The following is a 55,997-nucleotide window of genomic DNA, read 5'->3' as shown; positions in this document are numbered from 1 at the left end:
TGGTCCGTTCGGTGGGGGCACCGACGCTGATCGTGCTCGGCGATCGCGACATCGTGACCCTGGAGCACGCGGTCGAACTGACGCGGATGATGGACAACGCCCGCCTGCTGGTGCTGCCCGGCGGTCATGGCGACTGGCTCGGCGAGGCCGTCATGCCGCAGGGGCCCGGGCCGATGCCGGCGCTGACGGCCGGGTTGATCGAGGCTTTTCTCGACGGCGACTGAGGGCCTGTCGATTCGCCGCAGGGCCGTTCGACCAGAAGGGAAAGACCGCGGGACGGGTCCCGCCGGAGTGCCGCATGTCGCTGATCACGCCCCATCTGTGGTTCGACACCCAGGCGATCGAGGCCGCCCGGTTCTATTGCTCGGTGATGCCGGATGCGCGCATCACGCATCGCTCGGTGCTGCGCGCGACGCCGTCCGGCGACTGCGACATCGCGTCGTTCGAGCTCGCCGGTCTGCCGTTCAAGGCGATCTCCGCGGGACCGTACTTCACATTCAATCCGTCGGTGTCGTTCCTGCTCAACTTCGATCCGCAACGCGACGCCCATGCGCGCGACCGGCTCGACACGCTGTGGTCCGCGCTCGCCGACGGCGGCGAGGCGCTGATGCCGCTGGATGCCTATCCCTTCCGTCCCCGCTACGGCTGGATCAGGGATCGCTATGGACTGAGCTGGCAACTGAACCTCTGTGCGCCGTCCGGGCGGCCGCCGCCGCCGATCCTGCCGCTGCTGATGTTCACCGGCGAGCATTGCGGCAAGGCCGAGGAGGCCGGCATCTTCTACCGCGGACTCTTCGAGGGCTCGCAGGCAGGGCAGACCGTGCGCTATCCCGCCGGCATGGCGCCGGATCGCGAAGGCACGCTCATGTACTCGGACTTTCGCCTGGGCGACACCTGGATCGGCGCGATGGACAGCGCGCATGACCACGGTTTCGGCTTCAACGAGGCGGTCTCCTTCCTCGTCGCCTGCCGTGACCAGGCCGGGATCGACCGCTACTGGTCGCAGCTCTCGACGGTGCCGCAGGCCGAGCAGTGCGGCTGGTGCAAGGATCGCTACGGCCTGTCGTGGCAGATCACGCCGATGCTGCTCGACGAGGTGATGCGCTCGAACGACGAGCAGCGGATCGCGCGCGTGACCCGGGCCTTCCTGAAGATGAAAAAGTTCGACGTGGCCGCCCTTGAGGTGGCTGCGCGCGGCTGACACGGCCGGCGGGCTGCAGCGGAGAATGAGCGTGGCAGAGAAGATCAAGGGACCGGCGTCGTACTTTCCGTCGATCGAAAGGACTTACGGCAAGCCGGTCGCGCACTGGCTGGGCCTGCTCGACACCGTCGCCGGGTGCGCGCACATGGAACAGGTGGCGTTCCTGAAGCGCGAGCACGGCATCGGCCACGGACACGCCAACGCGCTGGTGGCGCATCATCGGCATGCGCGGGGTGTCTGATTCCGGGGGCACGGCAACGATGGAACATCCGTATCGCTGGATGATCGTGGTCGCAGGCGGCCTGATGGGCTGCATCGCCATTGGCACCATGTTTTCGCTGGCGGTGTTCCTCGAGCCGATGGCAACACAGACCGGCTGGTCGCGCACCGGCATCTCCGCGGCGATGACGGTCAACTTCCTGGTGATGGCCATCGGCAACCTGGGCTGGGGCGTCATCAGCGACCGCTACGGTGTGCGTCTCGTCGTCACCTGCGGGTCCGGCCTGCTCGGACTGGCGCTGGTCCTCGCCAGCCGGGCCGAATCGTTGTCGGCATTCCAATGGACCTACGGGGTGCTCGTGGGTCTGTCGGCGAGCGCATTCTTCGCACCCATGATGGCGCTGACGACCGCCTGGTTCGAGCGCCAGCGCGCGCTGGCCGTGTCGCTCGTCTCGGTGGGCATGGGTATGGCGCCGCTGACGGTGTCGCCGTTCGCGCGCTGGCTGCTGACGACGACCGACTGGCGCACGGCGATGCTGACGATCGGCCTACTGGCCTGGGTCCTGCTGCTGCCGGCCACACGCCTGGTCCGCCAACCGCCGGCGGCTGCGCACACCGCTGCACGGCCCCCCGGCGCCGGAGCCCAGCCGTCCGCGTGGCAGGTGCTGGGAACTCCGCAGTTCGTCGTGCTCGCGCTCACCTTCTTCATGTGCTGCGCCGCGCACGCCGGGCCGATCTTCCACATGGTCAGCTATGCGATCGCCTGCGGGATCGGGCCGATGGCCGCCGTGAGCATCTACAGCGTCGAGGGGCTGGCCGGCCTCGGCGGCCGGGTGCTGTTCGGGCTGCTTGCGGACCGGCTTGGCGTGAAGCGCGTCCTCGTGTCCGGACTTCTGGTGCAGGCGCTGGCCATCGCCGCCTACCTGGCGGTCGGCCGGCTCGGCGAGTTCTACGCGCTGGCGCTGATCTTCGGGGCCGCCTACGGCGGTGTGATGCCGCTGTACTCGGTGCTTGCGCGCGAATACTTCGGGCAGGCCGTACTCGGCACGGTGCTCGGCGCGGCGATGATGCTGTCGAGCCTCGGCATGGCGCTGGGGCCGCTCGCCGGCGGCTGGGTGTTCGACCGTTTCGCCAGCTACGCCTGGCTGTTCATCGGCTCGGCCGGTGTCGGCCTGGCGGCGGTTGCGGTCGCGCTGGCGTTTCCGCCGTTGCCGCCGCGCCGCAACGCGCTCGCGTGAGTATTCCATTTCCCGACGACAGGACGAGGGCTTTTTAAATGACGTACACCGGAAGTTGTCACTGCGGCGGCATCCGCTTCGAGGTCGACGGCGATCTCGACGGCGCGATGGCCTGCAACTGCTCGATCTGCCAGCGCAAGGGCTCGTTGCTGTGGTTCGTGCCGCGCGACCGGCTGCGGCTGCTGACGCCGGAGGACGCGGCGGCGACCTACACCTTCAACCGTCACGCGATCCGGCACCGCTTCTGCGCCACCTGCGGCATTCATCCGTTCGGCGAGGGCACCGATCCGAAGGGTCAGCGCATGGCCGCGATCAACGTGCGCTGCCTGGACGGCGTCGATCTCGACGCCCTGCCGGTGCACCGCTTCGACGGTCGCGCCCTCTAGGGGGATGGGGCTGGCGGTTCAGACGCGGGCGCGCTTCCAGCGTCCGCGCGTGAACAGCCACAGCGTGAACAGGCCGACCGAGGTCTCGGACACGAACACGCCCCAGAAGACGCCCGAGGCCTGACCCTCGAGCGGCACCGCCAGCACCCAGCACAGCGGAATCTGGATCAGCCAGAAGAACACGAGGTTGATCTTCGTCGGCGTCATCGTGTCGCCGGCGCCGTTGAAGGCCTGCGTCGCCACCATCCACCAGCCGTAGACGAAGTAGGAGTACGACAGGATGCGCAGCCATTCGGCGCCGACGGCGATCACGCGCGGATCGTCGCTGAAGATGCCGATCACCTGCTCGTTGAAGAAGAAGAACAGCAGCGAGACGGCGACCATGAAGACCATGTTGTAGGCGCCCACCTGCCAGACCGAGGACTCGGCGCGATCCGGCCGGCCGGCGCCGAGGTTCTGGCCGACGAGCGTCGCCGCGGCGTTGGACATGCCCCAGGCCGGCATCATCGTGAACATCATGATGCGGATCGTGATCGTGGCGCCGGCCACGGCCTCGCTGCCGATGCTGGCGAGGATGCGCATCAGGAAGATCCACGAGGTCATGCCGACGATCATCTGGCCGATGCCGCCGAGCGAGGTGCGCACGATGTTCAGCGCGACCTCCGCCTTCCAGCCCAGGTGCGCGAACGTCGCGCGGATGTGTTTGCCGCCGCGCACCAGCAGCCAGAGCTGCAGAACGACGCCGGTGCCGCGACCGATCGTCGTCGCCACCGCCGCGCCCTCGATGCCCATCGCCGGTATCGGCCCGAAACCGCAGATCAGCATCGGGTCGAGGACGATGTTGATGCCGTTGGCCACCAGCAGCACGCGCATCGCGATCGCCGCGTCGCCGGCGCCGCGGAAGATCGCGTTGATCACGAACAGCAGGACGATCACGGCGTTGCTGCCGAGCATCCACTGCATGTAGCGGTAGCCGTGTTCGAGCGCCCAGGCGTCCGCACCCATGATCGCGAGCAGTTCGCGCGCCCAGATCGTGCCGGCGACGGCGAAGGGCACCGAGACGAGCACGCCGATGAGGATCGCCTGCACGGCGGTGACGCTGGCGCCCGAGGCATCGTGCTCGCCGATGCGGCGCGCGACGATCGCGGTCACGGCGGTGGCCAGGCCCATCGCGACCGCGTAGAGCAGGAACAGGTAGGTTTCGGTCAGGCCCACCGTGGCGACCGCGGAGGCGCCGAGCTTGCCGACGAACCAGATGTCGGCGACGGCGAAGGTCGATTCCATGACCAGCTCGAGCATCATCGGCACGCCGAGCAGGAACACGGCGCGCCGCAGCGGAATGCGGGTGTAGTCGGCCTCGGTGCCGCGGATGGCGTCCTTCAGGCCCTGCCATAGCGAGCCGCGTGCGGCCCCGGCGGGCGCGGCAGTGGAAAGCGTGTTGTCCATCGCGGGTGGGATGCCGGCCCATCTGCGGGCGGCCGGTCGGTCTGATCGTGGGTGTGTCCATGGTCGAACGGCGCGACGCCGGATCGACAGCCCGTCATTGTGCGCGCCGCCCGATGGCGGCGTCATGTCAGCCGATACCGTTTCGCCGCGGCACGCGCCGCGGACGGTTCAACGGCTGGTCGGTCGTACGCCGCCCGCGGGCGGCATGCGCAGCAGGGCGTTGTTGAGGATGACGACGAGGCTGTCCCAGGTCGGCCCCTGCGGCGCGACGACATCGAAGTGCCCGCCGGCCGGGTCGGTATGGATGACCACGCTGTCGCCGGCGCGGCGCGCGCGGTCGGCATACAGCGCCAGCGTCTCCGGGGGAACGATGCTGTCGTAGGCGCCGTGGATGAACCACTGCGCGACGCCCAGCGGCAGCAGCGCGGACGGCGACAGCTGCGAGTAGCGGCCGGGAACGTGCTCGGGTTCGCCGCCGACGACCTCGTCGACCATGCGGTGGCAGCTCTCGCGCGGGCCGATGCGGTAGCTCTCCAGGTCGGTGATCGCGGCCAGGCCGACGACGCCGTGGATCGGCAGCGGATCGTCGACATGAAGCGGGCTGTCCTCGGGCATGCGCCGGCGCGCGGCGAGCCACAAGGCCAGCTGACCGCCGGCGGAGTGGCCGACGGCGATCACGCGGCTGGCGTCGACGGGATAGTAGTCGGCCAGCACGCGCACGTAGTCGGCGGCGAGGCCCACGTCGGTGAAGGTGGTCGGCCAGCCGCCGCCGTCATTGCCGCCGACGCGGCGGTACTCGATCAGCCAGGTGGCGAATCCCAGCGTGTTCATCGCCGCTGCGAGCGGCCGCATGTAGCCGATGTCGTAGGCCGCGCCCCAGCAGCCGCCATGGATCAGGATCGCCAGCGGATGGGGGCCGCGCCCCGCCGGCAGGCGCAGTTCGCCGTACTGCTGCGGCGCGTTGCCGCCGTAGGGCAGCGCGTCGCGCTGCGGCGGCGGTGCCTTGAGCGCGATCAGCTCGCCCCAGCTCATCGGCCGGTCGACATCGTCCTGCCGTTCCCACTTCGCGACGCAGGCGCTCAGTGCCACCAGGCACAGGCCCGCGATCGACGCCCACATCACTCGCTGCATGTCCGTCAGTCCCCAGGTCGCGGCCTCAGGTCACGCGCCGCTGCCGATCGAAGCGCGCATCCTGCCAGATACCGGCGCGCATGATCGCGTGCAGGCGTTCGGCGGCGTCCCAGGCGTCGACGTGGCGCAGGTAGGCCGGCGCGAAGCCCAGGCGCAGGATGTCGGGCGCGCGAAAGTCGCCGACGACCCCGGATTCGATCAGCGCCTGGCAGATGGGCCAGGCCCGCGCGTGCCGCAGGCTCACCTGCGAACCGCGCTGCGCGTGCGCCTGCGGCGTCACCAGTTCCAGGCCGTGCTCGCCGAGCCACGGCAGGCAGCGCGCGATGAACAGGTCGGTCAGCGCCAGCGATTTCGCCCGCAGCGCCGCGCCGTCGAGACCGGCGAGCAGTTGCACGCCGACATCGAGTGACAGCAGGCTGAGGATGGGCGGCGTGCCGCACTGCAGTTGCCCGGCGGCCGTGGCGGGCGCGTAGTCCGGCGCAAAGGCGAACGGCTCGCGGTGGCCGAACCAGCCGGTGAGCGGCGAGCGCGCCTGTGCATGCCAGCTGCGCGCGAGATAGGCGAAGGCCGGCGCGCCGGGACCGCCGTTGAGGTACTTGTAGCCGCAGCCCACGGCGAAGTCCGCCTGCGCGGCCTCCAGATCGACCGGGACGGCACCGGTCGAGTGCGCGAGGTCCCACAGCACCAGCGCGCCGCGCGCGTGCGCCGCCGCGGTGATGCGCGCCAGGTCGTGCATCGCGCCGCTGCGGTAGTCGACGTGGCTGAGTGTCAGCACCGCGGTGTCGTCGTCGATCGCCGACGCCGGATCGGCGGCGAGCCGCTCGCGGTCGACGCTGCGCAGCCGGTGCTCGCCGGTCCAGCCGGCGAGGCCCTCGGCGACGTAGCGATCGGTCGGGAAGTTGCCGGTCTCGGTGAGGATGGTGCGCCGGGACGGCCGCAGCCGCAGTGCGATGCCCAGCAGCTTGAACAGGTTGACCGAGGTCGAGTCGGCCACGGCGACCTCGTCGGCATGGGCGCCGATCAGTCCGGCGATGCCGGCGGCGACACGCGGGGCGAGGTCGATCCAGCCGGCGCCGTTCCAGGCGCCGACCAGCTGCCGGCTCCATTCGTCGTCCAGCGCCTGCTGGAGTCGCGCGCGGGTCGCGGCCGGCATCGGACCCAGCGAGTTGCCGTCGAGGTAGATCACATCGGGCGGCAGCACGAAGGCCGCGCGCGCGGCGGCCAGCGGATCGGCCGCGTCCAGCGCGCGGCAGGCTTCGCGCGAGGTGGGCAGATCGGTGGCCGACGGTTGGAGCATCGCGTGCGGATGGCGGGAACACGACCATTGTAGGCAGCGCCGGAAACGAAAACGCCCGCGCGGTGGCGGGCGTTCGTGCTGCTCGGCGCGCGTCAGGCGCTGCGCGCCTGCCGCAGGCGGCGCTGCTCGACGGCGTTGGCGAGATGCCGCAGCAGCTCGGCGGTGTCGTCCCAGTGGATGCAGGCGTCGGTGATCGACTGGCCGTAGGTCATCGCGTCACGCGGGCCGATCTCCTGACGGCCTTCGACCAGGTGCGATTCGATCATCACGCCCATGATGCGATCGTCGCCGCCGGCGATCTGGTGGGCGACGTCCTGGCCGACGGTGATCTGCCGCTTGTGCTGCTTGTTCGAGTTGGCGTGCGAGAAGTCGATCATCACCTGCGGCCGCAGGCCGGCCTTGGTCAGCGCGGCACAGGCGGCGTCGACGCTCTTGGCGTCGTAGTTGGTGCCGGCGCTGCCGCCGCGCAGGATGATGTGGCAGTCCTTGTTGCCGGTGGTTTCGAAGATCGCCGAGTGGCCCTGATGCGTCAGCGACAGGAAGCGGTGCGGATGCGCGGCCGACATCACCGCGTCGACGGCGACCTTGACGCTGCCCTCGGTGCCGTTCTTGAAGCCGACCGGGCACGACAGCGCCGAGGCCAGCTCGCGATGCAGCTGCGATTCGGTCGTCCGCGCGCCGATGGCGCCCCAGGCCACCAGATCGGTGAGGTACTGCGGCGTCAGGATGTCGAGGTACTCCACGCCGGCGGGCACGCCCATCTCATTGAGCTTGAGCAGCAGCTCGCGACCGACGCGCAGGCCCTTGTTGATGTCGAAGCTGTCGTCGAGGTCCGGGTCGTTGATCAGGCCTTTCCAGCCGACCGTGGTGCGCGGCTTCTCGAAGTAGACGCGCATGACCACGAGCAGGTGGCTGGCGAGATGCTGGCGCGCCGGCAGCAGGCGCTGCGCGTACTCGATCGCGGCCTGGGTGTCATGGATCGAGCAGGGGCCGACGACGACCAGCAGACGGTCGTCGCGACCGTAGAGGATGTCCTGGATCTCGCCGCGGGCGTCGAAGACGGTTTTCGACGCCGCATCGGTCAAGGGCAGTTCCGCCTGGATCTCGGCCGGCGTGGAAACCTCGCGGACCGAGCCGATCCGGGTATTTTCGGTAACGAAGCGCATGACACTCACAGACCCGCTGTACAGACAAGGGCCGGGATGCTAGCAGATCGATCCTGTGCCCACACCGCCGCGAACGGACGAGGTTTCGTCCGAATCCGGGCACAATGCCCTGCCTTTTCGACGCTCAGGGATGCCGATGTTCCGACGCCTGCCGGCCCTGCCGGCCGCATTGCTGGCGCTGGTCGTGCCCGTCGCCGCAGCCAGTGAAGCCTTTGTTTTTCCGGCCTTCAACCAGGCCGCGCTGGCGCGGCATGCGCCGCTGCCGGCGCCCGAGGGCGACGCCGCGGACGGCGGGCGCCTGACGCTGGACTGGACCAGCGAGAGCCATTTCGAGCAGGCCGGCGACGAGTTCCTGCTGCTCGACGGCGAAATCTTGCGGCTGGGGCTGCAGCAGCGCTGGACCTGGGCGGGCATGCAGTGGAGCGCGGAGCTGCCGCTGCTGGTGACCGGCGGCGGCGTGCTCGATTCGATGATCGAGAACTGGCACGACTGGTTCGGCCTGCCCAACGGCGGCCGCGACCAGATTCCGCGTGACCAGTATCGCTACCAGTACCAGCGCGGCGGCCAGCCGCCCGGCGAGACGGTCTTCGACATCGGCGGCAGCGATGCGGCGATCGGCGACATCCGCCTCGGGCTTGCCCGCTGCGCCGACGGCGGGGGCTGCTGGCGCGCGCTCGCGCAGCTGCCCACCGGCGACGCCGACCGCCTGCTCGGTGGCGGCGCGGGGCTGTCGGCCTGGTACGAGCGCGCCTACGCGCTCGGAGGAACACAGCGCTGGAGTGGCGCGTTCGCGGCCGGGGCCGGTGCAGTCCGCGGCGACGGCCCGGTCGAGGATCGGCAGAAGACCCTGGTGCCGTTCGGCTGGGCGTCGCTGGGCTACGCCCTGCTGCCGTCCCTGCAGGCCGGTGCCCAGCTCTACGCACACGGACCGCTCTACGACGACAGCGATCTCGACGCCTTCACCCGCAGCGGCCTGCAGGTGGTCTTCGGTTTCCGCTATCGCAGCCCGGGCGGCATCTGGTGGAACCTCGCCGTGCAGGAAGATCCGATCACCAAGTCCTCGCCGGACTTCGTGATCCATCTGGCGTCAACGTGGTGAACGTCGCCGTCTCGGTGGGGCAGGCCGGACGCCGGGGCGTCACACAAGCGCGGCAGACTCGCTGGCCGCCGACCGCGCCGTCGGCGTCCCGCCCGATCCACCTGCACGCGATGCCGCCGCTCCCCGAATTCCGCAAGCTCGAACTCGCGTGGTGGGATCATGTCGATGCCGCCTGTCCGCACCCGGTGCATTCGCGGCTGCGCTACCAGTGGATACGCGAGAACACGCAGCTCGAGTACGGCGGGCGGCGTTACCAGCGCACCACCTCGTCGATCCGTGCCGAGGATGGCGTGACCCGCAGGGGGTTTCTCGTGATCTACCGCGACGTCGAGCAGCCGCAGCGCCGCGTGACCGGCGTGGTCCAGGCCGGCAGCGGGCTCGCCGCCGTGCGGTCCGGTGTATCCGCATGAGGCCGGCCGGAGGACTGCGGGCGACGGGCGCACGGCTGGCCGGCCGGGTCGTGCTCGCGCTCGCGCTGGCCGGCGCGGCGCCGGCGTGGGCGGACGACGCCCGCGCCTCCGCGGTCGGCCTGCGCGCCGGCAGCGGCGGCATCGGTCTCGAGTACGCGCACCCGCTGGGCGAGCGCTTCGCCCTGCGCGGCGGCATCAGCGTCGGCGGCTTCACGCTCGGTCTCGAAGAGGATGGCATCGACTACGACGCGACGCTGCGGTACGGCACGCCGGTCGGCATGCTCGATTTCCATCCGTTCGGCGGCACCTTCCGGCTCACCGCCGGCGTCTACGGGCGGCCGTCGGACATCGATCTGGTCGCTGACGGCGAGAACGAACGCATCGACGTCGGCGCACGCGAGTACACGGCGAGCGGCCGCATCGACGGAGACGTCGACCTGGGTGGCGTGGCGCCGTTCCTCGGCATCGGCTGGGGCGGCAGCCCCTCGGGTCGCGGCTTCGGCCTCAGCGTCGAGATCGGCGTGATGCTCGCCGACGCGCCGGGCGTCTCGCTCAGCGCCCGGGGCCGTGCTTGCGAGTCGACCCTGCTGTCCTGCGACCCGGATGGCCTGTTCGGCTTCGACGTGTCCGATCCGAACGATCCGCGCGCAGCGACGTTCCGTGCCGAGCTCGAGGACGAGGCGCGCGAGCTGGAGGACAGCCTCGCCGACCTGCGCTACTTCCCGGTCGTCAACCTCGGGCTGCACTATCGGTTCTAGGCCGCTTCTAGGCGCGGAGCTCCATCGCGACGTAGCCAGGCTGCTGCGCGACGCGCTGCAACCACGCGCGGATCGCCGGGTAGTCGTCGAGCCTGTAGCCGCCCTGGTGGGCGACGTGCGTGTACGCATACAGCGCGATGTCGGCGATCGTGTAATCGGCGCCGGTGAGAAACGGCGTGTGCGCGAGCTGCTGCTCCATGACGCCGAGGGCGGCGTAGCCGCGCGGCATCGCCTCGGCGATCCTCTCGCGCCGGGACTCGGCCTCGTTCAGGTAATGCACCCAGAAACGCACCGTAGCGATGAACGGCTCGTGGCTGTACTGCTCGAAGAACAGCCATTCGAACACCTTGGCGCGCGCGTACCGGTCGGCCGGCAGCAGCGGCGTGCCTTCCGCGAGATAGCACAGCATCGCGTTGGATTCGGCGAGGCGGCGACCGTCCGGCAGTTCGAGCAGCGGCACCTTGCCGTTCGGGTTCAGCGCCAGGAACGCGGGTGTACGCGTCGCCCCCTGGAGCAGATCGACCTCGATCCAGCGGAAGGCGATGCCGAGCTGCGTCATCAGCAGCGCCGGCTTGTAGCAATTGCCGCTGCCGGTCATGCCGTGGAGGGTGTACATGGCGGAACGCCTCAGAAGTAGCGGATGTATTCGAGCTGCAGGTAGTCGTCGCGGCGGAAGAAGTACAGCGGGTCGTCCTCGTCGGCGTCCATGAACAGCCGCATCTCCACGACCAGCTTGCCGCCGTTGCCGATGCGCCGGCTCGCCTCGATGTTGCCGAAGGCGCCGCCGCGTTCGGTGTCGACGATCGCGCCGGCGAGCAGCTCGGTGCCGGCGACATCGTTCGCCGCGATGCGGGTGCCGACGAACAGGTCGCGCTGGAACGGCGACGGACTGTCACTGCCGCGCTCGTCCCACAGGAACTCCGCCAGCGCGCCGACATCCCAGCCGGTGCCGAACGGCGCCGAGAAGGTGTACTCGAAGCCGCCGGCCGCCGCGGTGAAGTCCTCGATGCAGTTGGTCTGGTGGATGGCTTCGAGCTTCCAGATCCATCCGCCGGTGACGACGTTGAGGTCGAGTCCGGTCTGTTCGATCTGGTCGTACACCGGCACCAGCACCGCGCCGTCCGGGGTCGGCGCGATCTCGAAACGCGGATCGCGTGCGGTGCCGGAGAAGTGCGACAGGCCGACGTCGAGCAGCGACGTCGACAGGCTCCAGCGCACGGCGGCGTCGACGTGCTTCTCCTCTTCCGAGGATTCGTAGACGGCATCGTCGATCGCCACCGGCAGTGGCGCACGCAGTCGCGCATCCGGACCCGGCAGCGTGCGCTCGCGGAAATACGGCAGCACGTAGCCGGTGAAGCTGCCGTAGTCCGTGGTCCACGCCAGGCTCAGCATCGGCTGGCCGAGCTTGTCCTCGCCGTCCGGGTTCTCGACCAGGTCGGTCTGGTTGACGATGTCGACCAGGTGCACCGACTCGGTCACGCCCCAGAACACGCGGCCGACGCCGGCGCGCAGATCGAAGTTGCCGAAGCGGTGCTGCAGCATCAGTTCGCGCAGGTCGAGGTGCGAGCGCTCGTCGTCGATCGAATCCCAGCGGGCGAACGGCCGCACGGTGACGCTGGTGTCGCGGTTCCAGGCGTAGTACAGCTCCGGCAGCAGCGAGAACGAGACGCCGACCTCGTCCGCACTCTGTTCCGGCCAGGCGGCATCCTGCACGTACCAGCGCGCCTCGCTCGACAGTTCGGCGGTGAGCTTGAGCGTGCCGTCGTCGGCTGCAGCAAGCAGCGGCAGCGCAGCGAGTGCACCGCAGATGATGCGGGTCATGCGTTTCCCCTCGGTCGCTTGTCGCATTGTAGGAGCGCCTTCAGGCGCGGCCGCGGCCTGCGCTCATCGGGATGTCGCGCCCGAAGGCGCTCCTACAGGTTCCGGTTCCTGCTAGCGAGCCGTCTTCAGGCTGGCCTGATCGAAGTCGCGGTCGCTGTAGCCGTTGCGGAAGCGGTAGTCACGGAACAGCAGCGTCGTCGACTTGCCGGTCTGGTGGTTGACCATGTCCATGCGCGCCGGGCGCCAGTACTGGTCCAGGTACTGCGCGTAGTCCTTGAACTCCAGCGTCTTGAGCAGCGACTTCTTGCGGTCGTAGAACTCGATCTTCTGCGCCCGGTACTCGGTCTGGTCGATCCACATCACCTGCCGCGTGTAGCCGGAGTTCTTGTCGACCGGATAGCGCTCGACGACGAAGCAGGTCTGGTCGCCGCAGGCCTCGTCGCGCAGGTACTGGTAGGTGTACTTCTCGACTTCTTGCGAGCCCAGGTCCTCGAACGCGAACTCGCTGCCCATGAACGGGCCGGACTTGTTGTTGCCGGCAATGCGCTTTACGCGCTTGAGCGCCGGCAGGTACAGCCAGCGATCGTCATCCTCGACCTTGTGCGACCAGGTCAGCAGCGCGGTGCCTTCGACGTCCTTGGGCTCGTCGAAGATGATCAGCGACTTGTCGCCGTCGTCCGCGACTTCGAGCGCGCGCGAGCGGATCTCGCGCGTGGCTTCCTCGCCCTGGCGGTTGCGCAGGATCATCTGCATCGTCGCGGCGCTGTCCTCGTAGCCCTCGTCGCGACGGTCGGCTTCCTGGGCGATCGCGAGGCCCTTCTCCTCGGGGGTCTCGGCGGCAGCGGGGTTCGCGAGCAGAACGCTCAGCAGTGCGGCGGCGAGCGTGACGTCAAGGCGTGGCAAGCGCTTCATCGGAAAGCTCCTTCTTGGGTGCATTGGCGGGTGCGCGGTCGACCTTCAGCAGCAGGGTCGGCAGCAGCAGCAGATCGATCAGCAGGGCGGCAACGATGCCGATCGCCGTCAGCCGGGCCATGCCGCTGTTCGGCAGGAAGGCTGACATCGACAGGATCATGAAACCGGACACGAGGATCAACGTGGTCACGACCAGTGCGGCGCCGACGCTGTGGAAGCTGTGGCGTACCGCCGCTTCCGGTGCATAGCCGAGTTCCCGACGCGCCCGCAGGTACTTGCTGAGGAAGTGGATGGTGTTGTCGACGATGATGCCGACGGTCATGTTGAGCACGATGGCCATCGTGAAATTGACTTCGCCGCTGATCAGCGCCCAGACGCCGAAGGCGGCGCCCAGCGGCAGCAGGTTCGGTACGACCGACACCGCGCCGATCCGCCAGGAGCGCAGCGCCGGCAGCAGCAGCAGCGAGATGCACGTCAGCGACAGCGGCAGCGACAGGAAGTTGGATTCCAGGTTGCGCTTCGAGATATGCGCGAACATGACGGCGGGCGAGGTGCCGTGCGTGGCCATCTCCGGCGCGTTCGTTTCCAGCCACTGCCGCGCCGAGGCCTCGATCGCACGCGTGTGCTTCGACTTGAGATGCTCGAAGATCACGATGTAGCGCGACGACGACTTGTCGATGTTGATCGTGTTGTTGAGATCGAGTCCGAACGGCAGCGAGAGCTCGTAGAGCAGCAGGTACTGCGCCGACAGGTCGGACTGCTCCGGCAGGCGGTAGAACGCCGGATCGTCGCCGTTCATGCTCTTGTTGAGCTTCTTGAAGATGTCGGTCAGCGTGCCGACGTAGAGCACCTCGGGCTGTTCGCGCCACCAGGCGGTGAAGTCCTCGAGCACGCGCAGGTACTCGGGGTCGGAGACGCATTCGGCGTCGCCGCAGCGCAGCGAGAACTCCATCGAGTACAGGCCGGTGAGGTTCTCGGCGATGCGGTCGCTGTCGGCGCGGAAGGTGATGCTCGGTCCGAAGTAGTGGGCGAACAGGTCGTTGCCCTCGTTGCGGAAGGCCAGCACCGTGAGACCCGCCGAGATCAGCAGCGCACTCCAGAACACCGGCGTGCGCCGCCGCACGACGAACTCGCCGGCGCCGTCGAGAAAGCGCGTCAGCGCGCCGCTGCGGCTGTCGCCGGTGCGGCGGACGCTCAGCGGCAGGATCGCCAGCATCGCCGGCAGGGTGAACACCGAGTAGAACCACGCCAGCATCACGCCCATCGCCGAGATGTTGGCGAGATCCTTGAGCGGCGGCGAGTCGGTGAGGTTGACGGCGAGAAAGCCGATCGAGGTCGTGATCGAGGTCAGCAGCACCGGCACGAAGTTCAGCCGCATCGACTCGACCAGCGCATCCGTTTTCGCGCGGCCGGCGCGCATCAGCGCGATCAGCGTCACGCAGATGTGGATCGAGTCGGCCACGGCGAGCGTCGTGATGATCTGCGGACTCGCTGCCGAGGGCGGCGTGAGCTGGATGCCGACGTAGCCGGCCAGTCCCATCGCCGACGCCGCGGCGAGGATGATGACGACGAAGGTCGCGAAGGTCGCCGAGCCCGAGCGCAGCATCAGCCAGGTGATGACCACGATCATCAGGTACATCGCCGGCACCAGCGACTTCATGTCGCCCGCCGCCGCCTCGGTGAAGGCGTTGGACATCATGTTCGAGCCGGTCATCGAGATGCGCGCGATCTCGGGGTACTCGTCGAGGATGTCGTCGCGCAGCGCGCGCGTCGCGGCCACCGCCTCGGGCAGCTCCTTCTGCGTCAGCTCGTCGAACGGCGGGAACTGCGAGGTGATGTTGACGGCGGTGACGTGGCCGCTGTCCGAGATCAGCCGCCCGATCAGGACCGGCTCGGCGAGTGCGACCTCGCGAATGTGCGCGATGCGCTCGGGCGTGATCCCGGCGTCGTCCGGCAGCAGCGCCTCGACGGCGAGGTCGTCGCCGGCCGCCTGCGTATGCTGGAAGTTGGTGATCGAGTCGACGCGCAGCACGAACGGCAGCTGCCAGGCGCGCTCGGTGAATTCGCGAACCGCCTCGAGCACCCGCGGCGAGAACACGTCGCCGTCGCGCGGCTCGAACATCAGCAGGATGTTGTCATTCTTGCTGTAGACGTTCTGGATCTCGTCGAAGGCCAGCAGCTGCGGATTGTGCGGGCCGAAGTAGACGCGGTAGTCGGTGGAGAACGTCAGCAGCCGCGCGCCGGCGCCCAGCGCGACGAGGCACAGCAGCGACAACAGCAGGACCCACCAACGCCAGCGGACGATCCACTGGGCGTAGGCGACGATCCAGCGTTCGTGGCGCGGCAGCGGCCGGCCGGATGCGGGCGTGGACTCCATGGGGGGTTCTCCGTGACGACGCTAGCGCGATGACCGGGAGCGCAGGGTTTCGAGATAGGCGATGAGCCCGCGCATCCCCGATTCGAGGAACTCGCGCGAGCGCTTGGACTTGGCCATGCCGACGCAGCCTTCGACGGCGGAGATGATGAACGCCGCGGCGTCCTCGGCGACGACGTCGGCGCGCACGACGCCCTGCGCCTGTCCTTTGCGCAACGCGGCGACGATGCCTTCGCGCCAGTCGTCGAGGATCTGTTGCAGACGCTTGCGGAAGCCCTCGTCGACCGGCGACATCTCGTTGATGAGATTGTTGAACGGGCAGCCGTACTCGATGGCGCGCACGGTGCGCTGCCGGGTCAGCTCCTGGCACACGGCCACCGCGGCGGCGATGCAGTCGCCGGCCTCGAGCACCGGACGCCAGGATGCCTCGACCCAGGGGCGCACCACTTCCTCCACCACGGCGTAGCCGAGCGCGGTCTTGCTGCCGAAGTGATGGTAGAGCGCGCCCTTGGTGACCCCGCTGGATTCGAGAATCGCGTCGAGGCTGGCGGCGCGGAAGCCCGAGCGGTGCATCTCCTCGAAGGCGCATTCGAGCAGCGTCTGGCGGGTGCGGTCGGGCTGGCGGCGGGCAGGCTGGTTCATCGCGGATCTCGTTACATACCAACCAGTATGAACGCTGCGGGGCGGCTGTCAATCCACGGCATCGGCGATCGGCCGTCGGTGGCTTCGCTGCCGTCGTGCGCGCGTGCTGTCAGAATGCGTCCGGCCCGGCGAGCGCCGGGTGTCCGGGAGAAGCACATGGAAGAATCGCAGCGGATCAGGGACTTGGTGCGTGCGGTTGCTGCGCGGGTGCCGCTCGATGGCGCGGTGCTGCTGTCGCGCGAGTCGGCGCAGACCGTCTCCGCGGTGCTCGACGAGCTGCCGCGCGGCCTCGCCGACGACATCGTCGCCCACCTGCCGCCGGCGCTGCGCGAGAACGCCGAGCTGACGAACACGACCGAGCTGGAGATTCCCGGCACGGTCGCCGAGCTGATGGAGCCGGCGCTCGGCCTGCTGCCGGAGCAGGCCACGGTGCAGGACGCCATCGAGTATCTGCGCAACAGCGACAACGCGCGCCAGATCACCTACCTGTACGCCGTCGACGGCGACGAGCGGCTCACCGGCCTGGTGGTGATCCGCGACCTGCTGCTGGCGTCGCCGGACCAGCCGCTGAGCGAGATCATGCTGCCGTCGCCGTTCGCGCTGACCGAGCAGATGGACGCCGGCGACGCGATCACCGCAGCGGTGCACCGGCACTACCCGGTCTACCCGGTCGTCGATGGCGACGGCCGCCTGCGCGGAGTGGTGCGCGGCTGGCGCCTGTTCGAGCGGCAGGCGATCGAGATCACGGCACAGACCGGCCAGATGGTCGGTGTCGACAAGGACGAGCGCGTCTACACCGGTTTCTGGGAGGCGTTCCGCATGCGCCATCCGTGGCTGCAGATCAACCTGGTGACGGCGTTCGCGGCCGCCTTCGTCGTCGGCCTGTTCGAGGACACGATCACGCGCATCGTCGCCCTTGCCGCCTTCCTGCCGGTCCTTGCCGGGCAGAGCGGCAACACCGGCAGCCAGGCGCTGGCGATCACGCTGCGCGGGCTGACGCTCGGCGACATGAAGGACCAGCCGATCGCCCGCGTGCTGCGCAAGGAGGCGCTGCTCGGTGCGCTCAACGGTCTGCTGGTGGGCCTGGTCGCCGGCGCCGCAATGTGGCTCTACGCCGCGCAGACCGGCGCCGCCGGCGCGCCGATGCTGGCGCTGACGATCCTGATCGCGATGGTCGGCGCCTGCACCAGCAGCGGCATCTTCGGCGTGCTCGTGCCGATCACGCTGCGCCGCTTCGGCGCCGACCCGGCCACGGCCAGCAGCATCTTCCTGACCACCTTCACCGACATCGTCGGCATGGGCCTGATGCTCATGCTGGCGACCACGCTGGTGAGCGCATGACCTCGACTCCCGCCGCATGATTTCACGCCGGACCCGTGCCGCCGCATTGCCGCTGGCACTGACGCTTCCCCTGGTCGCAGGGTGTGCCGGCGGCTATGCCGATGCGCGCCGCGATGCGCTGTCGCCCGTGCGCGCCGAGTTCGACGCCGCCGATACCGACGGCGACGAGGCACTGGACCGCGAGGAGGTCGCCGCCGGCATGCCGGAGCTGCTCGAGGTCTTCGCCGAGGTCGACACCGACGGCAACGGCGAGATGACCGCGGCCGAACTGCGCAGCTACCTGCAGTGGCAGCGCGTGCTGCGCCTCGGTCCGCCGCGTGACGGAGAGGACGTTCGCCGGCGGCGATGAACGTCGTCGACATCGCCATCGTTCTCGTCGGGTTTCTCACGGCGACGCTGTCCGGCGTGGCCGGACTCGGTGGCGGCACCATCCTGATCGGCGTGTTCTACGCACTGGGCATGGCGCCGGCCGAGGCGGTGCCCCTGTTCGCCGCGGTGCAGTTCGTCGCCAACAGCTCGCGGACCTTCGCCTATCTGCGCCATGTCGAGTGGCACGCCGCCGGCTGGTTCCTGCTGGCCGCGGTGCCGGCGAGCTTCCTGGTCGCGCCGTTCGTGGCCGACGTCGATGCCGATGTCGTGCGCCTGATCCTCGCCGGCCTGATCCTGGCGTCGCTCGCACCCGGTCGCGCCGCGCGCGCGGCCTTGCCACCGCGTTCCGCGTTCACGCTGGCGGGCCTGCTCAACGGCAGCGTCGGCATGTTCGTCGGCGCCACCGGCCTGGTCGTCGGCCGGCTGTTCTTCCGCCCCGAATGGCGCAAGGAAACGACGATCGGCACGCTCGCGCTCACACAGACGCTGGGCCACGCGCTGCGCGTCATCGCCTACGGCGTCGTCGGCTTCTCGGCATTCACCAAGCCGCTGCTGCTCGCCAGCCTGGGCGTGGCGGTGATCGCCGGGACGGCATTCGGCAAGCGTCTCAACGGACACGTCAGCGAGGCGCAGTTCGCCACGCTGTTCAAATGGATACTGATCGTGCTGTCGCTCAAGCTCGCCTTCGACGGTGCTAGGGGATTGCTGTGGAACTGAAACTCGACGCGGCGCGGACGCAGGCGCTGATCCGCGGCGGCTTACCGGCGGCCGCCGGGGTGATCGTCGAGCGGGTCGAGCCCGGCCTGGCCTGCGTGCGCATCGCCTACAGCGGACGCATGCTACGTCCCGGCGGCGTCATCTCCGGGCCGACACTGTTCGCCGCCGCCGATACGGCGATGTACGCGCTGGTGCTGTCGCACCTCGGTCCCGAGCTGATGGCGGTGACCGCGAACTTCAACATGAACTTCCTGAACAAGGCCGCGCCCGGCGACGTTCACGCCGAGGCCCGCTTGCTCAAGCTCGGGCGTCGTCTCGTGGTCATGGACGTGCGGCTGTTCACCAGCGCCGATCCCGGCCGCGTCGTCGCGCACGTGACCGGCAGCTACGCGCGGCCGGCGGGCTGACTCAGCGCCGGGCGCGCAATCGCGCGATTTCGTCCTCGCCGTAGGGGCGCGTGTCCTTCACCCGCAGGCTTTCCGACCACTCGCGCGCGAAGTCGCGCTGCCAGCGCAGGTTGAGCGCGGCGGTGGCCAGCATCGCGATCAGAGCGCCGAGGCCGGCCAGCGCCATGTCCTTGTGCGCGTCCCAGACGTCGCCCTGCGTGCCCAGGTAGGCCGCGCCCAGCTCGCCACCGAAGAACGCCGCGGCAGCCCACTCGATCAACTCGTACAGCGCCGAGGTGGACAGCGTGAAGTCCAGCGGCAGGAAGTAGCCCCAGAAACCGCGTGCGTCGGCCACGCGCAGGAAGACTTCGCGCAGCGGATAGGCGAGCAGCAGGCCGTAGCTGAAATGCACGAGACGGTCGAAGTGATTGCGCTCCCATCCGAACATCGCATTGAAGCCGGAGCCGGTGAGGCGGCGCCAGGCTTCGTCGTAGGGGACCAGCGAATAGGTGTAGTGCGAGCCCAACGCGTGCAGGCACATGAACAGGAAGATCAGCGTGTAGGAGACGCGCGAGAAGACGAAGCGCCGGTGCGCTGCCCACATCGCCAGCGCGAAGCCGAACACCAGCGCATTTTCCAGCAGCCAGTCGCTGCGGTCGTGCGGTTCGATCGCCAGAACGCCCCACAGCAGCAGGTAGGCGGCGAACAGGGCGAGCAGATAGCGCTGGCGGCCGGAGACTGGCATGCGGGTTCAGCGACCGTCGCTTCCGGCGAAGTCCATGTCCCGGGTCTCGCGCGTGGCCCACATCGCCGCGAAGCTCAGCAGCGCGGCCACCGACAGGTAGTAGCCGACGAACTCGAGGCCGTGGTTGCGGGCGAGCCAGGTCGCAATGTACGGCGCCAGCGAGGCGCCGAAGATGCCGGCGAGGTTGAAGCTCAGCGACGAACCGGTATAGCGCACGGCGGTCGGGTAGAGCTCCGACAGGATCGTGCCCAGCGGTCCGTAGGTGTAGCCCATCAGCGCGAGGCCGACGATCAGGGTTGTGAGCACGCCGGCAGTGCCGGCCTGCAGCAGCGGCGCAAGGACGAGGCCGAAGACGGCGATCGCGGCGCTGACCCACAGCAGGGTGCGGCGGCGGCCGTGACGGTCGGCATAGCGTGCCGAGAACGGAATGGTCAGGCCGAAGAACACGATGCCGACGAGCTGCAGCACGAGGAACTCGCTGCGCGAATAACCGAGCGCGGTCGTGCCCCAGGTCAGCGTGAACACGGTCATCAGGTAGAACAGCACGAAGGTGGCGAGCGCGATCACCGTGCCGAGCACCAGCGCGCGTCTGTGATCGCGGATGACGCTCGCCATCGGCAGGCGCACGCGGGTCTCGTGGTCGAGCGCCTTCTGGAACACCGGCGTTTCGGAAATGCTCAGGCGTACCCACAGGCCGACCAGGACCAGTACCGCGCTGGCGAGGAACGGGATGCGCCAGCCCCAGGCGAAGAACTGCGCGTCGCTGAGCACGCCGGACAGGATCAGGAAGATACCGCTCGAACCGATGAAGCCGATCGGTGCGCCGAGCTGCGGGAACATGCCGTACCACGCCCGCTTGCCGGGCGGTGCATTCTCGGTCGCCAGCAGCACCGCGCCGCCCCATTCGCCGCCCAGGCCCAGGCCCTGGCCGAAGCGGCACAGCGCCAGCAACAGCGGCGCGGCGACGCCGACCTGTGCGTAGGTCGGCAGCAGTCCGATGACCACGGTGGACAGGCCCATCGTCAGCAGTGCCGCGACCAGCGTCGCCTTGCGACCGATGCGGTCGCCGAAGTGGCCGAACAGCGCCGAGCCGAGCGGTCGTGCGAAGAAGGCGAGCGCGAAGGTCGCCAGCGACTGCAGCATCGACGAGGTCGGATCGCCGGCGGGAAAGAACAGCGTCGGGAACACCAGTACTGCAGCCGTCGCGTAGATGTAGAAGTCGAAGAACTCGATCGTCGTGCCGATCAGGCTCGCGAACAACACGCGCCGCGGCGAGTTGCCGCCGCTGCTCTGGACTGCGGTCATCGTCTGGAAGTCTCCCTGCCGGCTCGTCCGGCGCGGGCCGATTGTGCGGCAGGCACCGTGAGCTGCGCCACAGTGGCGTCTTGAGCACCGATGCGCGGGCGCTATGCTCGAAAGCCGTACGACGCGACGACGTCGGGGAGGGAGCGCATGCGATCTGTCCGCAAGGGTTTGCGCGCGGCCACACTGCTGGCGGTGCTGTTGGTCATGTCGCCGAGCGCACCGGCCGGCGAGCCGGCTCCGCCGCCGCTGATGCTGGCGCAGCGCTACGAGGCCGGGGTCGACGTTCGCGACTACTGGATCAGCGAGAAGCTCGACGGCGTGCGCGGCTACTGGGATGGATCGCGGCTGCTGACGCGCGGCGGCCGCCGCATCCGGACGCCGGACTGGTACACCGCCGGCTGGCCGCACGTCCCGCTCGACGGCGAACTGTGGATCGGGCGCGGGCGCTTCGACGAGGTCAGCGGCATCGTCCGCCGGCAGCAGCCCGAGGACGGTGCCTGGCAACGCGTGCGCTACATGGTCTTCGACCTCCCGGCGCATCCGGGGACCTTCGACGAGCGGCTCGCCGCGTTGCGCGACCTCATCGGCAGGTTGCGGATCGACTGGCTGCGGCCGGTGGCGCAGTTCCGGCTCGACAGTTCGGCCGCGCTGGAGGCGCGGCTCGCCGACATCCTTTCCGCCGGTGGCGAGGGCCTGATGCTGCATCGTGCGGCGGCGCTTCGTCAGGCGCGGCGCAGCGAGGATCTGCTCAAACTCAAGGCGCACGACGATGCCGAGGCGCAGGTGATCGGACACGAGCCGGGGCAGGGACGCTACCGCGGCATGCTCGGCGCGCTGCGTGTGCGGGCGACGGACGGCCGCGAGTTCCGGCTCGGCACGGGGTTCACGGACGCCCAGCGCCGGTCGCCGCCACCGCCGGGCACCTGGGTCACCTACCGCTACAACGGCCTGACGGCTACCGGCCTGCCGCGTTTCGCGCGGTTGCTGCGCGTGCGGGATGAAATGCCGCCGCCCGATCCGCCATGATGGGCACCGTTCACGCCGGAGACGACCATGCGCCTGACACCCCTGCTGCTGCTCGCCACCTTGCTGGCCGCCTGTGACGGTCGCGAACCGCCGCCGCCGCAGGACCCGGTCGAAGGTCGCGAGGAAACGCGCGGCATCCGCAACACCGAGGCCATCGGCTACGCCGGCGACGCGATTGCCGACCGGGTCGACGAGGCGCTCGACGCCAACGATGCGCGCACGTCGCAGATCGACGCGGCCATCGACGAATCGCAGCCATGAGAAAGGCGGGCGCCGCGACGCGGCGCCCGCCCGAAGACTCACGCCGGCCCGGCGTCAGTCGTTGACCTTTAGCTCGACGCGCCGGTTCTCGCCGCGACCGTCCTCGGTCTCGTTGTCCGCCACCGGCTGCGACTCGCCGTAGCCCACCGGGTGCATGCGGCCGGCCGGGACGCCTTGGTCGACCAGGTAGCGCTTCACCGCATTGGCGCGGCGTTCCGACAGGCCGAGGTTGTAGGCCTCGGTGCCGATCCAGTCGGTATGCCCCTCGACGTCGACGTTGACGCTCGGATAGGCCTTGAGCGTACCGGCCACGTCATTGAGGATCAGCCGCGCCTCGGGTGTGAGACGATCCGAGTCGAACTCGAAGTTCACGCCGCGCAGGATGAACCGGCCTTCCAGCGCGCAGCCGCGCTCGTCGACGCGCTCGCCCGGGCGCGGCTTGCGGCAGTCGCCCTGCGGCGCGCAGCCGTCCGGCAGCACCTTGAGTCCCGGCGGCGTGTTCGGGCACTGGTCGAGGTAGTCGGGAATGCCGTCGCCGTCCGAGTCCAGCGGGCAGTTGTCGGGCCCGACCGGAATGCCGGCCGGCGTGTCCGGGCACAGGATGGTGGGTGTCTTCACCGGGGCCTCGTAGGGCACCGTCGCCGGCTGCTTGGCGGGCGGCGGGGCGGGCTTCTCGGCCGGGGCGAAGGTGTAGCGCAGGCCGAGCGCCACCTTGTGCGCCTGGTACTCGGTGCTCAGCGTGCCGCCGTCGTCAGTGCGGTACTCCGGATCGTCGGCGCCGGCAAAGCGGTAGTCGACGGAAAGCACCGTGCGCGGCGACAGGGTGAAGCCGACACCGGCGCCGAGCTGCCAGCCGATGCCGCTGTCGTCGGCGCTCTGGTCGCCGGCGATGCTGGAGCGCTGGAAGCCGATGCCGCCGCCGAGGTAAGGCTGGGCGCGGCCCAGGTCGAAGTCCTGCCACAGGTTGGCCATCGCGCGCAGGGTTTCGAGCTGGCTGCTCGATCGCACTGTCGTGCCGACGCCGCCGCTGGTCGTCAGTGTGATCTCGTCCCAGTCGTTCTCGCCGTAGGCAAGGCTCAACTCCGGACGCAGACCCGACTCGGTGCGGTAACCCAGCGTGACCTCGGTCGCCCAGCCGGTGTCGTAGCTGATCGAGGTGCGCAGGCGCTGGCCGGCGGTGGGGTCGGTCGGATCCGTGCCCGGATTGCCGCCGCCGATCAGACCGATGAGGCAGCCTTCCGGACTGAGCAGCGAGCCCAGACCGAGCAGGTCGCCGAGCAGGCAGGATTCCGACGGCGAGCCGGGCGAACCGGGATCACCCGGCACGACGGTTTCCCCGTCCGAATCCGACAGCGAGCTGGCGTAGCCCTTGATTCCGAAATACCAGCCGGCGTCCGGTGTCTGCGCGGACGCCGCCGCGCTGCACAGGCCGGCCACGGCCGACAGGCACCAGGCCGCGCGAGCGGCCGCCGATGCGTACCACCAAGACTTCTTCGACATTGGTTGACTCCACCCCGAAACGTAGTGCGCTCGCTCGGCCGTTGCGACGAGCCCGGACCGCCAACGGCAGTGGCTTGCGGGAAGCGGCGCGCGATCCGCGCCGTCGGCGATTCTAGGGCCGGCCGGGTTCCGGCGGGAGAGGGGGAACGCGCTTTTTTTTCGGGCGCGCCCGGGCGGTGCGGGCGGCGTCGGGCGGGCAGGTTCCGGGGGGCTTTGCGCGGCGCCGACTCAGAGGGCGGGCGGCGCGTGCTCGCGGTGGTGGACGAGGATGCGCCGGTACTGCTCCGGGTCCTTGACGTGGACGACGTCGCCTTCGCGTGGGAACGTCCAGTCGTACAGGCGCGACAGCCAGAAACGCAGGGCTGCCGCGCGCAGCAGCAGCGGCCAGTGCGTGCGTTCGGCGTCGGTCAGCTCGCGGCGCGCGCGGTACGCCGCCGTCATTGCCTGCCAGCGTGCCGGATTGAGCGTGCCATCGGCCTCGAAGCACCAGTCGTTGAGGGTGACCGCGAGGTCATAGGCCAACGCGTCGTTGCAGGCGTAGTAGAAATCGATCACGCCGGTGAGCCGCTCGTCGACGAACAGCACGTTGTCGCGGAACAGGTCGGCGTGAATCACCCCTTGCGGCAGCCGGTCCAGGGGCATGCGCGACTGCGCCGCGAGCTCGTCCTCGATCAGGGAGCGGACCGCGGCGTCGGTGGACTTGGCGGCCAGCAGGCGTCCGGTCTGCTCGCGCCAGGCCACACCGCGCGCGTTCTCGCAGCGGCCGGCGTAGGACTGCGCGAACACGTGCAGATCGCCGAGTACGCGGCCGACCTGTGCGCACTGCTCGAGCGTCGGAAACAGCACGCTCTGCCCGGTCAGCCGCCGCACCAGCGCCGCCGGCTTGCCGTTGAGGGCGGTCAGCGCCGCGCCCGCGTGCGTATGCGCCGGCATCGCACCCGGAAAGCCGCGCGAGGCCAGGTGTTCCATCAGGCCCAGAAAGAACGGCAGGTCTTCGACATTGAGCCGCTCGAACAGCGTCAGCACCCAGCGACCGTCGCCGGTATCGACGAAGTAGTTGGTGTTCTCCACGCCCTCGCCGATGCCCTGGTAGCCGATCAGCTCCCCGACCGGATACTGCTTCAGGAACTCACGCAGCTCGGCGTGACTGACTTTGGTGAAGACGGACATGACGGCTCAGTACGAAGTTCTGGCGCAAGCTTAGGCTTGTTTTGAACAGCGCCGCCATGGATGGCGGCGGCTTGACAGGGATGTCACCGCTCCGCGGCCTGGCAGGACGCCATTACCTCCGCCAGAACGCGGGCGTGAACACGATCAGGAAGGTGAAGATCTCCAGACGACCGGCGACCATGGTGATGATCAGCACCCATTTGCCGAAGTCGGTCAGGTGGGCCATCGTCGAGTTGACCGATCCCAGGCCCGGGCCTTCGTTGTTGATCGCCGCGGCCACAGCCGAGAACGCCGTCACCGCATCGAGGCCGGTGGCGATCATCACGAAGGTCAGCAGGATCGTCAGGCCAACGTACACCGAGAAGAAGCCGCCGACGGCGTAGACGATGTCGTCCGGAACGCTGCGCTCGCCGAACTTGAGCGCGATGGTCGCGTTCGGATGCAGCAGGCGCTGCAGTTCGCGGGCGGCCTGCTTGAGGAACAGCACCAGTCGCGCGACCTTGACGCCGGCGGCGGTCGAGCCGGCACAACCCATCATGAAGCCGCTGAGCACGATCAGCAGCGGCACGTAGACCGGCCACGGCGTCGGATCGGCGGTCGCGAAACCGGCATTGGTGCCGTAGGCGATGAGCTGGAACATGCCGCGACGGATCGAGGTGCCGGCATCCTCGTAGGTGCCGAACCACCACAGCGGCACGCAGACCAGCACGCCGAAGCTGAGGACGATGAAGAGGTAGGCGCGAAACTCGGTGTCGCGCAGATACGTCAGCAGCGAGCGCCGCCGCCAGGCGACGAAATGCAGCGTGAAGTTGGTCGCGCCGATCAGCATGAAGGCGATGCAGGCGATCTCGATCGGCAGGCTGTCGAAGTAACCGATGCTGGCGTCGTAGTTGGCGAAGCCGCCGGTGGAGACCGTCGACATCGCGTGGCAGAGCGCGTCGAAGAAGCTCATGCCGAGCACCCAGTACACCAGGGTGCAGCTCACGGTGATGGTCAGGTAGATGATCCACAGCGCGCGCGCCGTGCTGGCGATCCGCGGCGTGAGCTTGGTGTCCTTCATCGGGCCGGGTGTCTCGGCGCGGAACAGCTGCATGCCGCCGACACCGAGCATTGGCAGCAGCGCGACCGCGAGCACGATCACGCCCATGCCGCCGAGCCAGTGCAGTTCGACGCGGTAGAACAGGATGGACCACGGCATGTGGTCGAGCCCGCTGGCGACGGTCGCGCCCGTCGTCGTCAGGCCGGAGGTCGCCTCGAACATCGCGTCGACGAGGCTGAACCAGCCGGCATCGCAGAGATAGAACGGAATCGCACCGAAGGTCGACAGCACCACCCAGAACAGCATCACGACGAGAAAGCCGTCGCGGATCTTCAGGTCGGCGGTGATCTTCCGGACCGGCCACCAGGTTGCGGCACCGGCCACCGAGGTGATGAGCAGTCCGGCGAGAAACGCGCTGATCTCGCCCTCGCGGCGGGCGAGGCTGATCAGCAGCGGCGGCAGCATCGTGCTCGAGAACACCATCAGCAGCACGCCGGTCACGCGCTGGACCGCGGCGAAACGATGCGGCGACGACCGGACGAAATGCGCGGAGCCCATCGGCGGCGGTCGTCAGAAGAAGTTCAGTCCGACCTGGAACAGCTTCTCGACATCCTTCACGCACTTCTTGTCGACCATGAACATGATGACGTGATCCTCCGCCTCGATCAGCGTGTCATGGTGGGCAATGATGACCTCGTCGCCGCGCACGATCGCACCGATGGTCGTGCCCGGCGGCAGCTTGATCTCTTCCAGCCGGCGGCCGACGACCTTGGAGTTGTGGCGGTCGCCGTGCGCGATCGCCTCGATCGCCTCGGCGGCGCCGCGGCGCAGCGAATGCACCTTGACCACGTCGCCGCGTCGCACGCGCGAGAGCAGTGCCGAGACCGTGGACTGCTGCGGCGAGATGGCGATGTCGATGCTGCCGCCTTCGACGAGGTCGACATACGACAGGCGGTTGATCAGGCACAGCGCCTTGCGCGCACCCATGCGCTTGGCCAGCATCGCCGAGAGGATGTTGGCCTCGTCGTCGTTGGTGATCGCGCAGAAGACATCCACGTCCTCGATGTTCTCCTCGCGCAGCAGCGACTCGTTGGCAGCGTCGCCGGTGAGCACGATGCTGTGCTGGAGCTGCTCGGACAGGTACTCCGAGCGTTCCTTGAACTTCTCGATGATCTTGACCTGGATCTTGCTGCTCTCCAGTGCGCGCGCCAGACGCAGGCCGATCTTGCCGCCGCCGGCGAGCATCACGCGCTTCACCGGTTTGTCGAGACGGCGTAGCTCGGCAATGATCTTGGGGATGTGGCCGCGTGCGGCGACGAAGAACACCTCGTCCTCCGCCTCGATGATGGTGTCGCCCTCGGGCATGATCGGGCGTCCGCGGCGGTAGATCGCCGCCACGCGCGCGTCGATGCCCGGCAGATGCTGCGGCAGTTCCTTGAGCTGGCGCGATACCAGGGGTCCGCCGTAGTAGGCCTTGACGCCGACCAGGCGCACGCGGCCGTCGGCGAACTCCACGACCTGCAGCGCGCCCGGGTACTCGATCAAACGCTGGATCAGGTCGGTGACCAGCTGCTCCGGCGAGATGCGCAGATCCACCGGCAGACCGTCGTCGCCGAACAGCTTGTCTTCCTTGAGGTACTCCGCCGCACGCACGCGCGCGATCTTGGTCGGCGTGTTGAACAGCACGTTGGCGATCTGGCACGCCAGCATGTTGGTCTCGTCGCTGGCGGTGACGGCGATGATCATGTCCGCATCGTCGGCGCCGGCCTGGCGCAGCGTGCCCGGGTGCGAGGCGTGGCCCAGCACCGTGCGGATGTCGAGCCGTTCCTGCAGGCTCGCAAGCGGGCTGGCATTGAGGTCGACGACGGTCACGTCGTTGCGCTCGCTGGCCAGGTTTTCGGCCAGTGTGGAGCCCACCTGACCTGCCCCGAGGATGATGATTTTCATGCGGCGCGCACCTTACGCCCGCCGATGTTGCACTGCAAGGTGAGCCCCGGCGGGCTAGTCGCGGCCCGTCTGCTGGCGCCGCCAGCTACCGGGCGAGGCGCCGGTCCATCGCCGGAACGCATTGTGGAAGGTGCTCTGCTCGGTGTATCCGAGCAGGAACGCGATCTGCGTGAGCGAGACGTTCGGATCGCGCAGCAGGTTTTCGGCGGCATGCAGGCGCACCTCGTCGAGCACCGACTGGAACGAGCGGCCCAGCGCGCCGAGGCGGCGCTGCAGCGTCCGCGTCGAGGTGTCGAGAGCCGCGGCGGCCTCCTCGAGCGAGACGCGGCCGTTGGCGAGGTTGCGCGCCAGCACGCCCTTGAGCGCGGAGAGCAGCGGCGCCTCGCCTTCGAGGACGCGCAGCAGCGACTGCGCCCGGGCCTCGACCTGCTGGCGCAGGTCCTCGTCGGCGGTGGCCACCGGCAGCGCCATGTACGCGTCCGGAAACACCATCTTGCTGCGCGGCTGGTCGAAGTGCAGCTCGCCGCCGAAGACCCTTTCGAAGGCCTGCGTGTCCGGCGGCGCGGGAAAGTGGAAGTGCGCGTCGTAGCGCAGGTCCGGCCGGTCGGCGAGCCAGCGCATGAACATCGACCGCGCGCCGAGCATGAACTGCGCCACCGCGCCCGACGGCGGCGTCGGGTGCGGCCAGATCCACAGCAGGTGGATGCGGTCGCCGTCGCGCTGCACCTCGGGCTGGCCGATCTGGCCGAGCAGGCGGATGTAACGGGCCAGTTGCTGCGCGACCTCGCCGAGCGTCGCGCAGCTCATCAGCACATGGCCGAGCACGCCCAGGTGGCGCACGTGCAGGCTGGCGCCGGCCTTGAGCGGCAGGTCCGGCTCGCCGAGTGCCTCCACGGCGCGATCGAACATGCCGATCCACTCCGTCAGCGGAATCTCCTCGTGCCCGCGCGCCGATTCGAGCTGGCGTACGCGCGCCTCGGGATACAGGCGCGCGGGGTCGACGCCGCGGCTGCGCAGATAGTCGAGCAGACCGCGCGCGTACAGCGAGGCGATGACGCCGCCGGGTGTCTGGGAGGGGTGGGCGGAAACCACAGTGGCGTGATTTCTCAACCAAAAGGCGGCATTCGTCAAGACGGGGTCATGCCTGCGTCACAAAATGAACAAGCCGTACATATTTTCTGCGCTGCGGTGTCGTAGCGCAGGACGTTGATTCGGCAGGCGCTTTTGCACCGATGACGGCGCAAGGCGGAGATTCCACGGCGGCGCGGGCCATGACAGCCCGGCCGCCGATTGTCATTCGCGAGAATGGCAGCGGTGCGGACGGAAGGAAGGGCGGCGAACGCAGGATGCGTCGACCGCCTCCCCGTGATGAGGAGAGAGATGCGGTACCTGCCCCCCGGCGTCGAGCGTCGCCGCGTTTTGCTCGCGTTTGCCAGCCTGTGGCTCTGCGCCTGCGGCGAGAGCCGCCCCGTGGAAGGGACCGGTGGACCGGTGGACCCCGGCGCCGGTGGCGAGACCTGCATCGCCGACGACTGGTGTGCCGGCGCCGCCAGGGTCGTCGTCAGCCCGAGCCAGCAGCACGTCGATGGCATCGAGGAGGCGCGTCTCTACGTCGGCTCCAAGCTGCAGCAGTTCAACCTCGGCGGCTTCGGCATCAACCCGCTGCAGAACCTGCCGAGCCCGTTCGCGGAACTCGGCGCCGGCCTCACGCAACCCGCACAGCAGACTGCCCACGAGTCCTTGCGCTACGGCGAGGTGGAGCACACGCATCTGCGGCTGCTGCTGCTCGAACACGCCGGCCAGCGCGTGGTCTTCGTCACGCTCGACGCCATCGGTGCCGGCAACCTGATCCAGGACGGCCTGCGGGCCGCGATTGTCGAGGCGAGCTGCGCCCGGGATGCCTGCGTCGAGTCCGACCACATCCTCTCCGGCCAGACCCACACGCATGCCGGTGCCGACCTGCAGGGCCTGTGGGGCGGCGTGCCGCAGGACTGGATCGACAACACGCTCTATGCGGCAGCGGTGCAGGCCGTCGCCGCAGCGATCGACGGACGCAGGCGCGCGCGCCTGAGCATCGCTTCCGGCGAGACCTCGGACTTCAACAACTATCGGCGTCCGCGCGTGAACCCCGCGGACGACGCGGACCCGCGGCTGGCCCTGCTGCGGGTCGAGCACGCCCGCGGCGGTGCGCCGATCGCGCAGCTCCTGCAGTACGCCGCGCACCCGACGAGCATCAACGAGGACCCGCGCATTCCGCACGCCGACTACATCCTCGGTGCGATGCGACGCCTCGAGCGGCGTGGCGGCGTGGGGCTGTACTTCAACGGCCCGATCGCGGACGCCTCGCCGTCCGGCGGGCAATGCGGTTTCGATGAACCCGATGCCTACGAGCGCGTGCGCTGCCGCGGCGACGCGCTGGCCGACTTTGCCCTGCGCCAGCCGGCGCGCGAGCTGAGCCCGGGGATGGAGCTGCGCAGCGTCACCGCGACGCTGCCGGTGACCAATCCGTTCTTCGTCGCCGTCGCGCCGGTCGGTGCGTTCAACCGCTATTACGACTTCACACCGACCCTCGTCACCGACATTCCGGTGCTCGGCGACATCGTCGGCGAAGTGCAGACCGAGATCGGTCAGGCACCCACGGTCGCGCAGACGCTGGTCACCCGCGTGACGCTCGGCGGAGCCGGCGGCGTCGAGATCGCGACGATTCCGGGCGAGACGACCAATACCTTCGGCGAGTTCATCCGCGGGCTCGCGGCTGCCGCGAACCCGGATGCGACGGTGATGCTGTTCGGGCTCACGCAGAACAGCTTCGGCTACATCCTGCCCGAGGAGGAATTCAGCTACGTCGACGCCTCCGGCGATACCGGCTTTTTGATCCCGTTCACCGGCTACGAGGAGTTCGTCTCGCTCGGCCCGCTGACGGCGCCACTGCTGCGGCTGCAGGCCTACCTGCCGCTGTTCGACGCCGAGCCGCTCGACTACGTCCCGGTCTATCTGCGCAGCTGCGTCGACAGCACCGCCAGCGACGATTGCCTGATTGCGGAACTCGCCCGCGATCTGGAGTACGTGCAGGACGCGCTGTCCGACAACTGCCTCGCGGCCGGCGGGCCGGAAGCCTTCTGCACGCTGCTCGATCCGCAGACGCCGCTGGCGGATCTGTGCCTGAGTGCTGGGCTGCTGCCGGCGGAGTTCTGTGGGCTGCTCGGGGACGGCGCATGAGGTCCACGCGCACCGTCGCTTCCTTTGTAGGAGCGCCTCTCAGGCGCGACCGCGGCGCGCGCCATCGGTCGCGCCTGAAGGGCGCTCCTACGACAGCGTTGCTGACGCTCGCGTTGCTTGCTTCGGCCTGCGGAAGCAGCACGGCGCCCGAGGCCGGCGCGACGCCACCGCCGACCGGCGGCGAAGTGAAAATCCGGGTCGGCGTCGGCATCGCCGACATGACACCGGACGTGGGCTACTGCGCCGGCCAGTACTGCGACTACGCCACCGACACGCTCGGCGGCCTGATCGCCGGTGACTTCGATCCGTTTCTCACGCACAAGCTCAAGCACGCCAGCTACGGCGTGCAATCGCGACTGACGGCACGCGCCATCGTCGTCGAGGGCAGCGACGGCAGGCGCATCGCGCTGTTGAAGACCGACAACTACCTGGCGCAGGACATGCTGCAGCGGCGCGTCGCGCAACTGCTCGAAGACGGCGACTCGGGCATCGGTCACGCGCAGATCCTACACCACGTCACGCACAACCACAGTTCGGCGTACTCGTCGACGCTCGCCGCCGGCCTGTTCCTGTTCCAGGACGTGTTCGACGCGCGCTTCTTCGAGTTCCAGGCGCGGCGGATGGCCGCGGCCATCGAGCAGGCCGCCGCGAATCTGAGGCCGGCCCGCATGGCGGCGATGGAAGTCCCGCACCGCGTGTACAAGGGCAATGTCGTGCGTCTGGCGACCGCGATCGACGGTACGCCGGCCGGCTATCCGCTCGAGTACGGCGATCGCGGCCTGGTGGTGATCCGCTTCGACGATCTGAGCGATGCGGCGCAGCCGCGGCCGCTGGCAGCCTGGGTCAACTGGGGCGAGCATCCGGAAAGCCTCGACCCGCACGATCTGCACAGCGCCGATTTTCTTGCGGCGCTCGAGCGCTACGTCGACCGCGAGCTCGGCGCGTCGCTGGTGTTCAGCCAGGGCGACGTCGGCAGCGCCGAGAACAGCGGCGACCGCGACGAACTGATCGCCGACGACGGATCGGTGTGCGGGCGCTGGCCCGGCGATGCCGAAGCGCCGGAGACGGACGCCTGCGCCGGCGGCGAGGGCACGATCCGCGACTGGAACCACAAGGGCTATGTGCAGACCGAGCGCAACGTGCGCTTTCTCGCCGACGACATCCTGCGCGCCTGGGCGCTCGCCGGCACGGCGCAGGCGCGCGTGCCGTTCACGAGCGATTTCACCGTCGACTGGCGCTCGGCCTGGGTGCCCGGACCGTTGTCGCACCCGCTGCCGACGGTGTCGAACTGCAACACCGAGCTGACGTTCGGCGGCGATGTCGGGGTGCCGGTGCTCGGCCTGCCCGACTGCTCGCGCAACGGCATACCCGGCGAGGGGCCCCTGACCGGCCTCACCGCGACGATCCACGCGACGCTGAAGGCCGAAGGCGTGCCGGTGCCGGGTCACTACAGTGCGCCGGGCGTCGGCCTCGTCGAGGAGAACGCGCGCATTCACCTGCAGGCGATGCGGCTCGGCGAGATCCTGCTCGCGTCCTGCGCCTGCGAGGCGCAGGCCGACCTGATCCTCAACCTCGAATCGCGCGCCAACGAGGTCGCCGGTGATCTCTACGCCGGCTTCGACTGGGCCTGCCTGATGCCCGCGTTTCGCGACGACCCGCAATACACGCAGGCCTGCGCGATCCAGGCGCGTTACTTCGATCCGGATGATGCCGAGAACAACGCCGGCCAGATTCCCGGCGACAACCTTGCGCCCGAGGCAATCGCACGCATGCGTGCGCAGGTGCACAACGACGCCCGCGGCTGGGATGCACCCGAGAATGTGCTGAGTGCGGAGAGCGAACCCGCGGACACGGCGCAGATCCGCGGAAATTTCACGCGCGAGGAGATCCAGGACCTCGGCGTGCCGGGCTACCGGCTCGTCGTCGGCGTCGGCCACGCCGGCGACTACAACGGCTACACGGTGAGCTATCGCGAGTACATGAACCGTGACCACTACCGCAAGGCGCTCACCGCCTACGGGCCGCATACCGCCGACTACATGGTGACGCGCCTCGTGCGACTGGGCGCCGCGATGCAGAACGGGCCGGAGCTGGCACCGGAGCCGCTGGACCTGCTCGCAGAGGTCGACGAACTGCGCCAGCAGACGCTGTCGCGCACCGTCGGCGCCGCGAGCGCCGTCGCCTTCGACGCCTGGCAGGCCGGCATGCCGGACGATGCCGGCGAGCCCGAGCCGCTGCAGCAGCCCGCCGACATCACGCGCTTCGCGATGGCGCAGTTCGTGTGGCGCGGCGGGTCCACCGCGATCGACAACCCGCGCGTCACCGTGCAGCGCGAGACCGCCCCCGAGCAATGGGTCGACCATGCGGACCAGAGTGGCGAAGTCGTCACCCGCGTCGAGTTTCCGGACGGCGTACCCGGCGTGTTGCGCACGTATGCCGGCATGCAGGAATGGATCTGGACCGCCGGCTTCGAGGCCTACAGCGCACACCCGGCGCGGCTGGGTTCGACCCCGCCGGGCCGCTACCGCTTCTGCGTCGAAGGTCGCACGAGGCAGTCCTTCGCGACGCAGGACTACGCCTTCTGTTCGGCGCCGTTCACGGTCTCGGTCTGGGACGGCATCGCCATCGAGAACCTGAGCGTGGGCGACGATGCGATCGCATTCGACGTGGCTTCGGTCGTCTATCCGAGAACGCCGGGGGAAACGGCCTTTCCGTTCATCGCCGACAACGGCAGTGCGCGCATCTGCGACACCTGCACGTTCCGGCCCTGGGCAAGAACCGGCGCGTTCGAACGCGCCGTCATCGAAGTGACAGGGGAAGAAGGGGAGAGCGAGGGGGGGGCCAGGGAAGTGCCGGTGGCGTGCGGCGCGCAGGGTCGCAACTGTCGCGCCGCGATCTCGCCGGCACCGGGGGACCGCATGACCGTGCGGGTGTTCGATACAGACGGCAACACCGGCAGCATGGAAGTGCGGTAGCGGGGGAGGCAGCTCCGCGGAGGTGTCGGGGGGCGTCTCCGCGGGGCCTGTCTTCAGGGTTTGGCGAATACCGGCGCCCGTCGGGGGGCGGACGCCGGTTCAATTGGGCGCGGCGGGATCTGACTCCTTTTCCCGCCGCGTCCCATCTTTTGGGGCGCCCCCGTGCTGGCTGATGCCGCACAGCGTGTTTCGCTGCAGGGCTTCCACAGTCGTGACCTCGCGCTTCAGCGACTCCGAATCAATGCGGAGCGTTACACCGGATCGGCGGTATCCATGAGGGCGCACCGCCGTTGGATCGCCTTTTGCTAGCGAATCGGCAACGAACTTCCGGAGGCATTCATGCGCACACTTGGCCCGACAGGACGGTCGGCGGCACTGGGCATCGTCGGCCTGCTGGTCGCCGGATGTGGAAGCGACGGTGGTGGCAGCCTCGATCCCCGCGAGGTGGCGGTCGAGGAGCTGGGCCAGCTCGGACGCATCCTGCACGTGGGTGGGCCGCTGCTGGGGCACGCTGCCACGGCGTTCGATCCCGCGGCGACGCCGCCGGACGCCTGCGAGCAGGGTACGGCGATCGTCGTGAACGGCGAGGGGCGGCGGCAGTTCGACTACTACGACATCGACCCGGTCGTGCGTTTCACGCGCTACGAGTTCGACGGCTGCCGGGTGACCGCCGACCTGGACGGCATACCGGCGCAGCTCGAGTACGAGGGCGATCTCGTGACGGGCGCAACGCCGGGTGACGAGCCGTCCGGGTCCACGGACGGCGACGATCGCTATGTCGAGTTCGGCTCCAACGACGATGCCCTGGTGCTGAAGCGGACCATTCGCGATCTCGGCGGGGTCGATGTGATCGAGCAGGCCACCGAGCGCATCAGCGGCGGGCTGGAATGGCGCGTTCTCGACGAGGCTACCGAGTACGCCTCGGTGCTGGTGCGCGTGCTGGGGCGTTCGATCCCCGATGGCTACTCGCTGGTCTGGCTGCAGGGCGAGGCGGGCGAGCCGCTGCGCGTGGAGGAGGTACCAGGCTCGGGGGCGTTCGCGGTCGATGGCCCCTACATCTACAACTCGTCGCGCTGCACCGGTGGCTCGCGCCGCATCACGACGGTGCAGAACATCACCCGCGAGGACGGCTATCCGACCGGCGGCGAGATCGAGATCGAGCGCGGCGAGTCGGTTTTGACGATCCTGTTCTCCGCGGAAGGCGCCGCGGCGCAACTCGGCGACGGCGAAGCGGTGATGCTGAGCGAGGACGAGGTCCGCGCGGCGCTCGACGAGCCGCTCTGCTGAGCGTCGGCGTCGGCAAGCCGTTCATGCGGCCCGGCCGGTCAGCGCGGGCACTGGATCTGGCGCCGCGTCCTCACGCAGGCTAAGGTCGGGGCTCACCGCAAGGATGCCACCGCAGTGGCAGGAGCCTTCATGACAAGAATGATGCTGGCAGGCTGTCTGAGCCTGATGCTGAGTGCCTGCGTCGTCGTGTCCACCCCCGGCCCGGGCGGCAAGGCGGGTGGCGCGAGCGTGGTGCTCTGCCACAAGAACAAGAAGACGATGGAACTCCCGCGCGAGGCGGCCTCGGCGCATCTCGAACACGGGGACCGGTACGGCCCCTGCTGACGCGGCCCGGCCCAGCCTGAAACACGAACGGCGACGGCACCTGCGTGCCGTCGCCGTTTTGTACCGCAGCGACGATCAGCCGCCGAAGAGCTTCTCGAAGGCCTTGTCGAGCGCCTTGTCCACGGCACTGTCGGTGGCCTGGTCGACTTCCTGGTCGGTGCGCTGCTCGACGCGATCCTGCTGGCGCTGAGCCTTCTGGCCGAACAGATCGGCCAGCGGATTGCCCCCGCCGGTGTTGGCCGACCCGGATGCCGAGGCCCCGGCATTGGCGCCGGCGGCACCCGAGAACAGGTTGCCGAGGTCCGGCATCTGCTGCGGTTCGGCCGGCAGCTTGAAGCGCGACGAGGAAGGCGTGCTGCGGTCGATCGAGACGACGCGGTACTCGTTGCCGAAGCGGAGCACGCCGCTGCCCTTGCCGGTGATCTCGGCGCTCATGCGCTTGCTACCCTCGGGCAGTTCCACTCCGAACGACTGCGCCATGATTTCGCTCATGCGCATCATGCTGCGGCTCATCTCGCTCAGGCTCTTGTCGTTCGACAGCACGATCTCCTGGCTCTTGCGCTGGCCGTCGTCGACATATGTCAGCACGTGGACGCGCCCCTTGATGCCGGCGATGGTCTCGGTGCGACCGGTGTCCTCCAGGCTGATGAACTGGTCGACGTCCTGGTCGATGTTCGCCATCGAGCGCTGCGCCATGCCGCCGAGCATCTTGCCCATGCCGGCCATGTCGATGACCATCGGCTGCCCGTTCTGCTGGGCGACGCTGTAGATCTTGCCGTCGCGCATGATCATGTAGCCGTCGGGTTGGTCCGGCACGTCCATGCGCAGCAGGTCGCCGTCGAATTCGTAGGTCATCCGGGCCTTGTCGCCGCCGGTTCCGCCTTCGACCACGGCCTTGCCGCCGGCCCAGGCCCAGACCGGCGCCGCGGCCATGGCCATGGCGATGAGGGTTCGTGAGAGGTTCATGCGCTGCTCCTGTTCGCGTGAAGGGACATCGTGCGCGCGCGCTGCGCTCACGGGTTGGCGGCGGGCGTTGCCGCCGCCGCGGGGGTGAAGCGATTCTTGGTGAAGGCCATGGCTTTGTCACCCAGCTGCTTGAACTTTCCGGACACCGAGTTGAGCTTGTCGGCCCAGTCCTGCCGCGGCGCCTGTCCTTCGGTGGCCTTGAAATAGGCCTGCATCAGGCAGGTCATGGCGATCGGGTCGATGAGTGCCGCCTTGAGGGCGTAGGCGGTCACCGCTGCGATCGCGAAGGTCCAGAAGCCGGCCACGCCCGGGAACAGCGCGACCAGCGCGGCGACCGGCGCGAACACGATGATGAACACCAGCAGGGTGAGGAACCAGACGAAGACGGTCAGCCACACCGCGTTCTTGAGCAGGTTCTTGTAGTTCTGGGCGTACAGCACGACGCCGTCGCGCGCGCCGGCCCAGGGGTTCTCCTGCTGCGTGCGGATGTTGTACGCCAGGATCACCTCGTCGACGTAGGTCAGCGACATGTTGATCACGGCGGTGACGAACTTCATCACGTTCTGCAGCGCGGGGATCGGCAGGATGGCGGACACCGTCAGCACGGTGGCGTTGAAGGCCTTGAGGATACCCTTGATGAGCTGGTCCACGCCGAACAGGACCGACGATTCGACGAAGCGCTCCCTGACCACGGCGGTCGCGTGCGTGATCTGGTTCCGGCCCTCGGGAATCGGCTGATTGTCGAGCAGCGGGACGAGTACTGCGATGTGCCCGGCCTTGACCATGTACAACAGGTACTCGCGTGCGAAGTACAGCACGCCCGACACCAGCGCGAAGCCGGTGCTGGCGCCCCAGAACGCACCGTTTGCGGCCGCCTCGGCATCGCCGGTGCTGCCGATCATGTAACCGATGCCGCCACCGCCGCCGGTCGCCACGACATAGGCCAGCGTGATGCCCAGGTAGATGGCCAGCCGCAGAGCGATGAACGGTGCCGTGCGTGCCATGAGGCCGATCGCGCGGCCGAGTTCGAAATCCCACATCGTCAGTTCCCTTCCCTAGATCCGATCCGAGTTGCGTGAAACCCCATCGCCGTTGCCGGCGCCGAGCGACTCTACGTCGCCCGTTCGCTCATATGCGTGATCGTCGGCACGTTCCGCGTGCATGTGCGTGGTGCCTAGATCTTCGGCCGCACGCGCAGTTCGGCGATGTCGAAGCGGCCGCTGGCACCGGCGATGCTCTGGCCCGCGAGCTGCTTGGCCAGCACGCCGGGTTCCAGCTTCGCGGCGGTGAACCGGCCGGCGATGGACCAGGTGTCCTCGTCGATCCGTTCGAAACGCTCGATGGTCACGTCGACCGGGAGTTCGTCGCCGGTGGTGAAGGTCTGCATCGTCTTGCGGTGATCGGGCGCGTATTCGAGGACCGCCGACTCCAGCTCGCCGCCGTCCATCGGGAACGTGAGCACCAGCGCGGCCGCCGCACCTGCCGCGGAAATGCCGCGGATCGACACGTTGCGGCGCCGGATCAGCTCGATGTCGCGCAGCTCCGAGGTGTAGATCGTCTTGCCGGCCACGCTGTCCGCGAACGCCTGGACGTCGCTGGCCTGAACCTTCACATCGCCCTTCAGGCGCGCGTTGGCATCGTCGAGCCGGCGCTGGCCCTCCGCGCTCTCCAGATGCTGCGCCGCGGTCTTGCCGAGATCGTCGGCGAGCTTCGTCGCGATGGACCGGTACGCGACCGGCCCCTTGCCGATGTCGAGTTCGATCGTGCCCTGCAGGCGTTCGTTGGGCTTGAGCGCCGAGGTTTCCGCGGACGCCTGCCCGCCCGCCTCGCCGGCGGATGCCGCGTCGCTGCCACCGCAGGCGGTGAGGGTGACGGCGGTGAGGCCGGCGAGCAGGCACTTGTGAATCGACATGATGATCTCCTGATGCGCCCTGATCACGGCGCGGTCTCGGTGGACGGCGCGCCCGGCAGCGGCGCGATCTCGATGCGTCTGCGGGCGATGACCCGGCTGTCGACGACGTAGGCCAGCTCGAAGGCACCCGTTTCGGCGGGTGCCTCGATCGTCAGCGAATCCCCCTGGTCGGGCACATATGACCAGCCGACGTACTCGCCGCCGTCGCCGCCCACCGGGATGAAGCCGATCCAGTTGCCTTCGCCGCGCGGTCCGCGAAACGCGATCTCCACGGGCGTCGAAGGCGCGCTCGTCGCGGGCCCTTCGAGTTCGGCGCTGGCTTCGGTCACGGTGACGGGCTTGCGTGCGGCAATCTCCTGGCTTTCGTAGAGCACGTACCGGTATTCGTAGGAACCCGGCGTCTTCGGCGTATTCACCATCGCGGTGGTCTGCGCGCCCTGCGGCCGGATGTAGCTGCCGGTGATGTAGGCGCCGGCGGACTCGCCGGCCGGCGCAAAGCCGATCCAGTGCGTGTCGCCGACCGGGCCGGACGCCGTGAGCTGCACGCGGTCGCCGGCCATCACCGTTGCCGGGCCGTCGACGGTCGTTGCCGGCGGCACCACCTTGATGGCATGGCGGGCGGCGACCTGCGTGCCTTCGTCGAGGACATAGCGGATTTCGTAGTCGCCGGGTGTGCCGGGAACGTCGAGGGTGACCTGGCCTTCGGCGGCCAGCGGCCGGGTGTAGTGGCCGGAGATGTAGTCGGCGTCCGGCGCACCGGCAGCGGCGAAACCGATCCAGTGCCGCGGTCCGACCGGCCCTTTCGCGCCGAACTCGAGCCGGCTGGCGGCCTCGACCTCCGCCGGCGCGTCGATGGCTGCCGAGGCCGCCGTCGGCGCGGGTGTCGGCGTCGGCGCCGCGGCGACCTCGCCGAGCGCCTCGCTCAGCTCGGCGGCGTCGCGCGCCTCCAGGTAGCGGCCGCCGGTGCTGCGCGCCAGGCATTGCAGCTGTTCGCGCGCGCGGCCTTCCGGCAGGTCGAAGCCGATGACGTTGGCGGTGAAGTCGACGCCGAGGTCCTCGAGTTCCGCGCCGAGCGCGCACGGATCGGCGTTGCAGGTCTCCTCGCCGTCGCTGACGAGAATCACCGTCGCCTTCTGTTCGGTGAACTTCAGCGCCTGGGCAGCCGCCCGTACCGATGCCGTGATCGGCGTCATGCCCTTGGGCGTGAGCTGGCGCACCTGCGCCTGCAGTGCATCCCTGTCGGCATTGTCGGGCGCCAGCAGGGTTTCGATGTCGGTGCAGTCGCCCTTGCGGCGGTGGCCGTAGACGACCAGCCCCAGGGTCTCGTCCTGCGGCCAGCTCTGCAGCATGCCGTCGACGGCCTCGCGCGCCAGCTCGATCTTGGTCCTGCCGTCGAGGCGCCCCCACATCGAGCCGGAGGCATCCAGAACGAGTACCGACTGGCCCGCCGAGGCCGCCAGCGTGGGCAGCAGCAGCGATGCGGCGGCGACCCGCCTGATGCGTGACATTCGATTGCCTGTGACCATCCGTGATTCCGATGCCGCATCGCGGCGTCAAAACAGGCCAGAATGGGGCCTGCACTCCCGTACACGTACTTCACCGGTGAAACCGGACATCGGATCGCAGGACTCTTCCGCGAGGCAGGCCGCCGCCGACCTCGCCCCGCAGCTGTATCCGGAGCTGCGCCGCGCCGCCCGCGGCATCCGCGCCGGCGCCCGCGCCGGCGAGACGCTGCAGACCACGGCGCTGATTCACGAAGCCTTCCTGAAGCTCGCGCGCGGCGGCGGCTGGAAGGACCGTGGACATTTTCTGGCCGCCGCGGCACTGGCGATGCGCCAGATCCTCGTCGACGAGGCCCGCGGGCGGCTGGCGCAGCGGCGCGGCGCCGGCCAGACCCCGCTGTCGCTGGACGCCGAAGAAGTGGCCGAGGTCGCCGGCGAGACCGAGCCGGACGAGCGCGTCATCGCCGTCGGCGAAGCCCTGGAACGGCTGGCCGCGATCAGTCCGCGCCTCGCGCACGTCGTCGAATGCCGCTACTACGCCGGCTACACCGAACTCGAGACGGCCGAGGCGCTGGGCCTGACCGAGCGCACGGTCCGCCGCGACTGGGTCAAGGCGCGGGCGTGGCTGTACCGCGAGATTGCCGAAGACTGACGTTCTTTCGCGCGACGTGTCCGGATCCGGACATCGATCCCGTGTTCTTGGATCAGGCGAGGCGAATGCCCGCCCTCGTTTCCTTGTCGGGAGAATGCCGTGAAGAAGTCCCTTCCCCTCTTGTTCATCGTACTCGCGGCTTGCGGCGGGCGCGACGCCGGCGGAACGGCGCCGACGGTGCCGGATACCGGCGAGATCGCCCGCGAGGCGCAGGCCGACGCGACTTCCGCACGTACGCGGCGCGCACCGAACTGGCGGTTCGACTACTCGGGCGATGTGAACGGCAGCGTCGAAGGCACGATCCTGACGGTGATGTCGATGCAGGGGGCGGGCGGTCCGCGGGTCACGCTTGCCGGCGGCGCGCTGGCGCCGGACCTCAAGTCGCAGGCCACCCAGGGCTTCAACGGCACGGTCATGACGATGGGCGACAACACCGCCACGACGATTCGCGTGGTGCTTGCCGATGGCACCCGGTGCCAGGTGGACGGCGCGCAGCCAACGACGTTCCGGGTGCTCGACGACGACAAGAAGACCTTTCATGCCGAGCTGTCGGGCTCGCTTCTTTGCGGTGGGGCCCGCGCACAGTTCGATGCCGTGTTCGACAAGGACCCCCGGAGGTGATCGCGATGATGAGCTTGCTGAAGCGCGCGTGTCCGTTGTTCCTGAGCCTCGCCGCCATGGGCTGCCAGTCGGGCAGCGAAGCCTCATCGGCCGAGCCCTCGTCGCCATCGAAAGCAAGTCGCACGCAGAGCACGGCGCGGATGACCAGCGCCTCGCCCGGTCAGGGTGAGCTGGCCGGCTCGCCGATCGATGTGGGCTTCGAGCGGTTTCCGATGCGCGACATCATGACCATGGGTGGTGAAGTGCAGGCCAAGGCCGGTATCGGGCGCCCCTGCATGCTGCGGCTGAGCATGAAGGACGCCGAAACCCACGCCAGTTTTTCGCTGCAGATGGACAACGACGGCCCGATGGCGCCAGGCCGGTACGATGCGGCAGACGCCGTGGCTCCGGAGACCGCGCCCGGACGGTTTCTCGCGGGTTTCAGCTTCGGCAAGGGGCGCGACCGCGTTACCTACACGGCGGCATCCGGAACCTTGTCGCTGACCACGTTCTCGCCGGGCCTGCTCGAAGGCGAGGTGGAGGTCGTCGGCCGTCTGCCGCGACGGACCTATGGCGAAGCCGAGTCCCCGTGGCCCCCCTCCCTGACCGTGAGAACCGAGTTCTCCGTCGTGCCTCGCGTCAACAGGGGGGCCAGGCAAGGCAGCGAAAATTGCTTTGGAGGCTAGATACGGCGCCTGTTGATTGGTCAACACGGAGGAAAAGCCATGTCAGGACGTGCAACATTGCTCGCGACACTGATCGCCGCAGCCTTTTTGCCTTCGGCGCCGCTGCACGCTGCGGACCGGCGTCTCGGCGAAATCACCGATGCCTGCTCGCTGCTGACCGTGCCACTCGCCGTCGAGCTGCTGGGCCAGCCGGTCAAGCCGCTGGCGTCGAACGAGCACATCCCGACGTTTCACAGCCAGTGCGCCTTCAGCGGTCTGGAGCGCGGCGGATACATGATCAGCGTCGCCTTCAAGTTCATGGTCAAGGCGATGTTCGATGCCGACGCCCTGCCGCCCGAGCAGCTCGATTTCAATGCTGGCTTTGCGAGCGGCGGCCTGACACACGACGAGAAGCTTCCCTACCCGGGGGAGGCGGCCTACGTGTTCGAAGACGGCGAACATACCTACCTGCTGCTGGTCACCGGCATCGACGGCCCGGAGGACGGCGCGGGTGAACAGAGCACCCTGGTCGCACACTATCGCTACGATCATCCGCAGCGCCCGCACGCGCAGCGCCGTGACGAGTTGATGAAACTGGCCTGGCGTCACTACCGGCTGTGGCGACTCGGACGCTGATCGGGCGTCGGCCTGTCGCTGCGACGAGGCGCCGCACGCTGCGCCGCATCGCCTCCGGTCAGGACGGCGTACCGGTCCACTGCTGCCGCAGCGCCTCGACCTGCGGCAGGTACGGGGCGCCGCCGGCGCCCAGTTCGCGCAGGCGCGATTCCGCACGGTCCACATGGCGCAGGGCCTCGCCGGCGTCACCGCGCGCTTTCGCGAGCCGCGCGCGCGACAGGTCGAGCATCGCCGTCAGCACATGCGTCTCCCCATAGGTCGACAGCAGCACCGGTGACAGCGTATCGAGTTCGGTCGCGGCCGCATCGGTCTGGCCGCTGGCACTGAGCGCGTCGGCGACGCCCAGGCGCGCGGACACGGTGAGCACGCTGGCGGCGCCGGCGTACTCGGCACCGAGCGCAGCGGCTTCGCGCAGCAGCGGCAGGCCTTCATCGGCGCGGCCAAGCTGGGTCAGGGTCTTGCCGAGGTTGTTGATCAGCGCCGCGAGCGCCGCGGAGGGCGGGTACAGCTCGCGCCGCAGGGCCAGTGCGCGCTCGAACAGCGGCACGGCCGCCTGCGGTCGCTGGCTGCGCATCTCTGCGGCGGCCCAGTTGTTCAGGGTATTCAGCGCATCGGCGCTGCGGCCGAGGCCGAGTGCGGCCCAGATCCGGCTGGCCTGTTCGAAGCGCACGATCGCGTCGTCGAAGCGGCCGACCTGGTAGTAGGCGATGCCGAGATTGTTGACCAGCTTGCCGGTTTCGCGGTGGTTCTCGCCGGACAGGGCAATGCGCTCCGGCAGCGTCTGCTCAAGCGTGCGCAAGGCCTGTTCCGGATTGCCGTCGATGCGCTCGAGCTGCGACTCCAACAGGCGGCTCATCGCCAGTTCCTCGCGATAGGCCTGGGGCCTCGCGTTCCAGAAGGACTGGGCCGCCGCGAGCATCTCCGCGGCCTCGGACTGCTGGTCGTTGCGGAACTCGATCTGCGCGAGATCATGCTGCGCCATCGCCCGCTGTTCCGCGGGGACCGCACTGCCTTCGCGCAGCAGCCGTTCGAGCAGCGGCCGCGCGCCGGTGTAGTCGTCGAGCGAGAAGTACAGCTCGGCGAGCGCGATGACGATGTCGGCGTACGCGCCGGGATCGCCCGCGAACTCGTCGTGCACGCGGGCGGCTGCCTGGTCGAGCACGCTCTTGGCCGTGATCGACGTCCCGTCCGGCTGGTCGCCGGCGCTGCGGAACATGAGCATCAGGTATTGCCGCACGGCATCGGCACGCTCGGCTTCGCGGCGTGCCAGATCGCGCTCGATGCGCGCCTCGCGGGCCTGCCATAGCACGCCGGCCAGGCCGACCAGCAGCGCGGCGAAGACCGCCGCGCCGGCCGCGAACCACCAGCGGTGGCGCCGGATGGTGCGCCCCAGCAGGTACGGCAGCGTGCCGTCGCGGGCCGCGACCGGCCGGTTGTCGAGCCAGGCGCGCAGGTCGGCGGCCAGTGCCTCGACGCTGGCGTAGCGTTGCTCGGGGCGCGCGCGCAAGGCCTTGAGCACGATGCTGTCGAGATCGCCGCGCAGGCGGCGGGCGAGCGTTGCATCGGTCCGGCTGCTCGGCAGCGGCGGCTCGCCTTCCGTCAGCCGTTCGATGGTCTGCACCAGTGCGGCGCCGCGCATGTCCCACAGGCGGCGGCCGGTCAGCAGTTCGTGCAGGATCACGCCGAGCGCGTAGACGTCGGTGGCGGCCGAGACCGGCTCGCCGCGCAACTGTTCCGGGGCGCAGTAGTCCGGCGAGGCGCGGATCACCTGGGTGACGTCGCCGGTCGTCGTCGCGTCGAGCGGTTTCGCGATGCCGAAGTCGAGCAGCTTCACGCGGCCATCCGCGGTCACGAGGATGTTGCCGGGCTTGAGGTCGCGGTGGACGACCAGATGCCGGTGCGCGTGGCTGACCGCGGCACAGACCTGCAGGAACAGTCCGATGCGCGAGCGCAGGGGCAGCGGCCGGGCATGGGTGGTCAGCGGCGTGCCCTCGACGAACTCCATGACCGCAAACGGCACGCCCGCGTGCTCGCCACCGTCGAGCAGGTGGGCGATGCCCGGGTGTTCGAGACGACCGAGAATGCGGCGCTCCTCGGCGAAGCGCTGCCGGGCCTCGGGCGAATCGAAGCGGTGCAGGAGCTTGAGTGCGGCACGCTGGCTGAAGTCGCGGTGCACGCGCTCGGCTGCATAGACCTCGCCCATGCCGCCGCGCCCCAGCAGCGCGCCCACGCGCCAGTCGCCGACCACGCTGCCGGGCGCGAGCCGCGCGGCGGTGTCGGCTGGCGATTCGAGAAAATCGCTGCTCGCCTGAGCCGCCTGCAACAGCTTCTCGACCTCGGCGCGCAGCGCCGGATCCGTGCAGGCACGGTCGAGAAAGGCGCCGCGTTCTTCGGCATCGAGATCGATCGCGTCGTCGAAAAGCTGCTCGATGCGCGACCAGCGCTCAGCGTCGTCCATGTCTGCGGCGGCGTCTCGGTCAGGGGCTGGACCGCAACCATGCGATGCCGGCGCGGCACCGCGCAAGCGGATCAGGCCTTCTTCTCGAACACTGCGTAGTAGAAGCCGTCGTGGGCGCCGCCCGGTGCGATGCGTCGACCGTAGTCCGTCTTCTCACCCCAGGTTGCAGCGACCGGGACCACACGCAGGTCCTCGCCGAGCAGGCGGAAGCGTCCGGCGATCTCGTCGCCTTCGTCGCGCAGGATCGAGCAGGTGGCGTAGACCAGCCGCCCGCCCGGCTTGAGCAGCGGCCACAGTGCCTTGAGCAGCCTGAGCTGGGTCTGCTGCAGCGTCGCGATATCGCCCGGCCGGCGCAGCCACTTGATGTCCGGATGCCGGCGGATCACGCCGGTGCCGGAGCACGGTGCGTCGACGAGAATGCGGTCGTAGGGCTTGCGGTCGTGCCAGCGCGCCGGTTCGCAGGCATCGCCCGCGAGCACGTTGGCCTGCAGCTTGAGGCGTCGCAGGTTTTCGTCGACGCGGATCAGGCGCGCGCCGTCGGCGTCGAGCGCGGTCACGGTGACGTCCGCGCGTTCGAGCATGTGCGCCGTCTTGCCGCCCGGTGCGGCGCAGGCGTCGAGCACGCGCTGGCCCGGCTTGAGATCGAGCAGGTCGACGGCGAGCTGGGCCGAGGCGTCCTGCACCGACACCTGTCCGCTGACGAAGCCGGGAATCTTCTCGACCGGTCGCGGCTCGGCCAGCGTGACCGCATCGGCCGCATGCGGATGCGCCTCGGCCGCGATGTTCATCTCGGCGAGGCGCTTGAGGTACTCGTCGCGCGACAGCCGGCGGCGGTTGACGCGCAGCGTCAGCGGCCCCTGCACGTTGTTCGCGGCGAGGACGCTCTCCCACTGCTGCGGCCAGTCGCGCTGCAGCGTCTCGACCATCCACGCCGGGTGCGAGTAGCGGATCGTCGCGTCCTTCGGCAGGCGCTGCTCGAGCACGCCGGCTTCGCGCGAGTAGCGGCGCAGCACGGCATTGACCAAGCCATGAAGCTGCGGTTGCTTGAGGATTTCGACGGCGTCGACGGTCTCGTGGATCGCCGCGTGCGCCGGCGTGCGCAGCGTGCGCATCTGGTGGATGCCGACGAGCAGCAGCGCGGCGACATCGTCGTCAGCGGCCAGCGGCTTGTCGAGCAACTGCACCGTCAGCCATTGCAATGCGGACAGCTCGCGCAGCACGCCGTACGACAGTGTGCGCACCATGGCCGCATCCGATGCCATGCGCAGGCGCGATGCCGGTTCGAGCGCGTCGTCGAGCGAGCGGCCGCGCAGCACGCGGCTGATCGTGCGCGCGGCGACCGCGCGCACGTTGGCCAGCGGCCGATGGTTGCCGCGCTGCGGCGCGTCGTGGCCGGCCCGATGGCCGGTCGACAGGCTGTGCGACGCGGCGCTGCCGGCGCCGACGCGCGACGGTCGGTGCTGGACCGACACCGGCTTGCTGCCGCCGGGCCGGCCGGCGCCGCCAGGTCGCGGGGCGCCGGACCGGGTGTCGCCGGCTCTCGGATGGTCCGATCGCGCGCCACTGCCGCTACGCGCGCCGCCATCGGGCTTCGGCCCGCGGTAGGGCCCCTTGGCGGCGCCGTTCCGGCTGGAACCGCCGGCGCGAGCCGGCGCGCCCGCGGCGGGTGTGCGCGGACCGTTGCCGGGGCGACCGTTGCGCGGCGGTGTCTTGCCGGACGGGCTGCCGGGCGATCGGCCGGCGGGGTGGCCGGACGGGCGGGACGGAGGGCGGTTCTTCATGGGGCGCGCATCATCGCAGGCACAAGGGCCGCGCGATAGGGGCGCCCGATCGCCCCGTGCTACCAGAGCGGTCCGGTGCGCTGGCGCCGCACGTCGTAGTCGCGGACCACGGCGGCCGCGCTGTCCCGGCGCAGCCAGTTGAGGATGTCGGCGATCTGCTGGTCGTCGAGTTCGGCGCTGAACGGCGGCATGCCGAAGGGCTCCGGCACCGCGTGCGTGCCCGGCGCGAAGCCGCCGTAGAGGATGGCGCGGATCGGGTTGACCGCGCTGTCCATCGTCAGCGCGCGGTTGCCGGCGAGCGCCGGGGCCGCCGGGGACCGACCTTCGGCGCGCCGGCCGTGACAGTCGGCGCAGTGGTCCCGGTAGAGGACGCCGCCGCGCTCGCGGCTGGCGGCGATCGTCGCATCGGTTGCCGGAGCCGGTGGCGACGGCGCCGGGTCGCGGGCCGGCAGGGCCTGCAGATACGTCACCATCGCGTCGAGGTCCTCGGCCTCGAGGTGCTGCAGGCTGTCGTGCACGACCTCGGCCATCGGGCCCAGGGTCGATGCGCCGTTGGCCTGGCCGTCGCGCAGCAGGGCCACGGCCTGCTCGTGCGTCCAGTCGTGGAGGCCGGCCTCGCGGGCGACGTCGAGTGCGGGTGCATACCAGTCGAGCACGATGCCGCCGGCGGGGTGCTCGCGCGAGCGGATGGCGCCGAGCGCATTGCGGGCCTCGTGGCAGGCCCCGCAATGGCCGAGACCCTGCACGAGGTAGGCGCCACGATTCCATTGCGCGCCGCGATCCGCGTCCGCGGCGTAGACGCCGGGCGTGAAGAACAATGCGCGCCAGCCGGCGAGCATCCAGCGCTGGTCGTAGGGAAAGCGCAGCGCATGCCCGCGGTTCTCGCGGCGTTCCGCGGGCAGGCTGCGCAGGTAGGCGAACATCGCATCCGCATCGCGGCGCGTGAGCTTCGTGTAATGCGTGTACGGGAACACCGGGTAGAGCGGTTCGCCGCCGTCGCCGCGACCTTCATGCAGGGCCCGCCAGAAATCGTCGGCGTCCCAGCGACCGATGCCGGTGTCGTCGTCGGGCGTGATGTTGGGCGCGTAGAAGGTGCCGAACGGTGTCGGGATGGCGCGTCCGCCGGCATACGCAACGCCAGCGCGTGCGGTGTGGCAGCCGCGGCAGTTGGCGGCGAGCGCGAGATAGGCGCCGCGGGCGACGGGGTCGGCGATGTCCGCAGCGATCTGCGGGGCGTCGCCGTTGTCGCCCGTCGGCCGGTCGCCGAACAGCACCGCCGCCGTTCCCAGCAGCGCGAACAGCAGGGCCGCGGCGACGCGACTGCGCGTCATCGCGTCGGCTCCAGGCTGCCGCAGTGGAGCGTGCCGTGCACCTCGCCGGCGGGCGCGTGCGCGTCGCGCGGCAGCGGCTGCGCGGCGAGCCACGCGGATATGGCCTCGATGTCGCCGGCGTCGAGCTGCCGCGCGATCGTCGCCATGCAGTCGGGCTCGCGTGCCTTGCGTGTGCCGCTGCGCCAGGCGCCGAGCTGCGCGGCGAGGTAGTCCTGCGGCAGTCCGAGGAGCCCGGGGACCGCCGGCTGCAGCCCGGTCAGCGCGGCGCCGTGACAATCCGTACAGGCCGGCAGTCTGCGTCCGGGATCGCCGTCGCGCACGAGCGCCGCACCGCGCGCGAGGACGGCGGGCGATGCCTGTGGCACCGGCGGCGCCGGGTACGGCAGGTCGAGGGTCGCGAAGTAGGTCGCCATCCGCATCAGATAGGCCGGCGTCTGCCGGTCGAGCAGGTAGGCCATCTGCGCGTGCTGACGGCGACCGCTGCGAAAGTGCAGGAGCTGTGCGTACAGATAACCGGCCGGCTTGCCCGCGATCCGCGGGAAGTAGCCGTCGGGCGTCGCGCGCCCGCGGTCGCCGTGGCAGGTCTCGCAGGCCCGCATGCGCTGGGCCATGGTGTCGAGTTCTGCCCGGGCAGGGGCGCAGGCCGCGGTCAGCACGACCGCGGCGAGCAGTCGCAGTGCTGCCTTCATCCGCCGGCCGTGGTGGCGACGAGGATGCGCACGGCCAGTGCCAGCGTCGCCACGAAGGCCAGCGTCAGGCCGCCGGCAACGGCCACGAACAGCGCCGGAGACCCGTGCGAGAAATCGCGCTGGCGCGCCCGCGAGCTCTGCACGCCGAAGAAGGCGGACAGCACGCTGCCGATGGTCGTCAGCACGCCGACGCGTGCCTCGCGTCTCTCGCTGTCGTGGGTCATGGTCGTTACTCCTGCGGTGCGGCGGCTGCGATCATAGGGACGGGCGCGGCACGGCAACAGGCACAGATGCGCCCGGGATCCGCCGTAACAGTTGCCGCACTGCCGGGACCGATCGCGACGCATGAACCTCTACGAACGACTGGCCGACGACATTGCGCAGGGCATCGCCGACGGCGTGCTGCGTGCCGGCGAGCGGCTGCCGTCGGTGCGCGAGCTGCGCCGTCGCCGCGGGGTCAGCGCGGCCACGGTGATGCAGGGCTATGCGCTGCTGGAGCGTCGCGGCCTGGTCGAGGCGCGTCCGCGCTCCGGATACTTCGTCGCAACCGCGGCGGCACCGGCGGTCGCGGGCGACGCGGGTCCGGCCGCAGCCGCGGACGTCGCGGTTTCGGATCTGGTCTTCGCCATCCTCGGGGCCACGCGCGAACGTCGGCTGCTGCCGTTCGGCTCGGCGTTTCCGAGTCCCCTGCTGTTTCCGCTGGAACGTCTCGCGAATTCGCTGGCACGCAGTGCGCGCCGGCTCGATCCGTGGGCCTCGGTGGCGGACCTGCCACCGGGCAGCGCGGCGCTGCGCCGGGAGATCGCCCGGCGCCTGCTCGCCAGCGGCGTGACCGTGGCGCCGGACGATCTGCTGATCACCAACGGCGCGATGGAAGCGCTGAGCCTGAGCCTGCAGGGGGTGACCTCGCCGGGGGATGTGGTCGCGATCGAATCGCCGACCTTCTATGCACCGCTGCAGGCCATCGAGCGGCTGGGCCTGCGCGCGGTGGAAGTGCGCACCGATCCGTCGAGCGGCATCGATGCCGATTCGCTGCGTGCGGTGCTCGACGCGCAGCCGGTGCGGGCCTGCTGGTTCATGGGCAACTTCCACAATCCGACGGGTGCGACGGTGCCGGAAGCCCGGCGGCGCGAGGTCGTGCGGCTGCTGGCCGAGCGCGGCATCCCGTTGATCGAGGATGACGTCTATGCGGAGCTGTACTTCGGCCGGCGTCCGCTGCGCCCGTTCAAGAGCTTCGACACCCTGGGCGAGGTGCTGTACTGCGGCAGTTTCTCCAAGTGTCTCGCGCCGGGCTTTCGCATCGGCTGGGTTGCGGCCGGGCGCCACGCCGAGCGCGTGGTCCGGCTCAAGGCGATGAGTTCGCTGGCGACGAGCGTGCCGTCGCAGGAGGCGCTGGCCGACTACCTGCAGCGCGGCGGGTTCGAAGCGCATCTGCGGCGTCTGCGTCGCGCGCTGCGTGCGCAGCGGGACGAGATGCTGCAGGCCATCACCGCGCACTTTCCGGCGGGCACGCGGGCCACACGCGCCGACGGCGGCTACTTCACCTGGGTCGAGCTGCCCGGACGGGTCGACGCACTGGCGCTGCATCGTCGCGCCACGGCAGAAGGTATCGGCCTGTCGCCGGGGCCGATGTTCTCGCCGCGTGGCGGCTACCGGCACTGTATCCGCCTGAACTACGGTCACCCTTGGGACGATGCGCTGCGTACGGGCATCGCGAGGCTCGGGGCCCTGGCGCGTGCGCTCGCCGAAGCCTGATCGCCGGCCTTACGCGGCCCTCGCGTGGCAGCTCTCGTCGGTGCGCCGGATCGCATCGAGCAGATACTGCGCGTCCTTGCCGACGTCGGCGAGACGGCCCGATCCCCAGGTGTTCTGCCAGGACAGGCCGAGGAAGTACGCGCCGGGCACCGGCGTGACGCCGCGGTGGTGTATCGGATGGCCGCGGCCATTGAAGACCGGCAGGTCGATGAAGCCGTAGTCCGGGGTGAAGCCGATGGCCCAGACGATGCTGCCGATGCCGGCATCGACGAAGTCGAGTTCCGTGACTTCGTGCGACGGCGACCACGGCGGCTGGTAGGGCGGCTCGATCGGGGCGTCGATGCCGGCCTCGGCGATGTACTGGTCGACCAGCGCGCGGATGTTGTTGTAGGACCTGTCGGCTTCGTCGAGATTGCGCGCCAGATCCGGCGCGAACTGCAGCTTCGTGTCGTCGACACCCCTGAACGAACCGTAGAGCTTCATGCCCTCGAGCGCGCGCCGGCGCAGGTCGATCTCGCGACCGCCGTCGCGGCCGGTCAGGTAATGGTTGGTCTTCTCGCGCACGGTGGCCTTCTGCGGATGACGCTCGTACGGGATGTCGTAGTAGCCGGATTCCGTGAGCCAGTCGGTGACTTCGCGGCCGCGGTAGACACGCGGCGAGCGCGGTGCGCCGCCGACGCACAGGTGTACCTGCCGGCCGGCGAGATGAATGTCCTCGGCGATCTGGCAGCCGGACTGTCCGCTGCCGACCACCAGGGTTGCGCCCGGCGGCAATGACTGCGGGTTGCGGTAGTTCGACGAATGCAGCTGCAGGATCTGCTGCGGCAGCCGCTCGGCAGCGCGCGGGATCACCGGGCGACTGTAGACGCCGTTCGCGATCACCACCTGGCCGGCGATCCAGTTGCCGTCCGTCGTCGTCAGCAGGAAGCGGCCGTCCGCGGTGCGCTCGATGCGCACCACGTTGACGCCTTCGCGCAGCGGCGGGTCGAAATGGGCGACGTAGGCGTCGAGGTACTGCACGATCTCGTCGCGCAGCATGAAGCCGTGCGGATCGGGGCCGGCATAGTGGAAGCCCGGCAACCGGCACTGCCAGTTCGGCGTCACCAGGCAGAACGAGTCCCAGCGCGCGGTGCGCCATTCACTGAAGCAGCGATCGCGTTCGAAGACGACGTGGTCGATGCCGGCCTGCTTCAGATGCCAGCTCATCGACAGGCCGGCCTGTCCGCCGCCGACGATGGCGACGGCGGTGACGCGGGGTTCGGGGGACGTTGGCGCGTTCATGTGAGGTGCTCAGCTATCGAAGGATTCGACGACCACATCCGCGGCGGGATGGTTGCGGTACTGCGTGGCGCGCTGCTCGATCGCGCGAATCTGCGCGAGTGCCTGCCCGCAGCCGAAACCGTACTTCTCGGCGACGCGCGTGCTCGCGTGTTCGAGTGCCGCGCGGCTGCGGGCGACGAACTCATCCAGCGGATAGCGTCTGCCGGTTTCGAAGGCGTCGCGGATGGTGCTCGACGGCGAGTAGCAGGCGGTCACGCTGTCGTCCGGCCAGCGGACGCGGAAGGTCATCTCAGGCATGGGCCTCCTCGGCGATTCGGACCGGGTCCGGCGCGCAGCCGATGACGCTGTCGCGGCGGAAATCCCAGGCCGGGGCGTGCTGCCCGTCGCGGGCCAGGCGTAGCTGCCGCGTGTCGTCGCAACGGCCGACCGTGGCGCAAGCGATGTCGCGGCCGCGAAAGCGTTCGAGGACCGCGTCGGCATGCCGCGGGGGCACCGCGAGGATGAAGCCGTAGCTGGGGAATGCGGACAGCAGCCAGCGCTGCGGATCGGTGTCCGCGGGGCAAGGCACCGCGTCGATCTCCAGCGTGGCGCCGACACCGGAGCATTCGAGCAGCATCATCAAGGTGCCGATCAGTCCGGCCTGGCTGATGTCCTTTGCGGCTTTGCACAGGCCATCGCCGGCAATGCGCGGCAGCAGTTCCAGATCGCCGCGCAGCCGCTCTGGCGGGGCGCCGTCGGTGCAGTTCCAGTGGGGAAACGGTTCGCGATAACGGCCGCGCAGGTCGATGGCGACGATCAGCACGTCCCCCGGCTGCGCGTCGAAGCTGCTCAACAACGTGGTGGCGCGGCCCAGGATCGACACGGCGAGCTGTTCGCCCCGGCTGCGCGCGTTGCTGTGCCCGCCCACGACCGGCACCCCGTAAGTGCGCGCTGCCGCAGCGATGCCGGCGAGCAGCGGCTGCAGCGCCTCGTCGCTGCGCCCCCAGATCGCATCGACGACGGCGATCGGGCGTCCGCCCATCGCGTAGATGTCGGAGACGTTGACCATCACGCCGCACCAGCCCGCGAACCACGGATCGCGCTCGACGAAGGTCTGGATGAAGCCCTCGATCGCGAGCAGCTGCCAGCCGTCGCCGTCCGGGATGGCCGCGCAGTCGTCGCCGACCGGCACCGGCGCATGCGCGCCGAGTTCGAGCGTGCGCATGACGCCGGCGATATCGCGCTTGGCGGCGAGGCCGCGGCTGTCGTGCAGGGCGGCGATCAGGGCCTGCAGGTTCATGCGGCGCGCCTCGCCACGAAACCGGCGGTGCCCGTGCACGGCGGATACTTCGCAAGCTCGGCCTGCATGCGGTGATGCGGCCGGCCCTGCAGCTCGGTCTCCTCGAGCGTCTGCCAGTGCAGGCGGCGGAACAGCGGCACGTTCTGCGACTGTACCTGCGCGGTGAACTGCCGGGCTCCGCGCGCATGGGCGATACCGACGGCGAGCCGGATCAGTTCGCTGCCGAGCCACGCGACACGGCGGTAGTCGGGATGCACCGCGAGCCGCGAGCCCTGCCACTGGCCCGGCGCGGACTCGAGGATGCGCACCGTGCCGACGACCTGTTCGGGCATGCCGGAAACGCAGGCGACCGCGACCAGCAGCGTCGCCTCGCGATCCAGCGCGTCGCGATCGTCACGTTCGAACAGGCCCTGCTCCGTGCAGAACACCGCCCGTCGCAGGCGCATCGCCTCGCGGCGTTCCCAGCGTTCGCTTGCCGGCTTGACGAGGTACTCGCTGGGGACGAACGCGACGGCGCGTGCGACCGCGCAGGCCGGCACCCAGTCCGTGGTCGCAGTCGTGTCCGGCTCAGATCGCATGCGCACGCACCGCCGGGGCGTCCTGCTCGTAGGCGGCCAGGGAAGAGCAGGCGCCGCATTTGCCGCAGCCGGCCTTGATGTCCGCCGACTTCAGTCCGCCTTCGACCAGCATGCGGCCCAGCGGCGCGAGCAGCGCGCGCATCGCGGCGGCGCTGGGCGACGGCTGATATTCCAGCGGCGTGCCGCCCACCGGCACGAACGGGACCACGAAGGGATAGACGCCGATGCGGATCAGCGTTTCGCACATCGCGAGGATCGCCGCGTCCGTGTCGCCGAGCCCGGCGAGGATGTAGGTGCTGACCTGACCGCGGCCGAAGACATGGACCGCGCTCTCGAATGCGCGCAGGTATTCGTCGATGCCGACACTGGCCTTGCCCGGCATGATGCGGTGACGCACGTCCGGGGTCACCGCTTCGAGATGCATGCCGAGACTGTCGACGCCCGATGCCTTCAGTCGCGCGAACCATGCGGGGTCGTCGGGCGGCTCGCACTGGGCCTGGATCGGCAGGTCCACGGCGGCCTTCACCGCGAACGCGCTTTCGCAGAGGATCGCGGCGCCACGATCGGTGAAGTTCGGCGTGCCGGTGGTCATCACCATGTGCTTCACGCCGTCGAGGAGCACGGCCGCACGGGCGACTTCGGCAAGATGTTCCGGGGTCTTGCGGTTGATCGTGCGGCCTTCCTTGAGTGACTCGCCGATCGCGCAGAACTGGCAGGAGGTGCTGCGCCGGCCGTAGCGGATGCAGGTCTGCAGCACGGTTGTCGCCAGCACGTCGGCGCCGTGCAGCTGCGCGATCTTCGAGTACGGGATGCCGTCGAAGGTCTGCATCCTGTAGAAGCGCGGCTGACGTGGAAACTCCAGCTTCGCGACGGCCAGGCCGTTGCGCTCCAGCACGCTGACGCCGTGTGCGTCCGGCGTCCGTGCGAGAAACGGCGAGGCCTTCGCCGCGTTGCTGTGCACCGGCACCATGACCGTACGCCCGGCCAGCGTGACGGCCTTGTGGTCGGTCGGTCCGGCGCCGCCCCTGCGTGCCGCGGCGCCGGCCTGCGGGTCTTCCAGGCGCAGCCCCAGCGCCTGCACTTCGGTGATCAGGTGCTGGCCGAGTTGTGCCAGTGGCAGGGCGGTGTCGTCCATGTCATTTCCCCATCAGGGTGGTGATGGCCTGCATGTAGGCGGCTTCGACCGCATCCGGGCGCGTGGACGGCGCGGGTGGCGTCGCCGACGGGGCGTCGGTGCGTGTCAGCGGCGTCGCGGCGCGCGCGTCGAGCTGCAGACTCAGCAGCTCCGGCCGCGCGTAGTGGCCGACCGCATCCATCATCCGCTTGCGTTTGTCGATCAGGGCGAAGTCGAGGTCCGCGACCACCATGCCCTCGCCGTCGCGCAGCGGTTCGGCCAGATGCTTGCCTTCCGGCGAGATGATCGCGGTGTAGCAGCCGCCGTTGAATGCCTTTTCCAGTTCCGGCGATGGCGCCTGCGCCCGGCGCTGTTCCGGCGTCAGCCAGGCGGTGGCATTGACGACGAAGCAGCCGGACTCGAGGGCGTGATGGCGCATCGTCACTTCCATCTGTTCGGCGAAGACCGGACCGACCAGGGAGCCGGGAAACTGCGAGCAGTGAATCTGCTCGTGCTGCGCCATCAGCGCGTAGCGGGCCAGCGGGTTGTAGTGCTCCCAGCATGCGAGCGCGCCGACGGTGCCGGCGGCGGTTTCGACCGTGCGCAGACCGGAGCCGTCGCCCATGCCCCACACCATGCGTTCGTGGTAGGTCGGCGTGATCTTGCGACGCTTGAGCGCGAGCGTGCCGTCGGCGTCGAACACGAGCTGGGTGTTGTACAGCGTGCCGTGATCGCGCTCGTTCACGCCGAGCACGACGACCATGCCGGCCGTGCGCGCCGCGTCGGCAACCGCGTCGGTCACCGGTCCGGGCACCGTCGGTGCGTGCTCGTAGAGCTTCAGATGTGCCGGTCCCATCGTCACCGCAGGGGTCACGAACGAGAAGTACGGGTAGTACGGCACCACCGTCTCGGGGAAGACGATCAGCTGCACGCCCTGCGCCGCGGCGTCCTCGATGGCCGCGAGCACTTTGTCGACGGTGCCCGAGGCCGAATCCAGCTCGGGATTGAGCTGGACGGCCGCGGCGCGGACGGTTTTCTTCGCGCTCATGCTGCGAACCCGGCTACACGGTCCACGTGTGGATCATGA

55 protein-coding genes (2 of these 55 cut by a window edge) are annotated in these 55,997 nt (G+C 69.5%); 23 read left to right on the top strand and 32 right to left on the bottom strand.

The features are described from left to right. The 5 genes from C8D93_RS13755 to C8D93_RS13735 form a co-directional block, all read left to right on the top strand. Window positions 1–224: the end of an alpha/beta fold hydrolase gene (locus tag C8D93_RS13755; RefSeq protein WP_211307347.1), read on the top strand. Its footprint begins 709 nt before the window's first position; the window shows 224 of its 933 coding nt (coding positions 710–933); its start codon lies off the left edge, out of view; the stop codon is at window positions 222–224. Between the two features lie 74 nt (window positions 225–298). Beyond that, a complete protein-coding gene (locus tag C8D93_RS13750; RefSeq protein WP_110265771.1) occupies window positions 299–1,201 on the top strand; it encodes a VOC family protein in 903 nt (300 codons plus the stop codon). A 25-nt stretch (window positions 1,202–1,226) separates the two neighbouring features. Beyond that, entirely contained in the window at window positions 1,227–1,442 is a 216-nt protein-coding gene (locus C8D93_RS13745; protein WP_110265770.1) for a DUF4287 domain-containing protein, read from the top strand. Between the two features lie 19 nt (window positions 1,443–1,461). Beyond that, window positions 1,462–2,658: an MFS transporter gene (locus tag C8D93_RS13740; RefSeq protein WP_110265769.1), complete on the top strand. Its 1,197-nt coding sequence runs from the start codon at window positions 1,462–1,464 to the stop codon at window positions 2,656–2,658. Between the two features lie 38 nt (window positions 2,659–2,696). Next, entirely contained in the window at window positions 2,697–3,044 is a 348-nt protein-coding gene (locus C8D93_RS13735; protein ID WP_110265768.1) for a GFA family protein, read from the top strand. 18 nt (window positions 3,045–3,062) lie between these two features. Here C8D93_RS13735 and C8D93_RS13730 read toward each other — a convergent pair whose 3' ends face one another. The 4 genes from C8D93_RS13730 to C8D93_RS13715 form a co-directional block, all read right to left on the bottom strand. Continuing rightward, complete coding sequence (locus tag C8D93_RS13730) at window positions 3,063–4,490, bottom strand: MATE family efflux transporter (RefSeq protein ID WP_110265767.1); 1,428 nt, start codon at window positions 4,488–4,490, stop codon at window positions 3,063–3,065. Between the two features lie 168 nt (window positions 4,491–4,658). Then, window positions 4,659–5,621: an alpha/beta hydrolase family protein gene (locus C8D93_RS13725; protein ID WP_110265766.1), complete on the bottom strand. Its 963-nt coding sequence runs from the start codon at window positions 5,619–5,621 to the stop codon at window positions 4,659–4,661. Window positions 5,622–5,646: 25 nt separating this feature from the next. Then, entirely contained in the window at window positions 5,647–6,918 is a 1,272-nt protein-coding gene (gene kynU, locus C8D93_RS13720) for a kynureninase (protein WP_110265765.1), read from the bottom strand. A 92-nt stretch (window positions 6,919–7,010) separates the two neighbouring features. After that, the gene (locus C8D93_RS13715; protein WP_110265764.1) at window positions 7,011–8,084 is read right to left on the bottom strand and encodes a 3-deoxy-7-phosphoheptulonate synthase; all 1,074 of its coding nucleotides are present in this window, start codon (window positions 8,082–8,084) and stop codon (window positions 7,011–7,013) included. 136 nt (window positions 8,085–8,220) lie between these two features. On the opposite strand from C8D93_RS13715, the gene C8D93_RS13710 reads away from it, so the two are divergent. From C8D93_RS13710 to C8D93_RS13700, 3 genes are all read left to right on the top strand, one after another. Then, window positions 8,221–9,183, top strand: coding sequence for a DUF3187 family protein (locus C8D93_RS13710; protein WP_170124029.1), 963 nt, complete (start codon window positions 8,221–8,223; stop codon window positions 9,181–9,183). Between the two features lie 110 nt (window positions 9,184–9,293). Next, window positions 9,294–9,593, top strand: coding sequence for a hypothetical protein (locus C8D93_RS13705; protein ID WP_146216609.1), 300 nt, complete (start codon window positions 9,294–9,296; stop codon window positions 9,591–9,593). Then, window positions 9,590–10,351: a hypothetical protein gene (locus C8D93_RS13700; protein ID WP_110265761.1), complete on the top strand. Its 762-nt coding sequence runs from the start codon at window positions 9,590–9,592 to the stop codon at window positions 10,349–10,351. Before C8D93_RS13705 ends, C8D93_RS13700 begins: the two co-directional genes overlap by 4 nt. A gap of 7 nt (window positions 10,352–10,358) precedes the next feature. Here the strand turns inward: C8D93_RS13700 and C8D93_RS13695 are convergent, their stop codons facing one another. The 5 genes from C8D93_RS13695 to C8D93_RS13675 form a co-directional block, all read right to left on the bottom strand. Then, window positions 10,359–10,967, bottom strand: a complete 609-nt coding sequence (locus C8D93_RS13695) for a glutathione S-transferase family protein (RefSeq protein WP_110265760.1) — start codon at window positions 10,965–10,967, stop codon at window positions 10,359–10,361. An 11-nt stretch (window positions 10,968–10,978) separates the two neighbouring features. Continuing rightward, window positions 10,979–12,172, bottom strand: a complete 1,194-nt coding sequence (locus C8D93_RS13690; RefSeq protein ID WP_110265759.1) for a hypothetical protein — start codon at window positions 12,170–12,172, stop codon at window positions 10,979–10,981. Between the two features lie 111 nt (window positions 12,173–12,283). Further along, entirely contained in the window at window positions 12,284–13,084 is an 801-nt protein-coding gene (locus C8D93_RS13685) for an outer membrane lipoprotein-sorting protein (protein ID WP_110265758.1), read from the bottom strand. Next, on the bottom strand, window positions 13,062–15,461 hold the full coding sequence (locus C8D93_RS13680) for an efflux RND transporter permease subunit (protein WP_110265757.1): 2,400 nt from the start codon (window positions 15,459–15,461) through the stop codon (window positions 13,062–13,064). Before C8D93_RS13680 ends, C8D93_RS13685 begins: the two co-directional genes overlap by 23 nt. 21 nt (window positions 15,462–15,482) lie before the next feature. Beyond that, a complete protein-coding gene (locus tag C8D93_RS13675) occupies window positions 15,483–16,100 on the bottom strand; it encodes a TetR/AcrR family transcriptional regulator (RefSeq protein WP_110265756.1) in 618 nt (205 codons plus the stop codon). 156 nt (window positions 16,101–16,256) lie between these two features. Here C8D93_RS13675 and C8D93_RS13670 point away from each other — a divergent pair, with 156 nt between their 5' ends. The 4 genes from C8D93_RS13670 to C8D93_RS13655 are packed head-to-tail and all read left to right on the top strand — an operon-like array spanning window position 16,257 to window position 18,934. Further along, entirely contained in the window at window positions 16,257–17,441 is a 1,185-nt protein-coding gene (locus tag C8D93_RS13670) for a magnesium transporter (RefSeq protein WP_110265755.1), read from the top strand. A gap of 16 nt (window positions 17,442–17,457) precedes the next feature. Further along, window positions 17,458–17,790, top strand: coding sequence for an EF-hand domain-containing protein (locus C8D93_RS13665; RefSeq protein WP_146216608.1), 333 nt, complete (start codon window positions 17,458–17,460; stop codon window positions 17,788–17,790). Beyond that, window positions 17,787–18,527 carry a sulfite exporter TauE/SafE family protein gene (locus C8D93_RS13660; protein WP_110265753.1) on the top strand — a complete coding sequence of 247 codons (741 nt, stop codon included), beginning with the start codon at window positions 17,787–17,789 and terminating at the stop codon, window positions 18,525–18,527. Before C8D93_RS13665 ends, C8D93_RS13660 begins: the two co-directional genes overlap by 4 nt. Then, complete coding sequence (locus tag C8D93_RS13655; protein ID WP_110265805.1) at window positions 18,524–18,934, top strand: PaaI family thioesterase; 411 nt, start codon at window positions 18,524–18,526, stop codon at window positions 18,932–18,934. Before C8D93_RS13660 ends, C8D93_RS13655 begins: the two co-directional genes overlap by 4 nt. Window position 18,935: 1 nt before the next feature. On the opposite strand, the gene C8D93_RS13650 is transcribed toward C8D93_RS13655, so the two are convergent. After that, complete coding sequence (locus tag C8D93_RS13650; protein ID WP_110265752.1) at window positions 18,936–19,658, bottom strand: DUF2238 domain-containing protein; 723 nt, start codon at window positions 19,656–19,658, stop codon at window positions 18,936–18,938. A gap of 6 nt (window positions 19,659–19,664) precedes the next feature. After that, the gene (locus C8D93_RS13645) at window positions 19,665–20,963 is read right to left on the bottom strand and encodes an MFS transporter (protein WP_110265751.1); all 1,299 of its coding nucleotides are present in this window, start codon (window positions 20,961–20,963) and stop codon (window positions 19,665–19,667) included. A 147-nt stretch (window positions 20,964–21,110) separates the two neighbouring features. Here C8D93_RS13645 and C8D93_RS13640 point away from each other — a divergent pair, with 147 nt between their 5' ends. Beyond that, window positions 21,111–21,989: a DNA ligase gene (locus tag C8D93_RS13640; protein WP_110265750.1), complete on the top strand. Its 879-nt coding sequence runs from the start codon at window positions 21,111–21,113 to the stop codon at window positions 21,987–21,989. A 27-nt stretch (window positions 21,990–22,016) separates the two neighbouring features. Then, the gene (locus tag C8D93_RS13635) at window positions 22,017–22,250 is read left to right on the top strand and encodes a hypothetical protein (RefSeq protein ID WP_110265749.1); all 234 of its coding nucleotides are present in this window, start codon (window positions 22,017–22,019) and stop codon (window positions 22,248–22,250) included. 54 nt (window positions 22,251–22,304) lie between these two features. Here the strand turns inward: C8D93_RS13635 and C8D93_RS21145 are convergent, their stop codons facing one another. The 5 genes from C8D93_RS21145 to C8D93_RS13610 form a co-directional block, all read right to left on the bottom strand. After that, on the bottom strand, window positions 22,305–23,750 hold the full coding sequence (locus C8D93_RS21145) for an OmpA family protein (protein WP_110265748.1): 1,446 nt from the start codon (window positions 23,748–23,750) through the stop codon (window positions 22,305–22,307). Window positions 23,751–23,978: 228 nt separating this feature from the next. Beyond that, window positions 23,979–24,920, bottom strand: a complete 942-nt coding sequence (locus C8D93_RS13625) for a homoserine kinase (RefSeq protein WP_110265747.1) — start codon at window positions 24,918–24,920, stop codon at window positions 23,979–23,981. Window positions 24,921–25,032: 112 nt separating this feature from the next. Next, window positions 25,033–26,517, bottom strand: coding sequence for a TrkH family potassium uptake protein (locus C8D93_RS13620; RefSeq protein WP_110265746.1), 1,485 nt, complete (start codon window positions 26,515–26,517; stop codon window positions 25,033–25,035). Between the two features lie 12 nt (window positions 26,518–26,529). After that, window positions 26,530–27,906, bottom strand: coding sequence for a Trk system potassium transporter TrkA (trkA, locus tag C8D93_RS13615; protein ID WP_110265745.1), 1,377 nt, complete (start codon window positions 27,904–27,906; stop codon window positions 26,530–26,532). Between the two features lie 54 nt (window positions 27,907–27,960). Then, window positions 27,961–28,998 (bottom strand): AraC family transcriptional regulator, encoded by a 1,038-nt coding sequence (locus C8D93_RS13610; protein WP_170124028.1) that lies wholly within the window; start codon window positions 28,996–28,998, stop codon window positions 27,961–27,963. Between the two features lie 288 nt (window positions 28,999–29,286). Here C8D93_RS13610 and C8D93_RS13605 point away from each other — a divergent pair, with 288 nt between their 5' ends. From C8D93_RS13605 to C8D93_RS13590, 4 genes are all read left to right on the top strand, one after another. Next, complete coding sequence (locus C8D93_RS13605; RefSeq protein WP_110265743.1) at window positions 29,287–31,125, top strand: hypothetical protein; 1,839 nt, start codon at window positions 29,287–29,289, stop codon at window positions 31,123–31,125. Between the two features lie 185 nt (window positions 31,126–31,310). Further along, complete coding sequence (locus C8D93_RS13600; protein WP_146216607.1) at window positions 31,311–34,100, top strand: neutral/alkaline non-lysosomal ceramidase N-terminal domain-containing protein; 2,790 nt, start codon at window positions 31,311–31,313, stop codon at window positions 34,098–34,100. A 339-nt stretch (window positions 34,101–34,439) separates the two neighbouring features. Then, complete coding sequence (locus C8D93_RS13595; RefSeq protein WP_110265741.1) at window positions 34,440–35,387, top strand: hypothetical protein; 948 nt, start codon at window positions 34,440–34,442, stop codon at window positions 35,385–35,387. Window positions 35,388–35,516: 129 nt separating this feature from the next. Continuing rightward, window positions 35,517–35,711, top strand: a complete 195-nt coding sequence (locus C8D93_RS13590; protein WP_146216606.1) for a hypothetical protein — start codon at window positions 35,517–35,519, stop codon at window positions 35,709–35,711. 75 nt (window positions 35,712–35,786) lie between these two features. On the opposite strand, the gene C8D93_RS13585 is transcribed toward C8D93_RS13590, so the two are convergent. From C8D93_RS13585 to C8D93_RS13570, 4 genes are all read right to left on the bottom strand, one after another. Beyond that, complete coding sequence (locus C8D93_RS13585) at window positions 35,787–36,677, bottom strand: hypothetical protein (RefSeq protein ID WP_146216605.1); 891 nt, start codon at window positions 36,675–36,677, stop codon at window positions 35,787–35,789. A gap of 47 nt (window positions 36,678–36,724) precedes the next feature. Next, a complete protein-coding gene (locus C8D93_RS13580; RefSeq protein WP_110265738.1) occupies window positions 36,725–37,717 on the bottom strand; it encodes a hypothetical protein in 993 nt (330 codons plus the stop codon). A gap of 134 nt (window positions 37,718–37,851) precedes the next feature. After that, entirely contained in the window at window positions 37,852–38,589 is a 738-nt protein-coding gene (locus C8D93_RS13575) for a hypothetical protein (protein ID WP_146216604.1), read from the bottom strand. A gap of 23 nt (window positions 38,590–38,612) precedes the next feature. Then, the gene (locus tag C8D93_RS13570; protein ID WP_170124027.1) at window positions 38,613–40,097 is read right to left on the bottom strand and encodes a vWA domain-containing protein; all 1,485 of its coding nucleotides are present in this window, start codon (window positions 40,095–40,097) and stop codon (window positions 38,613–38,615) included. Between the two features lie 94 nt (window positions 40,098–40,191). Here C8D93_RS13570 and C8D93_RS13565 point away from each other — a divergent pair, with 94 nt between their 5' ends. From C8D93_RS13565 to C8D93_RS13550, 4 genes are all read left to right on the top strand, one after another. Then, window positions 40,192–40,743 carry an ECF-type sigma factor gene (locus C8D93_RS13565; protein ID WP_211307344.1) on the top strand — a complete coding sequence of 184 codons (552 nt, stop codon included), beginning with the start codon at window positions 40,192–40,194 and terminating at the stop codon, window positions 40,741–40,743. Window positions 40,744–40,842: 99 nt separating this feature from the next. Further along, window positions 40,843–41,364 (top strand): hypothetical protein, encoded by a 522-nt coding sequence (locus C8D93_RS13560; protein ID WP_146216603.1) that lies wholly within the window; start codon window positions 40,843–40,845, stop codon window positions 41,362–41,364. A gap of 5 nt (window positions 41,365–41,369) precedes the next feature. Then, window positions 41,370–42,029 (top strand): hypothetical protein, encoded by a 660-nt coding sequence (locus C8D93_RS13555; protein ID WP_146216602.1) that lies wholly within the window; start codon window positions 41,370–41,372, stop codon window positions 42,027–42,029. Window positions 42,030–42,068: 39 nt separating this feature from the next. Then, window positions 42,069–42,644: a hypothetical protein gene (locus tag C8D93_RS13550; RefSeq protein ID WP_146216601.1), complete on the top strand. Its 576-nt coding sequence runs from the start codon at window positions 42,069–42,071 to the stop codon at window positions 42,642–42,644. A gap of 58 nt (window positions 42,645–42,702) precedes the next feature. Here C8D93_RS13550 and C8D93_RS13545 read toward each other — a convergent pair whose 3' ends face one another. The 5 genes from C8D93_RS13545 to C8D93_RS13525 form a co-directional block, all read right to left on the bottom strand. Beyond that, window positions 42,703–45,102, bottom strand: coding sequence for a serine/threonine-protein kinase (locus C8D93_RS13545; RefSeq protein WP_110265731.1), 2,400 nt, complete (start codon window positions 45,100–45,102; stop codon window positions 42,703–42,705). Window positions 45,103–45,173: 71 nt separating this feature from the next. Then, entirely contained in the window at window positions 45,174–46,574 is a 1,401-nt protein-coding gene (rsmB, locus tag C8D93_RS13540; RefSeq protein ID WP_245903909.1) for a 16S rRNA (cytosine(967)-C(5))-methyltransferase RsmB, read from the bottom strand. A gap of 368 nt (window positions 46,575–46,942) precedes the next feature. Further along, the gene (locus C8D93_RS13535) at window positions 46,943–48,214 is read right to left on the bottom strand and encodes a c-type cytochrome (protein ID WP_110265729.1); all 1,272 of its coding nucleotides are present in this window, start codon (window positions 48,212–48,214) and stop codon (window positions 46,943–46,945) included. Next, window positions 48,211–48,903: a c-type cytochrome gene (locus C8D93_RS13530; RefSeq protein WP_110265728.1), complete on the bottom strand. Its 693-nt coding sequence runs from the start codon at window positions 48,901–48,903 to the stop codon at window positions 48,211–48,213. The genes C8D93_RS13535 and C8D93_RS13530 overlap by 4 nt, the downstream gene beginning before the upstream one ends. Beyond that, window positions 48,900–49,127 (bottom strand): DUF2970 domain-containing protein, encoded by a 228-nt coding sequence (locus tag C8D93_RS13525; protein WP_110265727.1) that lies wholly within the window; start codon window positions 49,125–49,127, stop codon window positions 48,900–48,902. The genes C8D93_RS13530 and C8D93_RS13525 overlap by 4 nt, the downstream gene beginning before the upstream one ends. Window positions 49,128–49,248: 121 nt before the next feature. Between C8D93_RS13525 and C8D93_RS13520 the strand changes: the two genes are divergently transcribed. Continuing rightward, window positions 49,249–50,658, top strand: a complete 1,410-nt coding sequence (locus tag C8D93_RS13520) for an aminotransferase-like domain-containing protein (protein ID WP_110265726.1) — start codon at window positions 49,249–49,251, stop codon at window positions 50,656–50,658. 9 nt (window positions 50,659–50,667) lie between these two features. Here C8D93_RS13520 and C8D93_RS13515 read toward each other — a convergent pair whose 3' ends face one another. The 7 genes in view from C8D93_RS13515 to C8D93_RS13485 are tightly spaced (at most 13 nt apart) and all read right to left on the bottom strand, a layout consistent with a single transcriptional unit that may run on beyond the window. Further along, window positions 50,668–51,939, bottom strand: a complete 1,272-nt coding sequence (locus C8D93_RS13515; RefSeq protein ID WP_110265725.1) for an MSMEG_0569 family flavin-dependent oxidoreductase — start codon at window positions 51,937–51,939, stop codon at window positions 50,668–50,670. Window positions 51,940–51,948: 9 nt separating this feature from the next. Then, window positions 51,949–52,236, bottom strand: a complete 288-nt coding sequence (locus C8D93_RS13510; RefSeq protein ID WP_110265724.1) for an MSMEG_0570 family nitrogen starvation response protein — start codon at window positions 52,234–52,236, stop codon at window positions 51,949–51,951. Continuing rightward, complete coding sequence (locus C8D93_RS13505) at window positions 52,229–53,218, bottom strand: sll0787 family AIR synthase-like protein (protein WP_110265723.1); 990 nt, start codon at window positions 53,216–53,218, stop codon at window positions 52,229–52,231. The genes C8D93_RS13510 and C8D93_RS13505 overlap by 8 nt, the downstream gene beginning before the upstream one ends. Beyond that, a complete protein-coding gene (locus C8D93_RS13500) occupies window positions 53,215–53,796 on the bottom strand; it encodes an MSMEG_0567/Sll0786 family nitrogen starvation N-acetyltransferase (protein ID WP_110265804.1) in 582 nt (193 codons plus the stop codon). The genes C8D93_RS13505 and C8D93_RS13500 overlap by 4 nt, the downstream gene beginning before the upstream one ends. Then, window positions 53,786–54,931, bottom strand: coding sequence for an MSMEG_0568 family radical SAM protein (locus C8D93_RS13495; RefSeq protein ID WP_211307343.1), 1,146 nt, complete (start codon window positions 54,929–54,931; stop codon window positions 53,786–53,788). Before C8D93_RS13495 ends, C8D93_RS13500 begins: the two co-directional genes overlap by 11 nt. Window position 54,932: 1 nt before the next feature. Further along, on the bottom strand, window positions 54,933–55,958 hold the full coding sequence (locus C8D93_RS13490; RefSeq protein WP_110265722.1) for a Nit6803 family nitrilase: 1,026 nt from the start codon (window positions 55,956–55,958) through the stop codon (window positions 54,933–54,935). A 13-nt stretch (window positions 55,959–55,971) separates the two neighbouring features. Next, window positions 55,972–55,997 carry the end of an MSMEG_0572/Sll0783 family nitrogen starvation response protein gene (locus C8D93_RS13485; protein WP_110265721.1) on the bottom strand. The gene runs 457 nt beyond the window's last position, so the window shows 26 of its 483 coding nt (coding positions 458–483); its start codon lies beyond the right edge, outside the window — the gene reads right to left on this strand; it ends in the stop codon at window positions 55,972–55,974.

The organism is Sinimarinibacterium flocculans (genome assembly GCF_003201205.1).
GTDB classification, from domain to species: domain Bacteria; phylum Pseudomonadota; class Gammaproteobacteria; order Nevskiales; family Nevskiaceae; genus Solimonas; species Solimonas flocculans.
This window is presented reverse-complemented; position numbering and strand designations above follow the sequence as displayed.

Coding starts and splice junctions, on each gene's coding strand:
- C8D93_RS13750 (WP_110265771.1), top strand. CDS start 299: ATGTCGCTGATCACGCCCCATCTGTGGTTCGACACCCAGGCGATCGAG.
- C8D93_RS13745 (WP_110265770.1), top strand. CDS start 1,227: ATGAGCGTGGCAGAGAAGATCAAGGGACCGGCGTCGTACTTTCCGTCG.
- C8D93_RS13740 (WP_110265769.1), top strand. CDS start 1,462: ATGGAACATCCGTATCGCTGGATGATCGTGGTCGCAGGCGGCCTGATG.
- C8D93_RS13735 (WP_110265768.1), top strand. CDS start 2,697: ATGACGTACACCGGAAGTTGTCACTGCGGCGGCATCCGCTTCGAGGTC.
- C8D93_RS13730 (WP_110265767.1), bottom strand. CDS start 4,490: ATGGACAACACGCTTTCCACTGCCGCGCCCGCCGGGGCCGCACGCGGC.
- C8D93_RS13725 (WP_110265766.1), bottom strand. CDS start 5,621: ATGCAGCGAGTGATGTGGGCGTCGATCGCGGGCCTGTGCCTGGTGGCA.
- kynU (WP_110265765.1), bottom strand. CDS start 6,918: ATGCTCCAACCGTCGGCCACCGATCTGCCCACCTCGCGCGAAGCCTGC.
- C8D93_RS13715 (WP_110265764.1), bottom strand. CDS start 8,084: ATGCGCTTCGTTACCGAAAATACCCGGATCGGCTCGGTCCGCGAGGTT.
- C8D93_RS13710 (WP_170124029.1), top strand. CDS start 8,221: ATGTTCCGACGCCTGCCGGCCCTGCCGGCCGCATTGCTGGCGCTGGTC.
- C8D93_RS13705 (WP_146216609.1), top strand. CDS start 9,294: ATGCCGCCGCTCCCCGAATTCCGCAAGCTCGAACTCGCGTGGTGGGAT.
- C8D93_RS13700 (WP_110265761.1), top strand. CDS start 9,590: ATGAGGCCGGCCGGAGGACTGCGGGCGACGGGCGCACGGCTGGCCGGC.
- C8D93_RS13695 (WP_110265760.1), bottom strand. CDS start 10,967: ATGTACACCCTCCACGGCATGACCGGCAGCGGCAATTGCTACAAGCCG.
- C8D93_RS13690 (WP_110265759.1), bottom strand. CDS start 12,172: ATGACCCGCATCATCTGCGGTGCACTCGCTGCGCTGCCGCTGCTTGCT.
- C8D93_RS13685 (WP_110265758.1), bottom strand. CDS start 13,084: ATGAAGCGCTTGCCACGCCTTGACGTCACGCTCGCCGCCGCACTGCTG.
- C8D93_RS13680 (WP_110265757.1), bottom strand. CDS start 15,461: ATGGAGTCCACGCCCGCATCCGGCCGGCCGCTGCCGCGCCACGAACGC.
- C8D93_RS13675 (WP_110265756.1), bottom strand. CDS start 16,100: ATGAACCAGCCTGCCCGCCGCCAGCCCGACCGCACCCGCCAGACGCTG.
- C8D93_RS13670 (WP_110265755.1), top strand. CDS start 16,257: ATGGAAGAATCGCAGCGGATCAGGGACTTGGTGCGTGCGGTTGCTGCG.
- C8D93_RS13665 (WP_146216608.1), top strand. CDS start 17,458: ATGATTTCACGCCGGACCCGTGCCGCCGCATTGCCGCTGGCACTGACG.
- C8D93_RS13660 (WP_110265753.1), top strand. CDS start 17,787: ATGAACGTCGTCGACATCGCCATCGTTCTCGTCGGGTTTCTCACGGCG.
- C8D93_RS13650 (WP_110265752.1), bottom strand. CDS start 19,658: ATGCCAGTCTCCGGCCGCCAGCGCTATCTGCTCGCCCTGTTCGCCGCC.
- C8D93_RS13645 (WP_110265751.1), bottom strand. CDS start 20,963: ATGACCGCAGTCCAGAGCAGCGGCGGCAACTCGCCGCGGCGCGTGTTG.
- C8D93_RS13640 (WP_110265750.1), top strand. CDS start 21,111: ATGCGATCTGTCCGCAAGGGTTTGCGCGCGGCCACACTGCTGGCGGTG.
- C8D93_RS13635 (WP_110265749.1), top strand. CDS start 22,017: ATGCGCCTGACACCCCTGCTGCTGCTCGCCACCTTGCTGGCCGCCTGT.
- C8D93_RS21145 (WP_110265748.1), bottom strand. CDS start 23,750: ATGTCGAAGAAGTCTTGGTGGTACGCATCGGCGGCCGCTCGCGCGGCC.
- C8D93_RS13625 (WP_110265747.1), bottom strand. CDS start 24,920: ATGTCCGTCTTCACCAAAGTCAGTCACGCCGAGCTGCGTGAGTTCCTG.
- C8D93_RS13620 (WP_110265746.1), bottom strand. CDS start 26,517: ATGGGCTCCGCGCATTTCGTCCGGTCGTCGCCGCATCGTTTCGCCGCG.
- trkA (WP_110265745.1), bottom strand. CDS start 27,906: ATGAAAATCATCATCCTCGGGGCAGGTCAGGTGGGCTCCACACTGGCC.
- C8D93_RS13605 (WP_110265743.1), top strand. CDS start 29,287: ATGCGGTACCTGCCCCCCGGCGTCGAGCGTCGCCGCGTTTTGCTCGCG.
- C8D93_RS13595 (WP_110265741.1), top strand. CDS start 34,440: ATGCGCACACTTGGCCCGACAGGACGGTCGGCGGCACTGGGCATCGTC.
- C8D93_RS13590 (WP_146216606.1), top strand. CDS start 35,517: ATGACAAGAATGATGCTGGCAGGCTGTCTGAGCCTGATGCTGAGTGCC.
- C8D93_RS13585 (WP_146216605.1), bottom strand. CDS start 36,677: ATGAACCTCTCACGAACCCTCATCGCCATGGCCATGGCCGCGGCGCCG.
- C8D93_RS13580 (WP_110265738.1), bottom strand. CDS start 37,717: ATGTGGGATTTCGAACTCGGCCGCGCGATCGGCCTCATGGCACGCACG.
- C8D93_RS13575 (WP_146216604.1), bottom strand. CDS start 38,589: ATGTCGATTCACAAGTGCCTGCTCGCCGGCCTCACCGCCGTCACCCTC.
- C8D93_RS13570 (WP_170124027.1), bottom strand. CDS start 40,097: ATGTCACGCATCAGGCGGGTCGCCGCCGCATCGCTGCTGCTGCCCACG.
- C8D93_RS13555 (WP_146216602.1), top strand. CDS start 41,370: ATGATGAGCTTGCTGAAGCGCGCGTGTCCGTTGTTCCTGAGCCTCGCC.
- C8D93_RS13550 (WP_146216601.1), top strand. CDS start 42,069: ATGTCAGGACGTGCAACATTGCTCGCGACACTGATCGCCGCAGCCTTT.
- C8D93_RS13545 (WP_110265731.1), bottom strand. CDS start 45,102: ATGGACGACGCTGAGCGCTGGTCGCGCATCGAGCAGCTTTTCGACGAC.
- C8D93_RS13535 (WP_110265729.1), bottom strand. CDS start 48,214: ATGACGCGCAGTCGCGTCGCCGCGGCCCTGCTGTTCGCGCTGCTGGGA.
- C8D93_RS13530 (WP_110265728.1), bottom strand. CDS start 48,903: ATGAAGGCAGCACTGCGACTGCTCGCCGCGGTCGTGCTGACCGCGGCC.
- C8D93_RS13525 (WP_110265727.1), bottom strand. CDS start 49,127: ATGACCCACGACAGCGAGAGACGCGAGGCACGCGTCGGCGTGCTGACG.
- C8D93_RS13520 (WP_110265726.1), top strand. CDS start 49,249: ATGAACCTCTACGAACGACTGGCCGACGACATTGCGCAGGGCATCGCC.
- C8D93_RS13515 (WP_110265725.1), bottom strand. CDS start 51,939: ATGAACGCGCCAACGTCCCCCGAACCCCGCGTCACCGCCGTCGCCATC.
- C8D93_RS13510 (WP_110265724.1), bottom strand. CDS start 52,236: ATGCCTGAGATGACCTTCCGCGTCCGCTGGCCGGACGACAGCGTGACC.
- C8D93_RS13505 (WP_110265723.1), bottom strand. CDS start 53,218: ATGAACCTGCAGGCCCTGATCGCCGCCCTGCACGACAGCCGCGGCCTC.
- C8D93_RS13500 (WP_110265804.1), bottom strand. CDS start 53,796: ATGCGATCTGAGCCGGACACGACTGCGACCACGGACTGGGTGCCGGCC.
- C8D93_RS13495 (WP_211307343.1), bottom strand. CDS start 54,931: ATGGACGACACCGCCCTGCCACTGGCACAACTCGGCCAGCACCTGATC.
- C8D93_RS13490 (WP_110265722.1), bottom strand. CDS start 55,958: ATGAGCGCGAAGAAAACCGTCCGCGCCGCGGCCGTCCAGCTCAATCCC.